Raw genomic sequence first — 57,671 nt, 5'->3', positions numbered from 1 at the left:
GTACTATAATTTGATAAAATAGGATTTAGTTTGTCTTTTTGGGTTTCTATCAATGTCATTATATATTGATAATCAGCGCCATTACTGGTATGGTTATCTACAAAAATCTCCGGATTCCATTCGTTAAAAATCTTTTGAAATTGGTAGGAGTTTTTAGAATCTGTTTTGATAAAATCTCTGTTTAAATCTAAGTTTTTTGCGTTTCCTCTAAAACCATAACTTTCAGGTCCATCTTGGTTTACTCTTGAATAATTCCCTCTGTTTAAAGCGCCATCAATATTATAAATAGGAATAATACAAATCACTACATTATCTGGAAGTTTATTTTCTACCAAAAGCTCTCTGGTCAAAATCATAGTTGCATCAATACCTTCTGGTTCGCCCGGATGGATTCCGTTATTGATTAATAGAACAACCTTTTTTTGCTGATGAATTTCCTGAGGATCAAAAACCTTTTCTTTTGATAGCACAACTAAATTTAAAGGTTTGCCAATATCGGTTTTACCATAAGTCAGCATTTTAATTTGATCAAAATGATCAGCTAAACTTTTATAAAAATCAATACATTCTTGATAAGTAGCTGTTTTTGTACCATTACTTTTCTCGAAAGGTGTTTGTTGTGCAAATGCCATCATATTGAAGATTAAAAAAAAACTAATTAATAATAAAAGCCTCATCAATTAATATTTTAAAATATCATTAGGACGCAAACTTATCAATTTTAGCTGCTAATTCTCTATCTAAATCAGTAACTATATTACCAGCGTCATGAGTAGAAAGCTTAATAAAAACCTTATTGTAAACATTGGTCCACTCGGGGTGATGATTCATTTTTTCTGCTGCAAAAGCAACCTTTTTCATGAATGCAAAAGCTTCAATAAAATTTTCGAACTGAAAATCTTTAACTAATTTATTATCTTTTTCTATCCAATTCATATTGTCTTTATTTCTTGTTGCAATGCTTTTGGTAAGCTATCAAAAACCAATTTGTACGAATCATCAATCATTTCCTCTAAAAGTTTCTCCGGCAAATTTCCATTGTAATAAATGGTATTCCAATGTTTTTTATTCATGTGGAATCCAGGAATAATTTCTGGATGGTTTTCTCTTAAAATGATAGCCTTCTCAGGATTACATTTGGCATTAAAACTAATAGGGTTATCTAAACTAGAGAGTAAAAAAACTTTATTACCCACTTTAAACACGAGTGTATCATTCCCAAAGGGAAAACTTTCTGTTGCCCCTAACTTATTTAAGGAATAAGTTCTGAGGGTTTCAATATTCATAAAATTATTTGTAGAATAAACCTTTTGGTCCAAAAAGAAATTTAACAGAAACACCTAAAGAGGTGTAAACATCATTATTTTTATTATCAAATATTGTTGGGTCATCAGCATAACCATCTAAATCATCAGTTAGTGTAAAGTTCATTTTATAATTAAACCCTATTACTAATCTAGTTTCTTGATAAGCATCGTATATATTTAAATTGTAACCAATAGTTGCAGGAATTGAAACTACACCACTAAATTCACTTTTTCCTAAATCATTAGGATGTTGTCTCCTAGGGAAAGGAGGGTCGGTTTTTGCTAATGCGGGATTATAATCGCCCACGTTATTAGTTCCACTTATAAAACCTAAACCTAAACTAGCATTTACATTTCTAATGGCATAAAGAAAAGGGCTATAAGAAAAATCTATAAACTGACCAACAGCAACATTCCCTCTAATTTCTATAGAAGAAAATTTAGATATATATGCCCTATTGTGTTTATCAGTACCACCAGTTAATTCTACACTATTATATTCCAGCCCTCCTAAAATAAAGGGAGTAAAATAATAATCTAAAGATCCACCTAAAACTTTGGACTTATTTATAAAGAAAGTTTTTTTTGGCTCAAAACCAGGAATTGGACCACCTGCTCCATAGGTAAGACCTGTAAAACTACTGGTATAACCCCCAGATAATCCAACAGCTATTCTACTAAAATTAGCTTGAGAATAAGCCTTTATCGCTCCAAATAATAAAAGTGTAAGGATTATTTTTTTCAAACTATTTATATATAAGATAAAACTAGAATTCTAATTAATTAATCTATTATTTTGCTTATCAAAATTTAGATTAAGCCATAAAAATATTTTAAATAATCCGTTAATCAAAATTCTTAGTAAATGAAATTTAACTATACTGTTTTACAACGTTTTATATCTTATGTAAAAATAGATACGCAGTCTGATGGAAATTCTAAAAATGTACCTTCTACAGAGAAACAGAAAGACCTTTCAAAAGTATTGGTTTCAGAATTATTAAAAATGGGAGTTTCTGATGCTCATTTAGATGATAAAGGTTATGTTTATGCAACTATACCTTCCAATTCTGAAAAAAAAGTCCCAATAATATGTTTTTGCTCTCATGTAGACACCTCACCAGATTGTAGTGGAGCCAACGTTAAACCCATCATCCATAAAAATTATCAAGGAGAAGATTTGGTTTTACCAGATGATGATTCCATTGTATTAAAATTGAGCGAGCACCCTGATTTAATAAATCAAATCGGAAACAATATCATCACTGCCAGCGGAACAACCCTTTTAGGCGCAGATAATAAAGCTGGCGTTGCTGAAATAATGGATGCAGCCTATCAATTAATAAATAATCCTGAAATTAAACATGGGGAGATAAAAATTTTATTTACTCCTGATGAAGAAATTGGAAGAGGTGTAGATCATGTGGATATTAAAAAGCTAAATGCCGATTTTGGTTATACCATTGATGGTGAAACTTTAGGATCCTATGAGGATGAAACTTTTAGTGCTGACGGGATGCAGATTTTAATAAAAGGAGTTAGCGCTCACCCTGGTTTTGCAAAAGGGAAAATGCAAAGTGCCATAAAAATTGCTTCAAAAATTATTGCTGCTTTGCCCAAAAACAGACTTTCCCCAGAAAGTACCCATCAAAAAGAAGGTTTTGTACATCCTGTAAATATTCAAGGTCAGGTAGAAAACGCTGAAATAGATTTAATCATTCGTGATTTTGAGGATGAAAAGTTGAAAGTTTATGAAGACGAAGTGAAGAATATCGCTTTAAAAATTTTAGAAAATTATCCAGGTGCGACTTTAGAATTTCAGATTACAGTGCAATATCGTAATATGAAAAAAGTGATTGATAAATATCCAAAGATTACAGAGTATGCGTTAAAGGCGATTGAAAGATCAGGAATAAAACCTTTAAAACGCAGCATTAGAGGCGGAACAGATGGTTCTAGATTATCATTTATGGGATTACCTTGTCCAAATATTTTTGCTGGCGAACATGCCTTTCACGGAAAGCAAGAATGGGTATCTGAACAAGATATGCAAGCCGCAGTTAGAACAATAATTAATTTAGCGATGATTTGGGAAGAAGAAGCTTAATTTTAAAAACAAATTATGTCAAAATCTAAATACAACAATCTTTTACATACCAATAATGCAAATCTTGATAAGCTACATCAAATTGTAGTTAAAGCTGTAGAAGAAGAGCAATTACTCTCTAAAAAATTGGAAAGTAATACACTTAACATTAAACTCACTATTGGAGAAAAACTATCAGATAAAGTTGCCACTTTTGGAGGTAGTTGGAAGTTTATCATCATTTTTGCGCTCTTTTTGTGCGGATGGATGTGCCTGAATGTTTTTATCTACTTAAATAAAGGATTTGATCCCTATCCATTTATTCTTTTAAATCTCATCCTATCAACTATTGCAGCAATACAAGCGCCCGTAATTATGATGAGCCAAAATAGAAAAGAAGAAAAAGACAGGAAAAGAGCCGAGGACGACTATATGGTCAATTTAAAATCGGAAATTGAGTTAAGAAACCTTCATGAAAAAATAGATCTTTTAATTACAGAACAGATGAAAATCTATTCGAGATTCAAAAATCACAAATGGATAAAATCCAAACCTTAGATGATCGATTAAAAAATCACCTTAAGAAACCATTAAATTAAAAGCGTGTCAATTCTATGTGCTTGAACTTTTTGAGCAGTTTCAGACCATGAAAAAACCGTGAAATGTCCATCTTGAGACGCCACCATAGCCAAAGAATCTCTTTGATCATAAATAAATTGTGCGGCAGATAAGTGCCTGGTACCACCAACCTCACCTATAAATTTTTCTGTGGCTTCGTCACCATTAATAGGTTCAATATATATTATTGTATCTATCGTTTTACTGTTTTCTTTTCTGGTAATTTTTGCTCCAAAAGTATATACGTTAAAATCTCTACTAATAACCATTGCGCCATCAACCGCGGTTAAACCAGCAATATTTTCAACTTCATTATACAATTTTACACGCCACTGTATTTCTGTAGTATCATTTACATAATCTTCCATTAGCCTAGCTAAAGAACCAAAAGAAGGGTAAACAGGATAACTTAAAGGATGAACAATAGATTTTCTCCAATCTGATGAATGTGGTGGAACTACCAACAAAATACCTCCTTGCTGATGCTTACGCATTGAAACTGCTAATTGAATCAGTACGTTAACACCATTATTCCAGGAACAAGGCGAGTTTAAATCTAGCAACGCCGTTACCACAGAAGGCGAGTCTTTTGCAAAACCAAACTGCTTATCTATAATTTTAATTTCATCACCCTTTAAAATGGCAACATTTGTGTATTTACCAAAACCATATAAACGTCGGTGTTTTATCACTAATAAACCGGGTTCTGATACATCTAATACAAAACAATAATCTGGAATGGTTAAGGTAGTTCCCCAAATATAAATACTACCATTTTCTTCCCAAACACCCAAATGAACTCCTGCCCTTTCTATACCGGGTGCCAGTTTTGTGATTGTATTTGTATTAAAAGGCAACCTAACACCAAAAAGTAAAGGCTCCTCCGCTTCTTCTGGCGATAGAAATGAAATAGAAATCTTAGGAGCTCTTCCTTCCTCTTTTCTTAAACTAGCCCAAAAAGCAACATTTATAATTACTTCTATCGTTTCTCTCTTCGGAATTGAAGCTATTTTTTGTTCGCCTTTTTCCAAAGCAATCGCAATCAAATCTTTAAAATGATCTTCTAAAACTATAGAAGCCGTTTTTGCTGCTTGATAAGTGGTTTGGTTCATGTTTTCCAAATTTAGTTTTTTTGTTTAAAGCAATCAGAAAGAAAATGAAAGAGAAAAGTAATTTTTTTAAGCTATAGTAGATTAGTGAGTTTTTTAAAAATCGAAGTTTATAATTTGATATAATGTATTTTCTGGGCGTTCGGGCGGGCTTTACACTTTATCTTTTTTTTGCCATCTGCATGGTGTAAAAGGCAAAAAAAGGATGTCGTTTCAATCCCTAACGCAAAACCTATAGTGGTTTATAAATAATTTGATAATTTTACCTTTATATATTCAAATCCCTTTTGGAAAAACAGCATTATTATTTCGCTTCCGACTTTCATTTAGGCGCTCCTAATTATCAAAGTAGCAGAGAAAGAGAGCATAAAATTGTTGCCTGGTTAGATTTTATCAAAGCCGATGCAAAAGCGGTTTTTTTGATGGGCGATGTTTTTGATTTCTGGTTTGAGTATAGCACAGTTATCCCAAAAGGATATATTCGTTTACAAGGAAAATTAGCAGAATTAAGTGACGCTGGTATTAAAATCTATTTTTTTAAAGGAAACCATGATATGTGGGTTTTCAATTATTTTGAAAAAGAATTAGGCGCCACCATTATTAGCGATGAATTTATTTTAGAAGCAAACGGGAAAAGATTTTTTCTCCATCATGGCGATGGTCTAGGCGAAGGCGACGATGCTTATAAATTATTAAAAAACTTTTTTAGGAGTAAATTTTGTCAATGGTTATTTGCAAGATTACATCCAAATTTAGGAATAGGAATTGCAAACCATTGGAGCAAAAAAAGCAGATTAGCCGGCAATAAACGCGAAGGCGAAAGGTTTGTTGAGAGAGAAGAAACCTGGGTAAAAGCATATTCTGAATCATTATTTAAAGAACATGGTCGTTTTGATTATGTGATAATGGGTCATCGACATTTTCCCGTGACTATTGATATTGATGACACTACAAAATACATTAACCTTGGCGAATGGGTAAATTTTACCAGCTACGCTAAATTTAATGGAGAAAAATTGGAATTGCTACATTTTGAATCAGAAAATGATGAGGAAACGAAATAATCTCTTATTTCAAACTATAATCGTTTTTATGATGATGTTATCTTTGAAAGTAACAGCTCAGGAATATCAGTTTATCGCTAAAATTGATACTGCTGCAAAAATGGTTAACCTGGATAATTTAGGAAATCTGTTTGTAGTAACTCCAAAAAACGAGTTATTAAAGTTTAATCCACAAGGTAAATTTTTATGGAATTATACCAATAAAACCTTTGGCGATATAAGCCAAATAGACGTTACAGATCCGTTACGAGTAATTTTATATTACGAAGGCTACCAGCAAATTGTTGTTTTAAACAATAATTTGAGTGAAATCAGCAAGTTTACTTTTAATCAAAACCCAAATCAACAAATCACGTTGGTGGCATCAGCAAATAATAATGGCTTTTGGGTTTATGATCAAATAAATAGAGAATTAAGAAAACTGACCAATAATTTTATTGATGACTTAAACAGCGGAAACATCTATCAAAGAAACGGTTTTGATATGCAAGCTAATTTTATGCTTACCGATGACCAATACATTTATATTAATGATAAAAAAGAAGGCATAAGGATTTTTGACCGCTTCGGAAATTTCTTTAAAACCGCCATAATTTTTCCTAAAAACAACTTTGAAGTAAATGATAATGATATCTATTTTATGAAGGATAGTACTTTTATGAAATATAATATCAATACTTATCATCTATCAAAAATTGATTTACCTATCCAAGAGACATTTATTGATGCATCCCTTAGATTTAGCAGATTAGTAATTTTAAAGGAAAATGATATAACTTTGTGGGCTGTTAAAAATGATTAATCTGTTAGTTGACTTTGGGATATTGCTAAATGATCGCAAAAAAGCCATATAAAGTTAATTGCTTTAGATTTTCATAAATTCGGAATTACAGGTTTTTTTGCGTTAACGATTGAAGCGGCATCCTTTTTTCTTTTCAGAAAAAAGATATAGCGAAAAGCGTGTTAAAACGCCCAAATAAATAATTTATTAAGTTTTATTGGTTTAAATTATGGATTTAAATCATTACAAAAGCCACAAGTAAACGAAACCATTCAGTTTACTTGGCTCATTTTTAAAATATATAATGTTAGAGAAATTAGAAGCAATTAAGCAAAGAAGAGACGATGTTGAGATTGAATTGAGTAGCCCAGAGGTTACCCAAGATAGAAAGCGTTTTGCGCAATTGAGTAAAGAATATAAGGATTTAGGTCTTGTTGTTGATCAATATTTTATTTATCGAGATGTGGTTAGCAATATAGATTCTAATAAAGATATTTTAGCCAACGAGAAAGACCAGGAGTTTAGGGAAATGGCAAAAGAAGAATTGGATTTGCTTTTACCCCAAAAGGAGGAATTAGAAGCTAAAATTCGATTAATGCTAATCCCAAAAGAAGAAGGCGATGAAAAAGATGCGATTATGGAGATTAGAGGTGGAACTGGCGGTGATGAAGCTGCGATTTTTGCTGGTGATCTTTATAGAATGTATGTTCGTTATTGTGAAAATAGAGGATGGCGCTGCGAGACTTTAGAAGTAACAGAGGGCACAAATGGTGGCTATAAAGAAGTGATTTTTAAAGTGTTAGGCGAGGATGTATATGGCGTTTTAAAATACGAATCTGGCGTACATCGAGTACAACGCGTACCAGAAACAGAAACTCAAGGAAGAGTACATACTTCAGCTGCATCTGTTGCGGTTTTACCTGAGGCGGAAGAAGTAGATGTTTATATTAATCCTGCGGATGTTGATTTACAAACATCAAGATCTGGTGGTGCTGGTGGACAAAACGTGAACAAGGTTGAAACGAAAGTACAATTGACACACAGACCATCTGGAATTGTGGTGGTTTGCCAAATTGAGCGTTCACAATTAGGGAACCGTGAGCGGGCGATGGAAATGTTAAGGAGTCGGTTATATGAACGTGAGTTGGCAAAACATAATGAAGCAATAGCCAGTAAACGTAAGACTATGGTTTCTACAGGTGATAGATCTGCTAAGATTAGAACATATAATTATCCTCAAGGAAGGGTAACGGAACATCGTATCGGTTTGACGACCTATAATTTAACTGCAGTAATGAATGGAGATTTAACAGAGATTTTAGAGGGATTACAATTTGCAGAAAACGCAGAAAAATTGAAAGAAGGCTCAATTGAATAATAATTTAAAATAAATTTTGGAGTTAGAACCTTTTGTCTATATTTGCACTCCCTAACGCAATGTAAGGGGAAAAGATTGAAAATTTAATAAAAGTTTTTAACCAACGGAGTGGTAGTTCAGCTGGTTAGAATGCCTGCCTGTCACGCAGGAGGTCGCGGGTTCGAGTCCCGTCCATTCCGCTAAATACATTTTAAAAATGTGAAAAAGCCTTCAAATCATATGATTTGGAGGCTTTTTTGGTTTATGAGCATACCAAATTATTCAAATTTCACAAAAAAAGGGAGTAATTCGCGACTAAAATATTTTTCTATTAAACTTAGTTATCGAACTATATGCGAAGGGTGCATAAAAACTTAGTATAAAAATAATTACGCAGATTCTTTTCATCGGTTTAAAATTTAAAGCTGATATTAAATTAATTATTTTGACGAGTTTGTTTGTCTTGGATATTTTTTAAAAGAGTAGCCATCTCATTCACTTTTTGTGGATTTTTTTTACTGAGATCATTATTCTCCCCTATATCATTTGCCAAGTTATACAGTTGTGGTTCTTGCTGTAATCCTACAGCTATGTCTTTATTCGCTAACCAATCTGGCGTTTTCTTAGTTTGTGGGGCTATATATTTCCAATCTCCATCTCTTACGGATAATGTAAAAGATTCTTCCAACATAGTTTTCCTACCTACTTTTGTATTTCCCATCCAAGTCGACAACATATCGAAACTATCTGGTGCATCTTTACCAGTGACTTTTTGATGAGTCAGATTTGCTAATGATGAATACAAGTCTACTTGGTTTACTAAAGCATTACTTAATCCCTTTTTTACCATTTTTGGCCACCATACAATTGTAGGAACTCGTGTTCCAGCTTCATAAGCGCTATATTTTCCTCCTTTAAACGGTCCGCTTGGTTTATGCTTGCCAAGTAGTTGTGCTGCCTTATCATAATAACCATCGTCTATTACAGGTCCATTATCGCTTGTAAAGATTACTAGTGTGTTTTCATCAAGACCGTTTTGCTTTAAAATTTCCATCACTTTACCTACGCTCCAATCCATTTGCACAATTGCATCACCACGAGAACCCATTTTTGTTTTACCTACAAATTGTTTATTAGGATCTCGGGGAACATGAATATCTGTAAATGAAAAATATAGGAAAAATGGGTCTTTTTTATTTTGACTGATGAAATTTTTAACTTTATCAATTAAAACATTTGCTATTTCTTCATCTTTCCAAAGTGCAGCTTTGCCACCGCTCATAAATCCTATACGGCTAATGCCATCAATTATGGTATTACTATGTTGCGTATCACCTTTAAATTTAAGCAAATTGGGTTCCTCTAAACCGTTAGGATAGTAATTTAAATCTTTGCTGTAATCTACTTTAATAGGGTCTTTAGGATCCAAGTTTACAACTCTACGGTTCTCAACAAAAACACATGGCACACGATCTAATGTGGCTGGAACCAAGAAAGAATAGTCGAAACCTATCTCTAATGGTCCAGGTTTAATCTCTTTGTTCCAATTGATTACTCCATCACCCAAACCTAAATGCCATTTACCAATAACGCCTGTTTTGTAACCTGCTTTTTGTAACATACTTGGCAAAGTGGCTGTTCCTGGTCTAATTAGCAGTGGTGCATCTCCAGGTAAAATAGCTGCATTATTTCTAAACGCATAACTCCCTGTAAGTAATGAAAAACGTGATGGTGTGCAAGTTGCAGCTGTACAATGTCCATCAGTAAATCTCAGGCCTTCATTTGCAAGTTGGTCTACATTAGGTGTTTTAACTTCAGTAGCGCCATAGCAACTAACATCACCATAACCCAAATCATCAACATAAATTAAAATTATATTTGGTTTTTCCGAAGTCTCTTTTTTAGCGCATGCACTAAGCACAACAACTAATAAACATAAAAAATGAGTTATATATTTTTTCATAAAAATAAATTATAGTTCAAATTTTTTGATTCTCAATATTGGTAAGCAGGCTATTTATTATTTATAACTCACAAATATTTTAAGTTAAATACTAATTCAACATAATACCAGCAGTTTAATAAATTAAGTGGTAACGTCTTAAAAATTTTTGGCCCAATTAAATGCGGCATTTCATAGAAGGTTTAAAGTTTTTTTATTTAACCTTCATTATCTTTTTTATTCATCGTTAAAAATTGAACCGATTAACGATTTACTTATTAATCTACACAAACTAAGCATAATCATTTCAAATAGAAATGAAACTACATATTTGATATGATTTTGTACAAAATTATTACTTTACTAATGGGTTTATAGGTAAAATTGAACAACCAATTATAACATCCTTTTTATGAAGAAAATTTCGTTTTATCTTATTTGCTTTTTAATCCTTTCAAATAAAATATTTTCCCAGCAAGTTCAAAAAAAGCCAAATATTGTTTTCATCTTTTCAGATGATCACGCCTATCAGGCAATTAGTGCTTATCAAAGTAAATTAGCCCAATTGGCCCCAACTCCAAACATAGATAGAATAGCCAATGGCGGAATGCTTTTTAACAAATGTTATGTTACAAATTCCATCTGTACACCTGCAAGGGCGACCGTACTTACTGGCACTCATAGTCATATAAACGGAGTTAGGATACTTAGCGATTCTCTAGATACGAAACAACCTACTTTTCCATCTGTCCTCCATCAAAACGGCTACCAAACAGCTATTGTAGGTAAATGGCATCTAAAATCAGATCCTCAAGGTTTTGATTATTGGGACATTCTTCCAGGTCAAGGAGAATATTATAATCCTGAATTCATTAATTCTAAGGGACAATATAAAGTGGAGGGTTATGCTACCAATATCATCACGGATAAGGCTATTGATTGGTTAGATAAAAGAGATGAAAGTAAACCTTTTCTATTGATGATCAATCATAAAGCTCCTCATCGCCCTTGGCAAAAAGGACCTGAAAGATTAAGTTTATATGAAGACACTACTTTTCCTGAGCCAGAAAATCTATTTGATACTTATGAAAATCGCGGTGATGCTGCTAAAACTCAGGAAATGGAAATTTCTAAGTATATGCGAGTTGGAGCAGATTTAAAAGTTTTTACTGAAAAAGGTGAAGGGGCTGGTTTTTATAAAAGACTTAATCCCGAACAACGTAAAGCCTGGGATGACGTTTATGCACCCATAAAAAGAGATTTTTTAAAATTGAAACTTGAAGGAGATGCACTTACCAAATGGAAATATCAACGCTATATGCGTGATTATCTTGCAGTTGTGCGCTCTGTTGATGATAATGTTGGGGTAGTGTTAGATTATTTAGAAAAAAACCATCTTACAGAAAACACAATTATTGTTTATAGTTCTGATCAAGGCTTCTACCTTGGCGAACATGGCTGGTTTGATAAGAGATTTATGTATGAAGAATCTTTTAGGACACCATTATTAATTAAATGGCCAAAAATGATAAAGGCAGGTTTAGTGAATAATGATTTGGTTTCAAACCTTGATTTTGCCCAAACTTTTATTGATGTTGCGGGAGGAAAAGCCCCAAATGTAATGCAGGGTTTAAGTTTAGCTCCATTATTTAAAGGACAAGCTCCGAAAGATTGGCGACAAAGTCTTTATTATCATTATTATGATTTCCCGGCTCAACATAGTGTACAACCTCATGAAGGAGTGGCAACCAAGAAATATAAACTCATTCATTTTTATAGAATTGATCAGTGGGAATTATATGATCTTGAAAAAGACCCTCATGAAATGAAGAGCGAATATTCAAATCCAAATTATGCTAGTGTTGTAAATAAAATGAAACAAGAACTAGAGAAATTGAAACATCAATACCATGCAGAGGATACTAATAATTTTAAAAAATCTGGAAATAAATAAATATATGAAACATAACTTTTTAGTGAATTTTTCTTTCGCTTTGCTATTATTAGCGTCTACAATTAGTAAGGCACAAAGAATAGACCCCAAAACTTTAAAACCCCTTTCTGAATTCAAACAGTTTCCTGCTGGCTCCCACTATCAGGATCCTAAAATTTCTCCTGATAAAAGAGCGAATGAAGTAATCAGCTATCTTACTTTTGATGAGAAATTAGAACTTACTGGTGGTTATTTAAAATTCTGTTACCCAGCTGTTCCACGCTTAGGGCTAAGGGCAGTCACCATGGCCGATGCTTCACAAGGAATTAGATTAACTTCCATTGAATCTAAATCACAAAGCGTTTCATTTCCTGGTATGCAGGCACTTTCTGCAACATGGAACATAGGAATTGCGAAAAACTTTGGGCAGAGCATTTCTGAGGAATGTAAAATACATGGTGTTGATATCTTGCTAGGGCCTGGAATTAATATCCAACGTCTTTCTGTAGGGGGAAGAAATTATGAGTATATGGGAGAAGATCCAATGCTAACTTCAAAAATTGCCGTTAATTATATCCAAGGATTACAAAGCCTGGATGTAATTGCTACCGCTAAACATTTTATTGCTAATGATCAAGAATTTGCCAGACACATTGCAAGTAGTGATCTTTCTGAGCGTACATTAAGGGAAATCTATTTATTACCTTGGGAAGCCGCAATTAAAGAAGCAAATGTGCAAGCCATTATGACGGGGAATAACCTCACCAATGGGATTCCGAATTCAATGCATAAACCTTTGCTAAATGATTTACTGAGAAAGGAGTTTGGTTTTACAGGAGTTGCTATGACTGATTGGCAAAATTCAAATTACCATATCAATTCACAAAATTTAGTTGCGCCTTCTGGTCTTTCTTTGCTGATGGCTGATAATGAAACTTTTGCCAAGTATATTAAAGATTTTATCGCAAAAAACCCTTCAAAAAAAGCATCAATAGAGGCTGAGTTAAATCATATGATTTATCCCAATATATATACTTTTTTTAAAAATGGAATTTACGATAGATATCCCCAAGATTTAAAATATAAAGATAAAACCATTGCACACCAAGGTTTAGCACTACAATGCGCAGAGGAAGCGATTTGTCTTTTGAAAAACAATGACAACATCTTGCCAATTGCAAAAACTAAAAAAATTCTTCTTACCGGAGAGGATGAAATTCATAGTGGCTCTGGAAGTGGATTTGTGGAAGGATTTAATCATGTTGATTTTCAAAAAGGATTAAAATCTATTTATGGCGATAATTTAACTTGTAAAGTGGAAGCTACTGATGAGGAAGTTAAAAATGCTGATATCGTTTTATATCGATTAAATAAGGAATCAGGAGAAGGTTTTGACATTCCTTTTGATGAGCCAAAAAAAGCCATAAAGGATATCAAACGCTTGAGCGAACTAAATCCAAATATTGTGGTTCTAATCAGCTCTGCAAATGGACTACCTATGCCATGGTTAAAAAATGTAAAAGGTATTTTATGGACATTTATGTTGGGTCAGGAAAGAGGAAATGCACTTGCATCAGTGGTAAGTGGAAAAGTTAATCCATCTGGAAGACTTCCCTTTACACTCGAAAATGATTTTAAAGATTCACCAGATCCTGATTTTAATTTCTTGGGCGGCAAACCATTTTGGCATGGTAACAATAATTTTTACAAAGCTTATTGGAAAGGGGAAGAACCTGATAGCAAGAAGGAAATAGCCAAATACGTAAAACCTCAAGAACTGGTTCATATTCCTTATGAAGAAGGTGTTTTTGTAGGTTATAGATGGTATCAGAAATATAAGAAACCTGTGTTATTTCCTTTCGGTTATGGGTTGTCTTATACTACATTTCAATATACAAACCTTAAGTTGTCTAGTGAAAATGTCAAAAAAGATGAGGCATTAAATGTGACAGTAGATATCCAAAATACTGGAAAAGTAAATGGATTTGAAGTGGTTCAACTGTATCTATCAGATTTAGAAAGTAGCGTAGAAAGACCATTAAAAGAATTGAAAAATTTTCAAAAAGTCTATCTTAAAAGTGGCGAAAAGAAAACACTAACGTTCACAGTCAATACTAAAGATTTGTCTTTTTGGGATGAACAAAAGCATCAATGGAAAGCAGAAGCAGGAAAATTTGATGTTTTGATGTCAGACTCTTCGGAAGGATATAGATTAAAAAAGACTTTTGAATTGAAGTAATAATCACTAATCTATCACAGGTTTATTTAAAAAGCTTTAACAAATGTTAAAGCTTTTTTTTATTCTCTTTTAATTTTTCCTGAGGTTCGTTTTTATAAGGAGCATAATAATTCTTAGGATCTTTTTTATAGCCATAAGCCCTATTTCCATTTGGATGTGGCAAAGGCAGTGGATCTTGAGTACGTAGTTCCCATTGCATCATGGCTTGTAATAAATCCATTTGCTCGGCAGCATATTTTCTATTATTAAAAAGATCGTGGATTTCTGCTGGGTCTTTAACCAAATTATACATTTTTCCATTCCCTTGCATATCGTAAATCAATTTCCAATCTCCTTTTCTTAAACCACGCAACATGCCACTTTGTGTCCATGTGTTTAACTCATCAAATTCTTCTTTTCCTTTTACCAAATTTCCGTCTTGAGTATATGGGTCGTATTCTTCTAAATTTGTAAAATGCAAACCGCCATAACCTTGCTGGATGATGATACTAGAAAATTCTTCTTTTGGATACGGCATTTTGGTTAAAATTGGCAAAAGGCTTCTTCCTTGTACACCATCTGGCAAATCAACATTCAATAAATCACAAATGGTAGGCATAATGTCAACATTACTTATATGATCATCTTTAGGTTTCATTTCTGGAACAATTCCTGGTCCATGCCATAACATAGGAATACGAATTAAACATTCTGATACTTCTACTCCTTTTTTTATTAAACCATATTCACCAGTAAAGTCTCCATGGTCTGCAACAAAAATGAAGATAGTATTATCATATTTTTTTTGTTGTTTGAGGTAGTTCACAAAATTCCTGATTTCATCGTCTATCAATCGCATCATCCCATAATAATTACTTCTTATTCTTGGGATGTTTTTTTCAAAATCGGGATAACCCATTCGCTCCATCTCTTTTTGCAAAACCCATTTATTTCCTTTTTCAACCAAAGCTTCCTCACCAACTTTTATAGGAGGCAAGCTTTCTGGCGGAAACATAGAATAATAGGGTTCTGATACCTGATAAGGATTATGTGGCTCAGGAAAAGAAAGGTATAAAAAGAAAGGCTTTTCCTCTTTCATCCCTCCTACCCATTTTTCTGCGTCTTTAACCATACGGGCGGGCTGTTGCATACTTGCCGGAAAAGGAGCTGGCCCTTTTTCCATATAAAAATTAGTGCTTTTTAAAAATGAGCTAAATTTCTTTTCTTCTTCATTCTCTGGTTTTGCAACATCTAGGTGAGAATATTCTTTCCAATAATCCATCTTGCTAGGTTGAAGATAGCTATGGTTTTTACCTATTAATGCAGTACTATATCCTGCAGATTTCATCACCTCATATAAATCGGTTTTAAAATAGGCATCCTTTAAATTCATGTTAGAACGGACATGAGTAGCGCTTGGAAAACGACCCGTCATCATAGAAGTTCTACTAGGAATACATGCTGGAGATGCTGTGTAAGCCCTGTTAAACCATGCTCCTGTGGTGGCTAAACTATCTAAAAAAGGAGTTGTATTTAATTCGAATCCTTCTCTTTTAGATGCATCTGCCCTAAACTGATCTACAATGATGAGAACAATATTTGGTTTGGAGGTTTTCTTATTTTCTTCATCTATTTGCCTAGCAAATAAGGAGTTACTACTAAACTGCATTAAAATTAAAACAAAAAAGTATAGCTGTTTTCTTCGCATTGTATCTCTTTTAACTATTTCAAATTTTTTAATCTTCAGATTGAAGCTCTTTTTTTCCTCCCAAAGAAATGGCAAATTTTGAAGGAATTGATACAGAGAGTTTTTTAATAATTTCCTTAGAACTTGTTTTTTGAGAAATGTTCTTATGCTCATAAGGATCTGTACTGTGATCATATAGCTCATCAGAGCCATCAGGGTAGCGTATATATCTATACCTTTCATCCCTTACAGAAGAATAGTTTTCTCCGTAGCAACTAAAACCTGGTGTATTCCATTTAAATTTTGGATTGTTAAAAATTGGAACCATACTATTCCCATCTAATTTATGATTGGTTGGTTTTAAGGAACAATATTCTATAAGCGTAGGATAAATGTCTACAAGACTTACTGTTTGAGGTAATACATATGCTTTTTTGTCGGGCATTCTGATTAAGAAAGGCACTTTATCAGCTTGCTCCCACAATGTTGCCTTCACCCAATGGTCTTTTGTTCCATTATGAAAGCCATTATCAGAAACAAAAATTACAATAGTATTTTTACCATACTCACTATTATCTAATTCTTGTAACACTCTTCCAACATTCCAATCTGCAAATGAAGTGTTGGCGCAATAGCCTTTCATCATTTTTAACCAAACTTCCTTTTTAGAAAGCCCTTCTTTACTATATTTTTTCATAGAATCCACCAACTCTCTTCCCATTAAAGGAATATCATCTAAATCGTTTTCTAAATATCCCGGCGGCAATTTTATATCCTCATCTTTGTATAAATCATAAAATCTCTTAGGAGCAGTATATGGAGAGTGAGGTCTAAATAATCCATAATACATAAAGAAAGGCTTATCATGTTTCTCTTTAAAAAAATCTATAGCAGCATTGGCATTTCTTACGTCGGGAAAATCAGTATCAGGACCAGTCCAGGGTTTGATAGAAAACCATTGAGTTTTGGCATACCAATATTCCTTTTCTGCAAATGGCCCAAATCCACCTTTCATCACTTTATTATCAAACATCTCTTTTTCACGATTCCCATTAATTTCTACATGGAAAATTTTTCCTCTTCCCCAAGTTGTATAACCGCTTATCTTGAAAGTTTCTGGCATTACCTCGGTTTTAGATAACAAACTAGAATTCCATGTATTTTGGTTGTTGAAATAAGCACCTGTATGATACGCAGCAATTCCCGTAAAAAAAGAAGTTCTGGATGGAATGCAAACAGGAACCGCACATACTGCATTAATAAAATTTAATGATTCTGATTTAAGTTTATCAATATATGGCGTTTTTAAAGGAGCATAATCTTTAAGAATACTCCAGGTGTTCATATCATCTACCACTATAAAAACCACATTTGGACGTATTTTATCTTGGGCTTTAATCATTAAGGACAAAAGCATTATCCCCAAAAAAACATAGGTAATTTTCATATTATTGATTTATAATTTTATGATTCGGTTGTATAATGGTGTTTCTAATTATTCAATAAAAATTTAAAAACATAAGGAAACAAATCTTTTATTCTAATATTTCAGCTTTATTGTCTTGCTCCAAAAACTCTGAAGGAGTTAATTTAAACTGATTGTAAAAGCATTTTGAGAAATAGGAATGAGAATTAAATCCTACCATGTAGCCAATTTCTGAAATGTTATAATCATTGGTAAGCAATAACATTGCTGCATGTTTTAACCTCACTAACCTAATAAATTCATTTGGTACATGTCCAGATAATGACTTCAATTTTTTATGTAGGCTAGAACGGCTCATTGCAACTTCTTTACTAAGCTCTTCTACGGAAAGTTGTGGATCCATAATTCTATTCTCTATAATTTCAGTTATTTTTTCGAGGAACTTTTTATCCTTAGTGTTATTGGTGAGCGAGTCGGCTTTTATAAACGGCTGATCGGTAAATTTCTCCTTTAAACGGGCGTGAGAATCCATCAGATTTTTTATCATCGCGGTAACATGCTTCCATTTAAATGGCTTAGTAATGTATGCATCTGCACCATTTTCTATCCCTTCAATTTCAGATTCTGAGTTTGCTCTTGCTGTTAAAAGTATCAGAGGAATATGACTATAGTCGATGCTATTTTTAACATTTTTACATAATTCAATACCATCCATTTCAGGCATCATCACATCAGAAAGGATTAAATCAATATTGTTTTCTTTGAGTAACTTCAATGCTTCTAAACCGTTGCCTGCCATAATCACCTTGTATCCATCTTGATGGAGGCTATGATTGTAAAAATCAATTAAAGATTCATCGTCCTCCACAATCATAACAGTTTGTTTGTCATTGCTTTCTTCTTCCTCAATAACTAAAATAGTTTCATCTGCTTCGACTTTAGATAGATCTAAAACTTGTTCTGTATATGGAATAATTACACTAAAAACTGTGTTTACATTTTGAACGCTAGTTACATCTAACCTGCCGCTGTGTCTTTCTGTTAAAGATTTAGCAAGCGCAAGACCAATACCTGTACCTCCCAAATTATTAAATTGGTGAGTACCATCTGATACTTTAAAAAATTTAGTGAAAATATGACCAATTACAGATTCTGGTATGCCAATTCCATCATCTTCAATATTTACTTTAAAATACTGCTGCTTATCATCTTCCTCATAAGGTTCTTGAATACTTATTTTCACTTTTGTTCGGGTGAATTTAAAGGCGTTAATCAATAAATTATTAAAAATCTTAGTTAAAGCTTCTGGATCCGCTTTAATAATAAGACTACTTACTTTGGTGCTTAAAGTAAATTTTACGCCTTTTTGGTACTGAATTGCTGAAAATCTGGAATATATAGATTGAATTAATGAGACCAAATCCACCTCTTCTTTATGAATTTCATAAATATCACTTTCCACTCTTCTAAAATCTAAAAGCTGATTGACCAAAGTCAATAGTCTATTAGAATTTTCATCCATTACATTCAGTTGTTTTTGAATCATGGGTTCCCATTTTTTTATTTCTAGCAATTTCTCTAAAGGTGCTGTGATGAGCGAAAGTGGTGTTCTAATCTCATGTGCCATCGCAGTAAAAAATTCTATCTTTTGGTTATAGAATTCTTTTTCCTTTTCCACTTTTAATCTTTCTAATTTAATTTCATTCCTTTTTAATGCTTTATTAGTTAAGTATTTTCTAATTGCGATAAAACCTGCTATTGTAAATATGATATAAATGAACAAAGCAAATAAGGAACTGTAAAATGGTGGCTTTACGGTTACAGATATTTTAGAAATAGGTACATCCCAATTATGTTCATCTGTAGAAGCTTTCACCTGAAAAGTATAATCTCCTGGAGGTAAATTTGTAAATGTAGCTTTACGTTGGTCTCCAACATAATTCCAATTTTTATCAAACCCATCTAATTTATAGGCATATAAAATTTTTCTTGGGGCAACATAGCTTAATGCGGCGTATTCGAAACTGATAACACTCTGATTGTTAGAAAGTTTTATAGACTCAGCGAATCCAATGGGGCTTTTCAATGGACTATCTTCATCATTCACTTTTACATCTTGATTAAAAAGCTGAAAATTGGTGAATGCTACGTTAGTTTTAATGTTAGATTTTGTTATGCTATCAGGATAAAATGCATTAAATCCTCTGATACCTCCAAAATATAATTTCCCATCAGAAGCTTTGTAAGCTGCAGAATAATTAAACTGACGGCTCTGCAAATAATCCCAATTGGTAAAATGCTTTACGATTTTAGAAGATGGTTGAAAACTGTATAAACCATCATTTGTAGAAATCCACAAATTATGTCTGTTATCTTGTAAAATTCCATAAATAACATTTGCATTGATATCAGAACGTGAATCAAAAGCCGAAAATTTATGCGTTCTTAAATCCAGCTTATTTAAACCTCCACCATCTGTACCTACCCACAAATTACCTTGATAATCATCAAGCATGCTAATGACTTTATTAGAACTAATGGAGCCTTCTTTTCCATCTGCAAAAAAATGCAGCCAATCTCCTGATTCTTTGTTGCGACCAATAATTCCAGAATCGTATGTGCCAAACCACATGTTTTGAGCGGCGTCCTCATAAATACTGTAAATACAGTTTACAGCCAATCCCATCTCCTTTATTCTGGTGAAATCTTTTGTTTCTTTATTAAAGAGATTTAATCCTTTGACAGTTCCAACCCAAATATTTCCTCCTAAATCCTGATATATGGAATAAATAGAATTATTACTGATAGATTTTGGATTTTTAGGATCGTTTTTATATTGAGTTACTTTACCAGTTTTTGGGTTATAGATATTTAAGCCTCCTGTAAAAGTTCCAATCCAAATGTTTCCCTCATTATCTTTAAAGAGTGTATGTATGTTGTGATAAGATAAATTCTGCTGTTTTGAATCAAAAGGATAATGCTTAAAAGTTTTATCAAAAGAATTAAAATAATTTAATCCACCATCTTCGGTACCTACCCAAAAATAACCTGGCTTATCTTCTAAAAAACTGCTTACTGCACTTCCAAATAATGATTTTGGTTCTTGGGTTGGATAATATAATTCAAATTCGGAACCCTTTTCTTGAAAATAATTAACCCCACCAAAAAAAGTACCTACCCAAACTCCCCCTTCTCTATCATGAAAGATGGAATAAACCGCATTATCACTGATGCTTAATGGATTACTGATTTGATTAGTAAAAGCTTTAAATTCTCCGGTAGCAATATTAAGAACGTTCAAACCTTTTTCTGTCCCAATATAAAGCTTATCTCTTTTTGGCTGATAAATGGATCTTACAATATCATCATTGATTGAGTTTTTACCTTTATTATATATCTTAAAGGTGTTGTTTTTCTGATTATAAAAATCCAATCCTCCGGTTAAAGTTCCTGTCCAAATATTACCATCCAAATCAGAATAAACGGTAAGTATAAAATTATTACTGAGACCCGAATTTTCTGTTCTAAAGTTTTTGAATTTAAAGTTTGATGTATTGAGTTTATCTAAACCATTACCAAATGTGGCTATCCATAAATTACCGGATTTATCCAATGCAAGCTTTCTGATTTGATTGGAAGATAAACCTGAATTTTGACTTGTAGCCTTAAAGTTTTTTAATTCTTTTGTTTTAGGATTGTATCTATATAATCCATTACTTTTCGTAGCAATCCAAACGATGCCTTTACTATCCCTTACAATATCAAAAACTAAGTTATTTTTAAGTGGCTTAAAATCTTGGAAAGATTCTTTTTTAAGATTTAATATGGAGACGCCTGATTCTGTACCTAACCAAAAAGTTTCATCGTCAAATTTTAAAATGCTATGTATAAAATTATCACTGAGGGAATTTTTATTCTGCTTATCAAACTGATAGGATTTGAATTGATAGCCATCAAATCGACTAATTCCGTTTTTAGTGCCAAACCACATGTAGCCCTGATCATCCTGAGTGATTGACCATACAGTATTGGACCGCAACCCATCGGCTACAGAATAATTTCTAAAAACAATTTGATCCTGCGCTTTAGCTACAAATGCCAAGCAGCAAATTAAAATCAATAAAAAATTAGGCTTTATCTTAAAATACATTCACATTAATTAAAGATTCAAATATTATCCATCTTCTTTTTTTGCTTTAGCGTTTTTATTAATTACCGGAACTTCTGCATTCACTTCTGTCCTCCAATCATCAAGCAATTTTTTAAGTTCTTTAGTTTTGGCAGGTAATTCTTTGGCTAAATTATTCTTTTCACTAATATCATTCTTTATGTTGTAAAGTTCTAAATGATGATCATTATAAAATTCAATTAATTTAAAATCTCCTTTTCTAACAGCACTACTCATTTTATTAGTCCATTGTCCGGTTTCTGAAGGATAATGCCAGAATAGAACGTCTCTATCTAATTTTTTATCATTTACCCATAATGGCAATAAATTAACTCCGTCCAACAATTCTTTCCCTTTAACATCGGCACCTGCTGCACTGGTAAATGTTGGATAAAAATCAACACTACTAATAGGTGTATCATTTACTGTTCCCGGTTTTATTTTCCCTGTCCATCTTACAATGAGTGGCTCTCTAATTCCACCTTCATACAACCATGACTTTCCTGCTCTTAAAACTCCGTTATTACCTGTTTTGGCTGGCCCACCATTGTCTGAAAAGAATACTAAAATAGTGTTTTCATCTAAATGATTTGCTTTTAAAGTTTCCATAATACTTCCAACTCCGCTATCAATACGCTCTAGCATGGCGGCTAGGTAAGGGTTATCTACATTCTTGCTATTATGGTTCGGGTTTTCCTTCCCATAAAGTTTTTCAGCAGAACCAGCCCCATACTTTTTATCAAATTTTTGTTTGTATTTATTTACGATACTCTCAGGTGCATCTAAACTTGTATGAACACTGTAGTAGGCAAGATAGAGGTAAAAAGGTTGATCTTTATTTCTCTCGATATATTTGCATGCTTCTTCACTTTGTCTATCAGTTAAATATTCATTCTCTTTACCTGTTGGGAATGTACTTATTTTATCATATGGAAAAAAGTAATCTCCATCTCCAATATATTTGGTTTCAGAACCGATAACCTCGTCAAATCCATGAGCTTTAGGCCCACCTTTATTGGTGATGTAATCAGTATCTAAATGCCATTTACCTATAATGCCCGTATGGTAGCCAACTTGCCCCAAAGCTTCATTTATAGTAAAATACTTTGCGGGGTCCAGCCATCTATCTGTTTTTGCCGGTAAAAAATCTGTTATCCCAACTCTTGCAGGGTATTGCCCCGTCATTAAAGCTACTCTAGAAGGAGAACAGATTGGTGCCGCTACATAAGCTTGGGTAAAACGCATACTTTGAGTGGCTAATTTATCAAGATTTGGAGTTTCACTAAATGTGTTCCCATAAGAACCTAGCTCTCCATAACCTAAATCATCGGCCATAATAAACACTATGTTGGGTTTTTTATCTTTATTTTGAGCAAACAAATTTGCAGATATCATTGCCAAGCAAATTCCTCCTAAAATTTTTAAATTCTTTGTTTTCATTTTAATTATTCAATTAATTATGGACATTGTAAACTAATTCTTAAGCTTCAAAACCTATACTTTGAGCTCTTATCTTTATGGCTTTTCCTGATTTCAATTCAATCTAACTATGATTTTAAAATTGCCAAGGATCACAAACCTCATTTTTATTTCTTTATGATATTTGGGAAAAGCTCTCCATCTTTAGATTTGAAAGACAACTTTAATATTTCTGAAATTAATGGTGCAATATCTTTAACACCCATTCCAGTAATTTCCTTATGATTTGAAATCCCTGTTCCGGTAATGATAAAACCAGTTTGTATTTCTTTAAAATCAGGGTAATATCCGTGATTTCCACCTCCTTTTTTCTCTTCAATTAAATTGCCCTTGATATTCGTTTTGCCTACTACTCCTTTATTAAATGCCAAGGCTAAAACTGCGGATGGGTCAGCTCCTACGGTATTTAGCTGATTGCGGTATATCACTTTGAACAATTTTTCGTTTGGTGGCAATTCATCTAACATCTTTAAGATTGATGGAAGCAACTTTTTATCTTTAACGTATAAAAAAGCAGAACCTCCGGGAGTAAAAAATTTGGCTTTCCATCCCTTATCGTCTATTAAGCCCATTTTGGCCAACAAAACATTGGGAGAAAAAACATACTCATTATCTACAAAGCCATGATCACCAGTGATGATAACGGTGGTGCTTTCTCTAAGATGATTATCTTTTAGCACTTGCAATAATTTACCGATTTGTTTATCAATTAAAGCTACAGCGATATGCGCTTGTTTAGAATCACGACCACCAGCATGTTCATAATGATCGGCTCCTACAAAGTGTACTGCCATTAAATTTGGTTGATGCTTCCCTAAAATATAAGAACTCATTTCTCCAATGGTTTTATCTAATTGCGGATAATTTAATTCATCTTCTGTCCCTGCAATCACATTATTGTTAGTCATCTCATCAATTAGGCCACTTGGTGTTACAAAAGGTTTTGTTATGGTATATTGATTAGATTTTTCATCTTCATCAGCCCTTCTTACCGGAAAATTCCAATTTATTGGAGCACCAACAGAGACAGGCCACATGACTGCTCCAGTAGTTAAACCCGCTTTTTTACAAGCATCCCATAAGGTTTCTGTCTTGATTAAATCAAATTCCCAATTCCAATGACCGTTGGAAGACCCTATTGGCACATTATAGAAAATCCCATGCTTATCTGGATACGCTCCTGTGATAATTGTAGTATGAGCAGGATAAGTAACTGATGGAAATACGCTGTTGATGCCATTTGCATAAATTCCGCTTTCCATTAAGCTCTTAAGGTTTGGAGTATCCCATCCCTTTTCTAAATAAAACTCGGGTCTAAGTCCGTCTACACTTACCAATAAAACATGTTTGTTTTGTTGAGCATAAGATTGGATAGCTAATAAACTTCCTGCAAATATTAATAATATATGTTTCATGTATTCTTTAAGACTTTTTTATTGGAATAAGTTTAATCTGATCTATCCAAATTTGTTCACCTGCCTGCATATCACCAAAATAAAGTGATAAACGGTAGTTACCGTCCTTTGGAATAACGATGGAAGTAAATCCATTCTTTTGACTAGTTTTATTGACTTTCACTTCTTGATCAATCATTTTCTCTGCTCCTTTTCCGGCATCTTCTAATCTTAAATAAAATTTAGAATTTCCTTTTGCAATAGCAGTTAAATCAATCTGGAATTTTTCTCCTTTATCGGCCTTAAATCCCCAGTTTAATGATAAATCAGCAGGTTTTTGACCAGGCTTTTGCATAGCAATCATTAAAGATTTTTGGCCGTTCAATTTTCCTGAATTATCAATTTTTACATCGGCAGTAACAGCATTAGATTTCTTAAGGTTCCAACCGCCAAGGTTATCGTTAAAATCTCCATTCAATTCCCTTTTGTAATCTGCCATTCTCACATTATATTCTCGGGTGTCCATCGGGAAAACTTTTACTTCTTCTCCCCAATTATGCCAACGATTGTACATTTCATTTACTCTTTCGGGATATTTTGCAGAAAGATCATTTAATTCTATTGGATCTTGCTCCATATCATACAATCTTAAATTCGCTATGTTAAAATCTTGATCCTGATCAGTTTTTGCAACTAATTTCCATTTCCCATCTCTCAAAGCAATATTAGCTTCATGCTCCCAAAAAACGGCTCCACGGCCTTTAGCTTCTCCATTAAAATTGTGTAATAAACTTTTCCCTTGTAAAGGAGTGATTTTATTCCCTTTAAAGGTTGCTGGATATTTGGCACCACCAACATCAATACAAGTTGCCATGATGTCAATGATATGTCCATAATCTCCAACCCAAGAATTATTTAAATTTTTCTTGATACCATTAGGCCAATGCACAATTAATGGCGTTGCAATCCCGCCTTCGTAAGTATAATGTTTATACTCTTTAAAAGGTGTACTGCTTACATTTGCCCAATTGATGCGGTAACTTTCAAAAGTGTCGGCACCACCATCTACTTCTTTACTATCTCCACTACTGATGAACTCGGCGCAAGCGCCATTATCACTTAAGAAAAATATGAGTGTATTGTCTAATTGATTGGTTGTTTTTAATTCTTTAATGATGCGGCCTATCCCTTGATCCATTACATCTATTTGAGCAGCATAAATTGCCATCCTCTTAGCCATATCATTTTTTTTGTTTTCAGGAATTTCTGACCATGCTGGGATTTCAGAATCACGATCGCTCATCACTGCATTTGCAGGAAACATTCCTAACTCTTTTTGCTTAGCAAAACGAGTTTTTCGAATTTCATCCCATCCCACTTTATAAGCATTTTTGTATTTATCTATGTCTTTTTGTAAAGCATGTAAAGGCCAATGCGGAGCGGTATAGGCTACATACATAAAGAATGGGTCATTCTTTTTAGTAGCTTCATGCTCTGAGATATATTTTACCGTGGTATCGCTAATTGCATCTGTTAAATAGAAATTAGCTGGGGCTGGATATGTTTTGTTATTGCTATAAAGTTCTGGCGTATAATAATTAGCCCCACCGGGAATAATTCCAAAATATCGGTCAAAACCTCTTTGTTTTGGCCAGTTATCCATCACTTTTCCGGCTATTTTTCTTTCATTGGTTAAGTGCCATTTTCCAGTCATGTAAGTACTGTATCCTACAGATTTCATTACTTCGGCAATGGTGACACTGGTATTATTTAAATTACCTTGATATTCTGGAGTTCCTAAATCGGCGGCCGCCATCCATCCCATTCCCGCTTGATGAGGATACAATCCAGTCATTAAAGATGCTCTGGTAGGGCAACATCTTGCGGCATTATAAAATTGCTTGAATTTTAGGCCTTCCGTTGCTAGAGAATTAATGTTAGGAGTTTGCACTTCTCCACCATAACAAGAAAGATCAGAATAGCCCATATCATCTGCTAATATCAAAATGATATTAGGCTTTTTTGTTTGTTGAGCAGATGCAGAAAAAACTATAAATGCAAAAAAAACAAGACTGCAAAATTCTTTAAATTGCGAAAAATACATGATTAAATTTTATTATTGGTTATGCTGTAATTTAATAAGTACAGTATATACAATGTTAAATAATCACCATTCAATCCATTAACAAATTTGTTGACAAACTTGTTAATTATGTGTTTTTAGAATTATTTTAGAATCTTTTTTGCAAGCTCTCCGGTGCCATCACTTATCTCCGGTTTAAGACTGAGTAATTTCATCATCATCCCATAAACCTCCACATTAGGAAAAGATTTAACTGTGATACCTTGCTTAAAAGCGGGACCCCAAGCGTAAAAAGAAGCATGAACATCTTTAACTTCATAGGGATTAAATCCGTGAGAACCAGCTGGAACTTTTGTAAATATATTGGGCCATTTTGCCAATAGCACAATATCTCCTATTCTATTAAATTTATCTTCCTTCATCTCAAAATGCAAATCCTTAGGTAAATCTTTTTGCAAATAAACATCGAAATTTGGATTATTCTCTTCTTTCAATTTATTAAATAAAGGCAAAATATCTTTAGCTTCTTTGGCATGTATGCTCACTATAGTTCTTTGATCAGCAATTACAAATTTAGAGGTATCAATAGACGCTGGAATTTTCATTGGTGGCTTTTTTTCAATTTTTGTCATCCCATGATCTGATACAAAAACTACGTTTACTGGTAACCCTGTTTCATCAATTACTGATTGCAATTGAGAAACAAAAGAATCCATTTGCCCTACAGCTTCCTTCACTTCTTCTGAATCAGGCCCATGACCATGACCAGCGTGATCTGTTTCATTATTGTATACCGCAATAAAATGTGGTCTTACCTTTTCGGGAAGTGAAAGCCATTTCTTAATAATCTCCACACGTTCGGTCATACCGATTCTTGGCTCTGTATAGTTATAATAATAGCTCGTTTTAACGCCATTAATCTCTTGTCTGGAAGCTATAAAGCTAAGACTCGCAGTTACCATTCCCTGTTTTTCTGCACTTATCCATATAGGGTCGTTAACCAACCAATCATTGCTTTCTTCTCCTTTAAATACTTTGCGGGTGGGATCATAAAAATCATTACCAACAATCCCGTTGTGAACAGGATATAATCCTGTGACTAAAGAAAAGTGATTGGGCCCGGTTGAAGATGGAAAAACAGGAATCATAGATTCTGCCTTTACTCCTTTTGTCGCTTGGTTTAAAAGACTTTTAGCATTATATTTTTCTGCATAATCATATCTGAAACCATCTGCCGAAACCAAAATCAAATATGGTTTTTTAGCTTGCTCGGTTGTATTTTCATGAGGGGGATTAACCCGTTGTCTAGTAACCTGAGCAATCGTTAAATTTGCAAGCCCTATTAAAATGAAAGCTCCTGTAATAGTTGATTTAAATTTCATAACATATTTATAATCTATTTATCAAATCAGATTAATTCTTCTAATTAATCATCGTCTTTATCCTTCTTACTTTTCTTTTCCAAAACTACAAATGCACTTCTTTTTGGAGCTGGCATTTCTGAGTTTTCTCCTTTTACCGATTTCCAAATCACCTGATTTAATTCCAAATCAGGAGCTTCATCAACTTCTGCTAGGTTGAAAGATTCAGAAAGTTTTGAGCTGCTGTTCACTGCAATATTTTTAGCATCTAAATTCAATTGTGTCCTCACATAGTTATAAGGAGTAAAATCTGGTTTTGAGGTAAAGCAATCATATAACGGAGTTGCAGCAGCATCATATTGGCTCATTGGTGGAAGACCTAATATTAATTCCATTGTTCTTAAAAAACCGCTAGTTGTATACATGTTACTCACAACAGTTTCTCTTTTAATGTAAGGGCTAATTACCAAAGCGGGTGATCGGTGTGCATCAACATGGTCAGGGCCATTTTGAGCATCATCCTCTAAAACAAAAACTATAGATTCTTTCCAAATTTTACTATGAGATAAATGATCTACAAACATTCCAACTGCTAAGTCATTATCTGCAACACAGGCAGTTGGTGTATACTTACCTAATTTTTGTCCGCTAGTATGATCTCTTGGAAATTGAATGGTATTGAACTGTGGAACCTGGTCTTTTGCCACTAATTCATCAAAATCCTTCATCCATCTGTAATAATGTGTGGTATCTCTCACTTCTTCACCTTTATCATAATCTTTTAAAAAATGACCTTCCAAAACTGGTGTCTTAGCAGTATTCCCGCTGATGAATTCGCCATAAGTACGATAGCTTATTCCAGCTCTTTTGCAATAATCCCAAATAAAACCATCTCTGGGATAAGTGATTTTTTCTTTTCCTCCATATTCTCCGCCGCCGCCTCTTCTACCATAAGAAGTTGGCCAGGTTTTTTCAACATAATCATTTGCATAAGCTCCCATACTCCAATTGTGTCCATCTGCACTCACCTCTGCATCCACATAAAAATTATCTAGCAACACAAACTGATTTGCTAATGCGTGGATATTAGGAGTAACTTTTTCTGGAAATATGCAAAGCTGTGGATCTCCGTTTCCCTTTTTAATATCACCTAATATTTGATCGTATGTTCTATTCTCTTTAATTATGTAGAAAACATATTTAATTGGACTCTTATCTCCTAAATTAAATGGTACAGGATTGTCTTTTTCTGGAGCTTTCTTTGCCTTGTTGAATGGTGTGTTTTGATAAACCATTTGAGTGTAACTTTTCATCATAACATCATTAGGTATATCTATAATGGACATGGTTCCTTTAAACAAACCTCCAATATATTGCAATCTATTTTTTGGTGTTGAGCCAACATGTAAATCGCTATCATCATCAGATGTTTGTGGTTGTGGGCCCTGTGGATTTGCCATACTTGTAAATCCTTTTCCGTTTGCCACCCAAATTTGATTATTGAAACATTTTACATTTGTTGGATACCAACCTGTTGGAATAAATCCCTGGCTCTTGCTTTCGCCGATTTCAGAAATATCAAAAACAGCTAAATAATTATTATCCGCGTTAGCTATGTATAAAGTTTTTTCATTTTCAGAAAATGCTAAACCGTTTGTGGTAGACCCGGTTAAATTAGTAGCATGAACAGCAGCTGATATTACTTCAACAGTTTTTTTTGATGCTGTATTAATTATTGAAACAGAGTTATCGCCACCATTAGCAACAAAAAGATGATCACCTTTTTTAGTTAATAAAAGTTCGTTAGGAGAATATTGTGTGTTGATATAATCTGTAATTTGTTGACTTTTGGTATCAAAAAATACGACCTGATTGCTTCCCCACAAAGAAATATATAAAGTTGAGCTATTTGGAGAGAGAACACAAGAATATGCTTCTGAGCTAAGCTTAACCTTTTTCACAGTCTTTTTTGTTTGTAAATCGATAACGTAAAGACTATTATTCTCCTTTGTAACTACATAAAGTATCTTATTCTTATCATCAATGGCTAAGCCTGTTGGGCTTATTTCTACGGGCCATGGTTTTCCTAAACGGATTGTATCGGGCTTTAATAATTTCATTTCTTCAATCGGATAGATTAAAATCATGTTATCATTCCCGCCGGATGCATACAATTTATCATCTTTATCATTAAAAGCTAAGCCATACCATGATTTCCCAATCTCTATATCATCAGTGATTTTTTGAGTTTTGGTATCAATTAATTGAATGTTTTGTGTGCTTTGCCCGTTATTAGTAACTGCAACCAATTTTTTATTGTGAGAAACCTGAATGTTTAATGGCAAATCTCCTAATTGTATAGAATTCCCAACCGGACTTAAAGACCAACCGTTTGGTAATAAAATTTGATTATTACCCATTTTACCTGGTAGTTTAGCTACTTTACAACTTGCAATTGCAATTAAAAAATAGCTAAATAATAGATATTTTATACTTAAGGTTTTCATCCTGCAGGTGGTTAATTATTAAAATTGTAAGTTAACATTGCTCGCACTGTATAACCGTTTTGCGTACTTAAATCTCTTATTGCATTAGATGGAAGTACACTACTTTTAGTCGCATAAAAAACCGGCCCTCCGCAAACAGAAAAGCCGACTTTTGCATTTGATGGCGCATAATTTAAGGATGGGCCAATCAATAATTTTGCTCCACCTTCCGCTTCATCCTCTTCCCAAAAGCCTTCCAAATCCTGGCCAACAGCTTCTACACCAGCAAAGAATGAACCTGCCAATTGATGATGAAATCCCACGGAAGTTGTGAAATCAATCTTGTCTCTGCTTCCAGAAAATGCTTTTTCAAATAATAAGTTTCCGCCTAATCTCCATTTTAAAGCATCCACTGAACCGGTAATTCGGCTAAAAACAGCTCCTACACCATCCCAATCGCGGTTAACTCCTACTCCAAAACCTAATCTCGGACCAAAAACTTTTTTGCCTCCAATAAAATCCTTGATAATTTCGGCCTGTTGTGAACTTCTAGTTCCTCCATTATTTGCAAAACCTATAGCCGCATTCGCATAAATTGTAAACTTATTGCCTAAATATCCCTTGGCTGCGAAACGCTGATCTAAACCATCGTATCCAAACTGGCCTGAGGTATGTTGCCCATAACTACCCGTATAATTAAGATTCCATTTAGGGGTATTTCCGGTTAAGGTGTTTACCGAAAAAAGAAATGGGTTTGTATTTCCATTTGATAATTGAGAATTGTTGCTTTGTGCTTTTAATAAAGTTGTACTAAAAACCACGGCAAATAATAGAGTTAAAATTTTTTTCATGCGCTTATAATTTAAATACAAACTTAAGGGTACTATATGTTTCTGATGTTAAATGATTGTTTCTAAAAGTTTAAATTATCAGTGTAATATTCCATAAAAACATATTTAAAACATGTTACAATTGTTTCTATTGATGTAAAAATTGTATGGTGTTTTAAAGCTATTTTGAATGAGTCTCCAATCTCTCAGTTTTTAATCCTTCTCCGCTTACCTCTAAGCTATTTTACCTCTTTCATTTGTTGATTGAATCAAGCGGGTAGAGAGCGAAATCAGACGGTTCTTTTTCTTGTGCTCCTATGGCCAATCCTATTTTTCTCAAAAAATTAATCGCTTTTATATTGCTTGCTTCTTTCCAGCCTTCTTTATTGAAAAATCCATGATTTTCTCCCTTTGCAACCCACAATTCGGATGTGATTTTATTTTGATTTAAAAGTTTTAAAAATTCTTCACCACCGGGTTTGAATTTATCTTCGCTACCGAAAAAAAGAATAGAAGGCGGTGTTAACTTGTTTACTAAATTTAAAACATTTGGATTGTATCTTTTCTCTGGAATATAAGCGGGATTGTATAAAACCAATGCTTTTGCTTTCGTGGATATTTTGAAGTTGTCAGAATTTTCATTGATATCGTTATTCAAGGCTACTTCTGTAGCTAAAAATCCACCGGCAGAACCGCCTCCCAATAAAACCATATTGGTATCTAATTGAAGTTTTTCTGCGTTTTCTTTAATCCACCTTACAGCAGATTTAGCGTCCCTAATACATTGCGCCACCTGACTTTGAGCACTCGGATCGCCTTTAGGCAATAAATGATAGTTTGCGGAAACCGTGACAAATCCTCTTTCAGAAAAAAACAGGCATTGCTCTTTCATTTGCTCTTTATTCCCCGTAACGAAACCTCCTCCGTGAAAAAAAATAATCACAGGCGCATTTCCAGTTTTTGTTGATGGTTGGTAAACATCAAGTTTTAACTGTTCGCCATTTATATTTTTATACTGATAAGTGCTTACTTCCTGTGCAAAAGCAGTGAAGGTTGCAATCATCAAAAATAAAATCAAAGCATATTTTTTCATCATCATTAATTGAAAAATACATTTGTAGAATTAGCTTCTTTAGCCTTTCCTTGATAACGCCATTCTAAATTTAATTGAGGCGTGTTATTTGGTGATTTTAAATGATACAGCTTTAATGAATGCGCAAATCTGCCTACTGTTGGAATATTGAATATAAAACCCTTACGTATTCTCCTATTTATTTAATCAAACTTATGGTCAAAACTATTTGGAATAATTCCGAGACTACCCAAAACATCACTGCTTGCCGCCTTAACGTTATACTCCATTTTTCCTTCCCTAACTTTATTTAGTGCTGGAATAAAAGGTTTTGCATCTTTTACATACAATAAATAATTAATGGCTATTAAGGCCAAATCTGCGTTTTCGCTTTGTATTACTTTGTTCAAATATTCTTCTGCCTCTTTAAGCTTAAAAACATCATAAGCAATTGACGCTGCCGTAATATTTGCTGGCGGATAGGAATCCTTTATCGCAGCAAGAATTTCTTTTTTAAATTGCTTTTGTATATCTGGATTTTGACATCTTAAACCTAACATTGCCCAATACCTTACATCCTCAATAGGGCTATTCAATAAAGCGGCCTGCTTTTTAGCGATATCTAAACCTCTAAACCCAGATAGTGAAGCGGCATCGTAAATTTCTTTAACAGGATACTTTCCGGGAAATTGACGGTACTCATATGGCGTAGAGTTTTCAGCTATTAATTTGGTTTTATACTCTGGCAACAACAAAACGTCTTGGTTAGCAACCATGTGTTCTCCAAGTGCAGATCTAAAGCTTTTAAGCATTGTTTGATATTGTGATTCAAGGGCTAGGTTTCTTGTTTGCCAAGGATCATTTTTTGTATCGAATAATACTTCTGCATTACGTGGATTAAATAAACTTTTCTGTAAACTATCTAAATTCCCTTCTGCCAAATCTTTCCGCATTTGCTGTTTAATCTCCCCAATTTCCATGTACCTGATAAACCTTAACTCGGGCTGGTAAGCCATAAAATTTCTTGAGTATGAGAATCTTCCGTCTGTAATGGTTCGCACTAAATCAGGACCATTATCCGACCTGTCATTTGATAAGAAAATCTGTTTTACCGGTTTAGACCGATTTTTCCCAATCAAAACCCTTCCAGTTAAATAATCGGGAACTTTACCACCAGCCAAAGTGATTAATGTTGGTGCTAAATCTTCAAAATCTATCAATTCATCCGTAACTATACCACTTTCTCCCCATGGAGATAAATGCTTATACATTGGCGGAAACCAAACAATAAATGGAACTCGGTAGCCAAAATCAATGCCGTTTGTTTTGCCACGAGGCATTCCTTCGCCATGATCGGCGTAAAAAAAGATGATGGTACTATCTTTTAAATGATCTTTCTCTAGTCTTGCTAGTAAATCTCCAATTTCGTTATCGGTATATTTTATAGAATTGTAAACGCGGGCAAATTGCTTGCGCATTTCTGGCGAATCATGATAAATTGGGGGCATTTTAAAATCATTATCGCCAATTCTTTCTTCTGGTTTCAACTTATCATAAATCTCTTTTTTGTAATCTTCGAAAGGCAAAGTCATTGTTCTGCTTTGGTGAGATTCGGTATAATTAAAAACCGCAAAAAATGGCTGACCGGGTTTTCTTTTCCACCAACCTGCTTGTCCAGAGCTTTCGTTCCAAGCTTCGTTAATAAACTTACGCTCGTTAATTAAATTATAATCGGTCTTTTTATTATTGGTGGTATAATAGCCTTGCTGTTGTAAATAATAAGGAAAACCTTTAATATAATCAGGAATTGGAACGCTGCTTCTATGATGTCCTGTTCCCAATTTATAGGTTTTTACTCCTGTAACAATAGCCGAACGACTTGGAGAACAGACGGTTCCTGTTGAAAAAGCATTGGTAAAACGAATCCCTTCTTTCGCCAGTTTATCTAAATTGGGAGTTCTTGCATTCTGGTTACCATAAGCTCCAATAAACTGTGGAGAGGTATCTTCAATAGTTATCCATAAAATATTAGGTTTTTCAGTTTGATTTTGCTGTGCAAAAACAAGTACTGAGCTGAACGTTAATATTGTTAAAAAACTGATTCCGGCTTTTTTCATTTGATTTTATTTATCGTTTCTATAATTGGATGTGTTTATGACCCAATCAATCTATTATGGTTTAATGAGATATCTCACTAGGTTATACCAAATTTTGAACAACCGAAATTGTTATATCGGTAATGTGATAATACGGAAGTTTCTCGATCTATAATTTACTCAGCGGTTGTAATTTGGTTTAGTATTACTAGGTGTTTAATAATACGTCTAATTCTTTTATTTAAAAATATAGTAAAAAATAAATTTGAAAAGACTTGTTGGCGAATTTTATTAGCTTTTTCCTGATTTGTTATAAGTTTTCGTTCTACTTCAAGAGTTGATATCTTTTAGTCAATGACCTACCGCATAAATCGTTTCAATTTCTTCAAGCGATTTCCCCATTGTCTCTTTCAAAACTTTTAAGCAAAATATAAGACTTAAGGTACTGAAACCCGCAAAAACCCAAAATACACCGGCAGAACCTATATTTTGTAGCAGCCAAGGAAAAAACTGACCAACTACCCAAACCGCACCCCATAAAATAAAGGTGCAAAAGGAAACAGCTTTTGTTCTAACATCATCTGGAAAAATCTCACTGATGAGTATCCAAGTAATTGGACCAGCAGATAACGCAAAACAAGCTATAAAAAATACCAGCATAGATATCAGCAAGAAGTTTTCTGTATAATTGAAGTAGAAACAAAATCCTACGGTTATTAAAGATAGTATCATTCCGCATAAGCCATAAACCAATAACTTTTTTCGACCTAATTTATCGGATTGAGTGATGGCTACAAATGTGAAAAGCACATTAACCAAACCAATAATAACTTGAGTATTTAGCGCATTTGTGTCTGAAAGTCCAGCTTGCGAGAAGATTTTAGGGCCATAATAAATAATCGCATTGATTCCGCTAAATTGCTGAAATATGCATAGCAACGCTCCAGTTAATAATGGAATGCGTAGGCTCTTATGAAATATTGAACGTGTTGCACTACCTCGCTTTGCAGACGCTTCCTGAATTTCATTGTACATGACAGTGGCCGTTTCAGAGGGATTTGTTGCTCTTAAAATCTTTAATGCTTTGTCTCCTTTGTTTTTAGAAATTAACCATCTAGGACTTTCCGAAGTAAAAGCCATTAATAGCATAAAAATTAATGAAGGAATGCTCATCACCACAAACATGCTGCGCCATACTTCTTGCTTAAAAAACCAAACGTAAAAATCGCTTCCGCTTATAATTTCATTAGATAGTGAAAGTAAATAAGAGTTAGAAAAGTACGCCAATAAAATGCCTATAGTGATAGCCAATTGATAAAAAGCCACCATACGCCCACGAATTTTGGAGGGAGAAAATTCTGTGATATACAATGGACAAATAACAGAAGCAATCCCAACGCCTAAGCCACCTGCTAGTCTAAATAAAATTAATTGCTCAATATTTGAAGCCCAAGCACAACCAACTGCAGAAAGTAAAAACAGAAAACCCGAAAGTAATAAAATAGGTTTTCTACCTAACTTATTACTAATTAAACCAACAACTATTACCCCTAAAATGCATCCGGCGAGACCGCTACTTACAAACCAGCCTTCCATATTAGTGTTTAGACTATATTGACCTGAGATAAACTCTATAGTACCCGAAATTACTGCAGTATCAAAGCCAAAAAGTAACCCTCCGACTGCTGCTGCAATACAATTAAAAACGACCTTGGTCCTGCTTCTATCTTTGGTAATCATCGTCATAGCGTTTAATATCTTCTTGTTGCCAGTTGCCGAAAGCTACTTCTAAAACCCTTACTTCTTTATCTCCAGTGCAAGATAGTCTGTGTTTTTCTTCCGCTTTAATCCAGATTTCATCCCCAGCGTTATAAACTTTTTCTTCTTCGCCAACCTGTACTTTTGCTCCGTCATCAATCACTATCCACAGTTCTGCTCGGCCAATGTGCGACTGCAAGCTTAATCTTTGTCCGGGTAAAACGGTCATTAAACTAACAGTACAAGGTCTGTTATTTGCAAATTGTTTAAACGAACCCCAAGGGCGTTCTACAAAACCAATCGCTGGTTTTTCTGATGGAATTTCTGCTGCTGTATCTTTCATAATTTTTAAGGTTGTGTGCGTACAAATGCTTTCATTGTGGCGCAAGTTTGTCCAGTACTTTCTCCGTATGGAGTGATGGTATATTCGCCTACTTGAGCAGGAATAATAAAGGTTTCTGCATAATGAACTATAAATGGTTCAAACGATTTTGAGGGACTTTCTATAATTGCTTCTCTACCCTCTACTAAATTGAGAACGTTAAGATTGCCATGGGTATGATGGTGCACCTTTTTGCTAAACCAATGTCTTCGAGTTTCTATAAATTCTTTTTGATGAAGGCCCGTACGCTCCTCTATCCAACCCTCTCCTTCCGCTAATTGCTCAAAGCAATTAATTAATTCTTTTTCTGTTTTTTCTGGAATTTGATTCCAATTGAGTACTTTTTCTCCGCGTTCTACATTGATGGGGCGAGGTTTGCCATCAAGTCCTAAGCGTCCCCAATCCCACAACTTAAAAGTGAAAATATAGGGGGTAGCACTAATTTCTAGCACCATTGCACCTTTACCAGAACAGTGAATAGTTCCAGGAGGAATCAATATATGGTCATGTTTTTTAACTGGCCATTTAGCGGCATAATTTTCTGCATCAAACTGACCTGATTCTTTAGCCTCTTGCAAATCCTTTATCATTTTATCAGCATCAACATCTTGCTTAAAACCTAAGTAAACAGTCGCTTCATCATCAGCATCTAAAATATAATAGCTTTCTTCCTGCGTGTAAGGAATTCCAAAATGTTCTTGGGCATACTCAGTAGTGGGATGAACTTGCAAGCTTAAATTACCTCCCTCTATGGTATCTAAAAAATCGAAACGGATTGGGAATTCATCTCCAAATCTACCGTAGACAGAGCTTCCCAATAATTGTTCTGGCTGGTAAAAAACTAGATTGATAGAAGGAGTTTCAAATTCAATGTCTCCAAATTTGAAAAGGAGGCTGTTCTCTTCGGGAACGCAATCAAAACACCATGCAAAGTTTTTCTCACTCCGGTCTAAATCACAAACTTCTTTCATCCACTGCCCACCCCACGGACCTGGGTCAAAAAATGGCACCACCCTAAAAGGTTGATTAACTAGATTTTTTAACGCATCTCTATAAACTTGCGCCTCTACTATTTTAGGTTCATTTGGTGTCACAGAATCTAAAACGAAATCCCATTTATCAATAATCGATTTTTTGTGCCTATCGCAAACACGCCAATCAACAAAATAAGCTCTTTTGTATTGTAATGAACCTTTCAATTCTTTGTTATTTGCTCCAAGATTTGAAACTTCGTTTCTGCGATAACGTAATTGCCCTTCCCATCTTGGCATATCCGCGTAAATCAATACATCAGCTTTGCTTAAAAGAGCCGCACCAACGCCATAAAGAAGGATATTTCTATCTTTTACATCATTAATTTTACACTTAATTTCAGCTAACTTTTTGGCATCGAAAAAATCTTGTAGGTGCAAACGAGTTAGATAACCAAAAACCTCATCATCGGTCACATCCGGATAAACCATTTTATCTATTTCTTCCGCTGATTTCATGGCATCAGAAGAAAGAAAAATATGACTAGGATCAACAATATTTTTAAAATTCGAGATGAGTTCGTCATCGTAAACGCCCGTATAACAATCTACAACGATGATATTTTTTTTACCGCTCTCTGTTTTAATAGCCAGTTTATTTTTTATCGCATCCCAACCAGAAACACATTCACCATCATTAGCATTTACAGAAATGCTTGGTCTTTTGTTGTAATTGGACTTAAATTTTAAATGATTCAAAACTTTAATTTTTAAATAATACTTCTATTCCAATTAATGCGGCTGTATCCGGATAAGCTGAGGTTACAATTTCTGGTAAACCTGATGGGCACCAAGCTCGATTTTTAATAATATCTTTCAAAAATGGCATAATGACACTTTCAGAATGCATGACTCCACCACCAACAACCACGACAGATGGATCGTAAGCATGGATGAGATTAACAATACCTAAAGCCCAAACATACATGCAATGTTCCCGTAAGTGTTTAGCTAGTTCATCAGTCTCATTCTCTATTGAGAAAATTGAAGCAATGTTAATTTTATTTAGTTTAGTGAGGTTGCTTTTACTGTACAAATGGTGTGCTTTCGCTAACTGATCAACTCTCCAAGTGGAAGCTATCGACTCTAAACATCCATATTTACCACAACTACAAACATCTTTTGTGTTATGATAATCCATTATAAAATGTCCACCTAAAACACCCGCCTGATAATGTTTACCCCTTAACAATTTGTTATCAATTATGGCTGAAGTGCCTATTCCTGTCCCTAACATAAACATAACCATGTCTGGAGATTTATTGCCAGCGCCATATTGCCATTCGCCAAGACAAGCAAGCCTTGCATCGTTTTCTATTTTTACTGCTAAACCTAGCTCCTGTTTTACCCAAGTTGCCAAATCAAATTCTGGTGCATCTTCGTATTTCCCACTGGTATCTATAATGCTGTTTTTATCAGTATCTACCAAACCTGGAAAAGCAATTCCAAGTCCTTTAATTTCACCATTTAGTTCTTTTTTTAAGTAAGCCACTCGTTCCTTTATAAAAGGAATATAAGTACTCAATGGTTTATTTGGAGCTATTTCTTTGATAAATAAATGCTCGACCTCGCCGTTTTTAACAACTCCAGTCTTTATTCTTGTACCACCCAGATCTATTGCTATTATCGCCATTAGACTACTACGAGTTCAGGGTTTCCGTTTTGATCCATCAATCTGGCTGAAAAGCCATGATCAGCAATTTCTTTATAGTCATGCCCCGCATCAGATGGCCAGCAAGCTCCAAAAGATAAAATGGAATTTCCAGTATTAACCACACGATGAGCAGTATGTGCTTGGATATAATGCAAACTTCCTTCTGTCATTTTTTCCATGCGGGTGTTTCTATCTCGATCCATTAAAATCAAATAACCTTCCCCCTTTATTCCCCAGTAATATTCGGCTCTGTCAGATAACTCGTGAAAATGTCCTCTAGTCATAAAATACTCATCTGCAACTTTGCCTGGATGAATTTTTGTAATACCTAAGTATAAACCGCCCAAAGTACCTTCTTGAACTGGCAGATAGGCCTGCACTTCATAAACCAATTTATCTTGATCAATTGCAGCTCTTGATTTTTCATCAGCAAAAACATCTTTTAATAAACCAATTGAAGTTACCTTATTGATAACTTCCTTTCCCTTTAAATCGTCGCTAAAAAATGTAATTGAAGAAAGTGCTGTATGTGTTGTCATAAGTATTAATGTTTAATTCTTAATTCTATAAATCTTATTTTGTAGCGTAGTTTATAAAATTAGCAGGTACAGGCATTTCAAAAAATTTGTATTGATATTGCTTTCCAACTTTAATATATCTTCGGCTAAGTTTTTTCTCCCTACTACCTTCTTCGGTAAACTCAGTTAATAGCAGATAACCATCAGTAACTTTTGGCAAAATAAAAGAATATGGAATGTCAACTCTGTCGGCTGCTGGAAGGGTTACAGCTATTTTATCAGAATATACCGACACTCCTTTTGAATTAAGAAGTTTTACCGTTAAACTTCCTTTTTTTATCTGGTTAGCATCGTTTACTCCCCTAAAATTGAAACTTAAAACCTCACCAAGGTTGTGAATGGGTTGATCTTTTGCGAATCTCTCGTCTGTAACGTTGATAAAAATGTTCGTTTCTGCAAAACAATGTTTAAACCAGTATAAAGTAGGACTTGGGTTCAAATCTTTGATGTGCCCGGTAAACCAATCTCCCGTGTAACCATAGTTGTTAGTTAAAAGACAAAACGCCAGTAAGCCAGCAACCGACTTGTTACTACGCATCCATTCTGTTTCGCATTGTAGCCAATAGGCTTGGAAACTTCTTCTCTCATCAACAGTTGTTTTATCTCCCATATAAAAATCATAAATAGGTGTGGTTAACTTACTTGGGGTTCCGTCCCTCCATAACCAAACCCAACCATATTCGTTTACGAGTTGTGCTGAGGTTGACTCTTCCAATTCTTTAACAATTTCAGGTTTAAATTTTAAGTTGCCTAGTGGATAAGGCGTTTTATTGATGCCGTCTTTCTTTCTTCCTTGATAAGTGTGAGGCTCATCCATATCATCACCAGACATTTGATCAGCAGTCATGTAACCTGCATCCCAAATCCGAGTAGGATCAAGTAATTTTAATTCTGGAATTAAGGCGGTTCCGATATATTGGTTCCTATTTTCATTAATCGCATCCCATATCACAATACTTGGATGCGAACCATCAGACCATACCCAGTCTGTGTATTCTTTCTTTATCTGATCGTCCCAACCATGCATTTGCCAGTAAAGCCATTCGTTTTGGAAGAGCATACCGTATTCATCTGCCAAATCGTACCAAAAATCAGGAACAATGCCAACACATATTCTCATGCTATTCCAATCCATCTGTTTTGGGATATCAATCAATACTTTTTTTACCCATTCTTTATCCCAGGCGAGATTACTAGCTTCCGGATCTTCAAAAAATCTTTGTAAGGTTATGTTTGAGCCACGTAGATAAGTTTTTTCATCATTCAAGTAAAAAGATTTGCCCCTGCGTTCAAAATCTCGCATACCAAAAGCCCTTTCTACCTGATCTGATTCTTTATTGCCATTTAATAAAGTGATTTCTGCGGAATATAAAAATGGATCATCTGGCCCCCATGCATGAGGGTTATCCATTGGAATATCAACACTCAATTCACCTATTTGATCGCGTAAAATATTAACCACCCCTTTGGTTTCCGCAATCAGCTTTCTGCTTTTTTTCTCATAAATCTTTACGAGATAATTTACTTTATCCATTTTAGGGTCTGCAGGAACTGAAAAGCGATTTAAGTTCCAGATTTTTGCTTTTACGGTTACTTTCTTTTCTTTTAAAAAAGGTAAAGCCAATACACGGTTAACTCTGATTTTATTGGTAAAAGAAATTAAAACATCATCCCATATCCCAGGAATATAATGTTCTTTCTCTTTATCTATGCTTCCTGCCGCCTGACTTGGTAGCCAAAAACGATCGGCAACTTTTATTAAAATTTCATTTTCTTTGCCAAATTTTAGTGCTCTTGTTATTGCAACATCTATAGGCGTATAGCATTCTATATAATTGCCAAGGTCTATTCCATTAACAAATACCTGAGTTACGTACTGGCTTTTTTTAATGGTTAAAACGGCATCAAGATCTTTTAAATCATCACTAATAGTAATTTTCTTTCTGTACCAGCTGTATCTTGGAGTATAATCTGTCAATATCAGTTGTCTTTCCCATCCACCATCTATGGATTTATCTGGTTGTTTAAAGAATTTATTATACTCTTCAATTTTGGGTATTGCCAAATGCACTAATCCAGGAACAGGAATTTTTCTCGTAAAATTTGCCGGACGAAAGGCCATCACTGTCTGGTCAAAATCCCAGATTCCGTTCAGGCTAATTGTTTTACGTGGAGCATCTGCAAAAGCAGATGTGGAAATTAGGGTTATCAGGATGATAATTAAGCGCAGTGTTTTCATTAATATTTGATTTAAACAACCTATTAGTTATTGGATTTTCTAGTTTATTTTAAAATTTTAATTCATTTGTATATTAGAAACAATGCGTTTGGCAACTTTAACATCATGCGGTAATTGCCAAGTTTGCTTTTCTTGATTCTTCTTATCCTCATGCAAATCAATCATGCTTTTTATAGCAGGCAATGCTGATTTAACATCTTTATTCATGCTTTCTAATACCGTTAAAGCCTCAAGACGTTCTAACTCATTATCAGATTGAAGACTGTTATTTAAAGCTGTTATGCCTTTAGTACTTTTATTCAAACTATATAAAGCTTCAGCAGCTGCTATCCTAACAACAGCTTCATTATCATTTAATAATTCAGTAAGTTTCTTCTTTGCTTTTAGCGCTTTTTTACCTAAAATGGTACAGCCTGTTGCTGCCCAATACCTCACAATTGGGTTTTCGTCATTTAATCGAGCAATCAATTCGGGTAAATGATCGTTGTTACGATTAATGGTATAATCAACTGTTTCTAAAATTCTTTTTAATGGATAATTAGAACTTTGCGCATACTCATAAACAGTGCTATTTTTAGAAATATCAACACGCATTGATTCTGGTATAAAGCCTGCATCATTATTTTTAATCATCAACTTGTTAAAATCATTTCGCATCTTTTCTAAAATGTTCTTGTAATTTTTGTCGTTGATGAGGTTTGTTATGTTATATGGATCTGCATTTACATCATATAATTCTTCGGTAGGTTTTGCAAACCAAAAAGAAGATTGTAATGCGTTTAGTTTCCCTTCTTTGAAAGCTTTTTCCCAAGAAACGATAGATTTCGTTTCCCAATAATACTCGTTATGTTGTCCGTAAATTTTATGAGGCATATAATTGCGGATGTACCTATACTGCTTGTCTCTTATAGTTCTTGACATTTCAATGGTCTCATCAATTCTTCCTCTTAAACTAAGTGCGTATTGTTTTTCAGCTTCTTGATATTTCCCAAGAAATGGAACACCTTGCATATTTTTAGAAGTTTTAACACCTGCCAAACTTAAAACTGTTGGAGCAAAATCTTCAAAAGAAACTACCCTATCAGTTATACTCCCTATTGGAGATGGAGCCAAAGATTTATACTTCTCTGGGAAGCGGATAATAAGTGGCACATGTACTCCAGAATCATATAAAAACCGTTTACTTCTTCCCAAAACACCACCATTATCACTATAATAAAAAACGATTGTATTATCTGATAAACCTGCCTCATCTAATTCTTTTAACAGTTTCGCAACCTGGTTATCCATCTTTTCAATTTTGTCGTAATAAAGCGCAAAATCTTTTTTCATTTCGGGATTGGAAGGCAAATAAGGAGGTATTACTACTTTTTCTGGATCATGCTGTAAATTTTCGTAAGAGCCGTGAATTCCAATGCTGCTTTCGTGTGTTACACCTAAATTAAATACTGCAAAAAATGGTTGTCCCGGCTTTCTGTTTTTGTAAGTTGCTTTGCCATTCGATTCGTTCCAAACATTTTTTCTTTTAGTGGTATTATAATCTTCTTTTGCATTATTTGTTGTATAATAACCTGCCTCTTTTAAATATGAAGGAAAAAACTTGATAGAATTTGGAATAGGATAATCGCTTCTCATTAATTCAATTCCAAGAGAGCTTGGGTGCATACCTGTGATTAATGCAGCTCTGGAAATTGCACACGCTGGGTTTGAAAAAGCATTTTGATAAAGAACACCTTCCTTAGCAAAATTATCAATATTAGGTGTAGTAGCATATTTATCGCCATAACAACCTAGCATGGTCGTGTTGTCTTCGCTAACTATCCAAAGAATATTTGGGCGTTCATCATTTTTTTGGGCGATGCTATGTATTGAGCAAATCATCAATACAGAAAATATAAAAAAGAGATTACGCATAATTAATGTTTTAATGTTTTTATAGAGGTAGCTTTATTTGTTCTATTTTGGTTCAAAAATCAGTTGCTGGTATCCTTATACCTTAATTGTAAATCTTTCAAGTCTTTCTTTAGGTTTTCTAGCAGATTAGCATATGTCTTGTCATCGTATATATTTTTCATTTCTTGAGGATCACTTTGTAAATCGTAAAGCTCCCAAGTATTTAACTTTCCATAAAAATGAATCAGTTTATAGCGATCGGTTCTGATGCCATAATGGGGAGTTATTCCATAAGCGTCTTCATAATAATGATAATATATTTTATCTCTCCAGGTAGTTGAGCTTGATTTATCAGATAAGATTTTTTTCATAGACATGCCCTGCATATCATTAGGCGGCGTTATTCCCGCATAACTTAAAAGTGTAGGAGCGATGTCTAAATTCATGACCATTTCATCTAGTTCTTGTCCTTTTTTAATTCCTTTTGGATACCTAATCATCATTGGAGTTCTAAAAGATTCCTCATACATAAATCTTTTATCGTAAAGCCCATGCTCGCCCAAAAACACACCCTGATCTGAGGTATAAATGATAATTGTATTCTCTTCTAAATTATTGTTTTTTAAATATTTCAGAACTCTGCCCACGTTATCATCAACTGATTTTACGGTACGCAAATAATCTTGCATATATCTTTGAAACTGCCATCTAATCAATTCATCTTTGTTCTTGATACTGGCATATTGCGCATAAACTTTTTGATAAGCTTTATCCCAAATTGCTTTTTCTTCTGGGCTTAAGCGTTTAATTTCTCTTTTATATGCATTAGGATTAAATTTGTCTGTTTTATTATTTCCACAAGTATCGCAAGGCACTTTATTGTCTTGATCAATATCTAAATCATTGATCATACTAGTTTTATTTTGCTGTAACGCCAACCTGTTTTTATAATCATCATAAAATGTGCTGGGCATTTCGAAAGTTCTATCGTTAAAAAGATTCAAATTATCTAGTGGTGGCATTTGGTTACGATGCGGAGCTTTTTGATGAATCATTAAAAAGAAAGGTTTTTCTTTATTAGCGTTGATCCAATTTAGCGCAAGGTCTGTGGTAATATCTGTTACGTAGCCTTTATAAAGTGTATCTTTTCCCAGCTTACTAAAACCGGGTTTATAATAATCTCCTTGTCCATGTAAGATGTTCCAATAATCAAAGCCTTGTGGATCAGTTTTCAAATGCCATTTCCCAACAATCCCTGTAGTATATCCATTTGATTTTAAAATTTTCGGAAGCGTTTGCTGGCTGCCATCAAAGGTGTCTTGATTATCTCTGAAACCATTTATATGAGAATATTTACCAGTCAAAATAACTGCCCTGCTTGGTCCGCAAAGAGAATTTGTAACATAAGCTTTCTTAAATAAAGCGCCTTCTTTTGCAATTTGATCTATATAAGGTGTTTGTATAAGACTTTTATCATAAGCACTTATTGCATGATATGCATGATCATCAGACATGATGAATATGATATTAGGTTTTTGTTGAGTATTAATAATTTTATTTTTTTGGGCACTGCAAGAAACTATAAAACAGGCTATTATAATAACTAATACATATTTTTTTAGATGGTTTTCATATCTTGAATAAATAGTTATTTTCATAAAATGATGAATTTTAGTTTTTTACTGGTCAGCAAATTATTCAATAAAGAATCATTGGCTAAATTTATAATATTACAATTGGCTTATTCAAAAATAAGTAGATTTTCATTGGTAAAATTCCTGATTATTCTCTAAATAATATGGTATCTTAGCAAGACATGAGTCAACCTATATTCCAACATATTTATTTACCGGATAAAGAAACTTATAATATACTTAAAGTGGAACGCCCCTATTTCATAGTTCCATGGCATATGCACCTCGAAATTGAAATCATGTCTATTGTTAAAGGACAGGGCACTCGATTTGTTGGAGACAGCGTAGAAAGCTATAAGGAGGGTGATTTAGTAATTGTGGGGTCTAACTTGCCGCATTGTTGGAAAAGCGGACCATCGCATTATGTAGAAGAGACAAAATACCATACTAAAGCGCATGTAATCCTCTTCAATGAGAGCAGTTTTGGAAACGGTTTTTTTAGTTTATCCGAACTCAAAGGTATCAGAGAATTATTTGACAGAGCTTGCCGGGGTGTTTACATCACTGGGAAAACAAGTAAACACATAGCAGATAAAATTGAAAAAGCATACCTCAAAAAACGAGTTGAGCGTTTTATAGCTTTTATCGACATTCTTAATGATATGGCAAATTCAACAGAATACCGTTTGCTGGTAAGCATTGGTTACAGCACAAGCTTAATTGAAAGTGATATGTTGCGATTAAACAAAGTATTTGATTATTTAATAATTAATTTTAGTAAGCAAATACGTCTTGATGAAGTTGCGTCACTTGCATGTATGTCATCTACTGCGTTTTGTAGATATTTTAAATCCCACACCAATAAATCAGTAATGCAGTTTCTGAATGAATTAAGAGTAGGCCATGCTAAAAAATTATTGATAGAAAGTAATGAAAACATTGGAAATATACATTTTGGATGTGGATTTGTAAATGCCTCTAATTTTTACGAACAGTTTAGAAAAATAACATCTTTTTCGCCTTTAGAGTTTAGAAAAAGGCATCAAGCAAAAAAGATGTTCTTATCATAGAAATAATTAATTTTATACTTTCCTAATTCGTCATCATTAAAAATGACTTAAATCTTAACTATCTTATCATCAATAAAGACAATAGAATTTATTTGGATGAGTGTTTTAATTGACCCACAAATCATCAAATAAAAACAAAGATTATTTTCTTCATTTATTAATCTCTATTAAAACTATATCAGTTACCATGTTTCAAATCTTAAATCAAGTTCTGGAGCTTGTCTCAAAATTAAAGTATCCATTACAGAATAATTTTTTGCCGCATTGGTGTACTTATAATTAAGGTAAAAAGATTTAGCGATAGGGTCGTAAGTTCCTGAACCAGAAACTGAATTAGCATTACACAATTATAATCTAAAATAAATCTCGATTTCTATTAAAGAATAATAGATTATAGCAAATTTAATTTACCAGATAGTTCAAGAAAAGATAAAGTTGGTAACTGTATATAACATTCAGATTTGATGTATATAAGGTAGGAATAGAATAGGTTTTATTACTTCTATATTAAAAAAGATTGTCTCCAAATAATTGATCCAAATTTGAAAAACTAATTAAAATTCTTCATTTATAAAACTCCAGTAATTGTGTTCAACATTTACTGGAGTTTTAACAGAGTTTTATTTGGAGATAACCTTTAATTTGATTACCAAAAATTCAATTTTTTTGAATTTCCAAATTTGGGAGATATATAATATGCTAAATTAATTTCATTTCCTCCACGGTAAGAATTACCTACTTTACCCGATGAAATTTCTCTATTGTATCCTAAAACAAATTGCTTTAATCTTAATCCAGCGTTAACAGTATAAGCAACATCATTTCTATAGCCCGCACCTACCCAAAATGTGTTAAGAAATACGCTTTTTAGCTGAACTTCGGCAGTGCCCTTAAGGTTGTTATCATAACGATAAATTCCATTAGCAATCAATCCGATATTACCAGAAAATGGCATTCTATAGCCTGCGTTAAAAGTATGTTGTAGAACATAATTATCTTTAAAATAAATATTTTCAGAATCCCCACCCTTTACTAAATCAGCTAAAGAATAGCCTACATAGAAGTCGTCAGAAGTTACGGCAACACCTAAATTTAAACCATATTTATTTAAGCCTTGCGCATTCATAATTGAACTGTATGCCGGATCATTAGGATCACCTAAAATTAACTTACTTTGATCAAATTTAGTGTTGTTGTAAGTTGCCGCAACACCAGCTCTAAACATTAATTTTTCAGAAATTTTTATTCCCGCTCCATAAGATAGGTTAACATAGTTAGTAGTTAATGCGCCATAAGTGTCATACAAAATTGCAGCTCCAAAAGCATGGTTTGTACCTTCAGTTTTCTCATCATTAAGATTATACTCTCCAGAAAGAAATAAAGTTCTTGGGGAATCCTCAAAACTAGTCCATTGGTCTCTATAAAAATTCTTAACCACTGTACCATTACTACCAGTTAAAGAAGGATTAAAATATTGTTGATACTGTGAAAAATTAGCTATATCCTGTCTGCTTTGGGCAAAGGATATAGTCATTATACTAAGCAACAGGATGTTTAAAATAAAATATCTTTTCATAATTGTATTATTTAATAACTGTAACTACCCCTTTTTTTGTCAAGATTAAAGAAGGAACATTAATGATATAGAAATAAGAACCTGCTATAATTTCACCGTTTTTATTCTTACCATCCCATCCCACTAAAGGGTCATTAGATTGAAACAAAAGCTGACCCGCTTTATCATAAACTTGTACATCTACTTCTTGATAATAGCTTAATTCAGGATTCACCCAAGTATCATTTTTTCCATCCCCATTTGGAGAAAAAGCATTTAAAAGTTTAATGTCATCTCTGACAGTAACACTGCTAGGAACAGTAATGAACTGTGGATTAATTGTGCCATTAATAGGAATCAAAGTTCCTGTTGCGGCGTAGGTTCCTAAAGTATATTGATTATAAACTGTAGTTGGCGCCCAATTAATTCCTACAATATCAGTCGTTTGGTCATCATAAGTCACCTGAACAGTTTGAGGAAGCTTTGCTCTATCAAAAGTAGTTTTTAAAGGCACTGTAACACTAGCTACAGAACCAGCACTTACTATTTTTTTCACCTTTACTACTGGCTCCTCGGTTAATAGTATATCATCAATATCTAAAGTTGCCGTGAAATTTGGATTGTTTGATAGTTTGAAGTTTTTTAGATTGATAGCCGGTGTTGTGGCAGGTTCTTCATCAATAGCTAAAGTTTTAGTACTCGCATCTATTACCCACACATCTGCCGCATCGTTTTCTACAGTAGAGATTGCTCCATTAGGATCAGTGTAGCCTACAGGCAAACCACTGTTGTTTATATACCAAACAATAGTTTTTTTCCCTGTAAATGGTTTACTTGATTTAGACCCTGTACCTATGGTAAACTCGCCGGCATTTACGGTAGGATTTATGTAAATATTAGAATGTGTACTGCCATCACCTGGTTTAGCTGGCGCACCAGATACTTCCCCAATAGTAAATTGGAAACCACTTGGAACATCCGCATTGTTATTTGTTATGGTAATTTCCATTGAAACTTTAAGAAAAGATGCTCCTGTTGTTGGAGCACCTGCAAAATTTGAACTTCTTGTAAAACCTCCTCTATTTATACCAGTAGTATTAGTTTTAACAAATTGTAATTTACCATTAGTTGTATTTACAGTTGTGTTCCCCACAACTGCAATAGCATTAAATTGATTTGCAGAAGGACTTGTTGCTGCATATGTTGTGTAATTTGTTGATGAATTAAAATTCTGATCAAAGTATACAGTTTGGGCTTTTAAAGCGAAACTACTTATCAGAATAGCTATAAATAATAAAATTTGTTTCATAATCTATTTAGTTTATCGGGTAAGCTTTTAAAGCTTACCCGATTGTTAATTGATAGTATTTCTAGTTATATTTTACCAGCCTGGATTTTGTTGTCCAAATTTTGTATTTAAGACCAACTCTGTATTAGGTACCGGAAATAATAAAAACTTAGGAACAGATACATTTAAAATTGGTGCGTAAATTGCGTTTTCTCTAGAAGTATTTGGAGTATAAAGTTGTGTACTCGCATTATATCCTGTAGGTAATATTCTAGGATATTTAGTAGCATCACTCAAAACAGTTTTAAATTGATACTCGTACATAGTTTGTGATGAGTTTAACGGACTTTGCATCCTCACCAAATCAAACCATCTTACTGCTTCACCAATAAATTCCAGACCTCTCTCATCAAAGATTTTTAATCTGAAAGTTTTCTTATCTACAGCCGTTGTTAAAGTTAAATTAGCAGGAATAGTCCTGGCCTCTGGTACAGAATTTACAGTTCTTGCTCTTGCTCTAACCATGTTAAAAGCATCTAATGCTGGTTGAGTAGGGCCATTTAATTCGTTAAGAGCCTCAGCCTTTATCAAATAAATCGCAGAAAATCTTATAATAAATAAATCATTACCATGGTTTCGGGCATCTTTTCCTCCAGGATCTTGATATTTAGCCAGTAATGGATCGTTTATAGTACCATCAGTAGACGAACCTGGTACAGTAGAGCCTGGAATGTTTGGATATACAGCAAAGAATCTTCCGTTGTTTGCATTAAATCCTCTTTGAACAAATGCTTTTTCATTTCTATAATCAATATTTGGAGTAAATTTAGAAACACCATTTGAATAATCACCTTTACGATAATAATCAGCAAACCAATGTGATACCCTAAAAGTATTATTTCCATTACCTCCACTTGCACTAACACCAAAAGTGTTTGAGGCACCAAAATTTGAAGCATATTCTGATCCGGCAGCAGGTTGGGCTCTAGCTGAGGCATCGGTTTGAAATCTTACACCGAAAATCACTTCACTATAAGCACCAGTTTCTTTATTGATGTCAAATAAATCTCCAAAATTAGCTAGCAAAACATATTTTTTACTATCTATTACAGAATCGGCATATAATACAGACTGCTGATATTGCGTAATTGGTGATTGCCCAGCTAGCGACAGTTGATTGCCGTAAGTTAAATAAGCTTCTGATAAAAAAGCTTGAGCAGCACCTTTTGAAGCTCGGCCTAATTCGTCAGCACCTATGCTTGATTGTAAAGGTAGATTTTCAGAGGCTAATTTAAAGTCGCTTAAAATCTGGGTGTAAAGTTCATCTACCGTGTTTTTAGGTAAATAGAAATCGGTATCAAAGTGAATGGCTGTATTTCTAATTGGCGCACCTCCATATAGTCTAACCAGATAATAATAACTAAAGGCCCTGATAAAGTAAGCTTCACCATAAGCCCTCTTTTCAAATGCAGGAGATAAAGTAAGTTTATCTAAAACTTCAATTAAATTATTTGCGTTTGCAATGCAGGCGTATAAATTATTCCACATTGGAGCTGTATTAGCACTTGAGAAAGTACGCTGAGCATAAGGCCCTGCTTCAGAGCCAGCAGTAGAAAAGATATCATCTGCCCCAAGAATTAGCATGTTAAAACTTTGAAATTTAAACATACTTGCATCATTAAATCTGGAATACATACCTCCAATAATTGCAGTTACATCTGTTTCTGAAGTTGCCGTTGCAGGAGTTGGTGTATCTTTAATTACTTCATCAAGACTACATGAGTTAAAGGAAATTAATCCTCCAAAAAGTAATGAGAGAAAAATATATTTTAAAATTTTCATTTTATCTATCGTTAAGTGATTAAAAAGTAAGTTGGAAACCTGCTGAAAACGATCTCGCTTGAGGCAAAGTCCCTAGGTCAATTCCATTATCAATAGAACTTTGCCCAAAAGAGTTTACATTAGGATCATAACCAGAATAGTTTGTAATGGTAAACAAATTAGTACCTGTTAAAAACACTCTTAAGCTTGAAATTTTTAGACTTTGAGGCGTTTTGAAATTATATCCAAACGTTAAGTTTTGTAACCTTACAAAAGAAGCATCTTCTACCATCCAATCCGGAAAACGTTGCTGTAACCTAACCGCATCTGTTGTTAAACGAGGATATAAATTACTTGTTCCTTCTCCATACCATCTTCCTTCATAAGAATCTCGCAATGAATTATAAGTTGTATTGGCGTGATTAGAACCAACCATCCATCTGTTCAAGTTTAATAATTCTCCTCCATAGCTACCAAAAATAGTCATGCTGGCAGTTAGTTTCTTATACGAGATACTTGGATTAAAGCCAAATGTAAAATCTGGTGTTGGGTTTCCAATAATGGTTCTATCATCTCCTGAAATCTGACCGTCATTGTTAAGATCCAAATATTTGATCATACCAGGTCTAATTAAAGACCTTCCATTATCATTTGCCAAAGCCGGATCATTATCTATTTCTGCCTGATTTTGATATATTCCTCCGGTTCTGTAACCATAGAAATTAGAAATTTGCTCTCCAACAAAAGCAGCTGTTACCGGCTGTCCTAGTAAAATAGCACCTCCTGCAAAGAAAGTACGACCAAATATGGTTCCGCCTTCTCCTAAACTAACTACCTTATTATTGAAGATGGAAAAATTTGCACCTAGAGTTAAATTAAAGTTTTTACGAGTAATATAATATGAACCTTCAACATCAAGTCCCTGATTCATTATTTCGCCAACATTCGTAAAATAATTTCCATAACCAACAGAACCAGGTAATGTTAGGTTCACTAATAAATCTGTGGTTACATGTTTATAATAATCTATTGAGAAATTAAGTTTGTCCTTCATAAAACCAAGATCTACGCCGGCATTGTACTTGGTTGTACTTTCCCATCTTAAAGTAGGATTATCAAAGTCTGAAATCACATAATTTGGATTAATATTAGAACCAAAGGGATAATAATTTAAGCTATAAGAAGCCTGAGAACCCCCAACTCTTATATTGTCATTACCTGCAACACCAATACTTGCTCTAACTTTAAGCAAAGACATGAAATCTAATTTTTCTTTAAAGAAATCTTCATTAGAGACATTCCAACCTAAACCTACAGATGGATATAGATTCCACTTATTACCTGGAGATAATCTGGTAGAACCGTCATAACGAGCCGTTAGCGTTAATAAATAACGTTTGTCATAAGAATAATTTGCCCTTCCTAAAACAGACATTAATGCTCTTTCATTCAAATTATAAAATGTTCTACCAGGAAAAGCTGCACCAGCAGGATTATTATAAGTTAAAGTATTACTTGGAAAGCCTAAATTGGTAACACTGGTAGAATTGTTAAACCAACGTTGGTAGCTATATCCGGCAACAGCATTTATAGCATGTTTTTTTGCGATATTTTTCTTGTAAGTAAGTAAGTTGTCTATTACATAATTTGCATTTCTGTTATCAGCCCTAGTTGCAGATCCTCCTGGGGCAGAGTTCCCAATAAAAGTTCCGGTAGGATAGTAAACATTTCTTAATGAGTAAATTTCATTTATACCTGCCTTTAATGTGTAGGTTAAATCTTTACTGATTTTGTAGTCTGCGTTAAAATTGGATAGAACAGTTCTTATAGAAGTACGATCAATAACTTTATTAATTAATAACAAAGGTCCATTTGCTAAATCCTCATCAAAATCACCTGTTTCAGGATCATAAGGATTTTGTAAAGGATTAAAAGACAATGCTCCTAAAACAACTGTTGAACCTAAAATACCTGTCCAGTTAGATTGTAGTCCAAATTTTCTATCAGCAACGGAAAGGTATGTTCTTAATCCTACTGTTAATTTCGGACTGATTTGTCTTTCATAATTAAGCCTGACACCACCTCTCTTATAACCTGCTTTTTGAATTACACTTTGCTGGTCAGAATAGTTACCAGATAATAGATAGCTGTATTTTTGATCTTTACCAGTAATACTGATTTGATGATCCTGAGATATTGCATTTCTATAAACCTCATCTTGCCAATTGATATTTAGAGCTTTAGATATAGAATCTAAAGTGTTATCATTATAAACTGGTGCTTTACCATCGTTAACGTTAGCCTCGTTTTTCATGATCATATATTCATAAGAACTCAACATATCCAATTGCTTAGGAATCTGGCTCATATCAAATCTTGTAGAAAAAGATACCTGATCTTTTGTGCCGCTGCCACTTTTCGTAGTAATCAATACCACTCCATTTGCACCTCTAGAACCATAAATAGCGGTAGAAGAAGCATCCTTTAAAATTTCAATTGAAGCAATATCATTTGGATTGATAGATGCTAAAGGGTCAGCAGGTGGAATCTCTGCACCTCCATCTAAACCTTGTCCTGCACTTGTAGCACTAAATGCAGATTCAATAGGCTGACCGTCAACAACTATTAATGGCTGGTTACTTCCTGTAATGGAAGTCATCCCTCTGATATTAAAAGTTATTGCGCCTCCAGGTTCACCTGTATTTGTAACAATGTTTACCCCAGCAATTTTCCCTTGTAAAGCTTCTGAAATAGATACTACCTTATTTTCGTTAACATCTTTAAGTTTTACAGTACTTACAGACCCAGTCAAATCGCTTTTTGCAACAGTACCATAACCCACTACAACAACTTCTTCAAGCGCTGATGCAGAAACTTTCAAAACAACGTTTAGAATTTCTTTCCCAGCAATTGGTACCTCCTTAGTTTCATAGCCTAAGTAACTGAACACCAATACAGCATTTGGCACCACGTTAAATGAATACTGACCATCAATATTAGTTTGGGTAACTCTTTCTTGGCCTTTAACTTTAACAGAAACTCCAGGTAGTTTTTCTCCCGTTTCATCAGTTACAGTACCAGACATTGGTTTTCTTGCCTCTTGGGCATAAGAATTCTGATTTACAAATATAAATAAACCAGTAAAGATTGTGCAGACAAGCAGAGCAAGCCTTTTTTTGTTTAAAGACCAGATTAACTGGTAGGGAATTAGAAATTCCCCAAAGATTTTTTTCATAAAAGGTCCTTTAAAAATTAGTTTGAAAAAGATTTTGTTTTAGTCCGATTATTCGGATTGGTTTATTTGGTTTGGTTTTAAATAGTAATTAACGCCTGATCTTAGAATAACTAACTAATTAGCTTTCATTAAAGAACTCAGTGTTTTTACTCTAAAAAACTTAACCAAGTTTACTTATTTGTTAAATATGATATTTAATATTTTTGTAGCTTTTTTTGTAAAAATTGTCGCATATCAATTAGTATGTTTTATCGTAACACTATTCATAACTTTCTAAAAAACAATTGGGTATCTGAAATTTATTTTACTAGTCTTTTATTGCTTGTTATCTTAATTGAAGTTAATCTCTCTTCATAAAGAGTACTCCTTCCTTCAAAATATTATTATTAATTTTTTTCAAAACCTTCAAAAATGTTCACATGACCTAATAAAATTTGAAATGATTATTATTATCAATTCATATTTAATATTCAGTACAATAATTGAAAAATGATTACTCGTTTACAATAGAAATAGATTTCTTAAAAAACTTTTAATGTTAATTTAACAACCATTATTTTTCTAGACAAAAATGCTAGGATTAGCTACCAGAGTGATAAGTTCCATAACTTAACATTCCATATATTATTTTCGAAAATTTAAAAAAAAATTAAATGAAGAAGCTGCTATTCCCCATTCTAATGCTCCTATTTATCCAGCTATTTGCACAAAAACAACCTGATTTATCATCATCACCACCGATGGGTTGGAATAGTTGGAACTATTTTGGGAAAAACAGCATCGATGAAAAATTGATTAGAGAAGTAATTGATGCTATGGCTACTCAAAAATTAAATGAGTTGGGATATAATTATATCGTAGTTGATGGAGGTTGGAGAGACAGCACTTTAGGACCAAATGGCGAATTATTAGTCAATAATAAATTTCCATCTGGAATGAAAGCCTTGGCAAACTATGCGCATTCTAAAGGTTTTAAATTTGGACTTCATACTGTACCAGGTTCTCATGATTGCGGATGTGACCCCGTTGGAGGTTGGGGAAATGAAAAAGTCCAAGTACAACAATTTGTGGATTGGGGATTGGATTTTGTAAAATTAGACAGATGCCGTTTCTCCTTAGATCCTCATCCTGAAGGGCATCCGAGAAAAGATCCAATTTGGTACTCCGGATGGGATAAACAAGGTGAAAATATTCAAAAAGCTTATGCATTATGGAGTAAATTATTACAAGAGGCCAATAGAGATATGATTTTAAGTGCCAGCGCATACCGTTATTATGATTGGTATCCAACGTTAACAAATATGGGACGTACTACCGGTGATATCGCAACCGCTCAAACTTCGGGAGCCAGCTTTGATAATGGAAAGAAAAATAGCGTTATGGCCATTTCAGTATTAAATAACGAGTCGAGATTATTAGCGGGAAATGGTTATTGGAATGATCCTGATATGTTAGTGGTAGGAGAAAAAAGTTTGACCAATGCTGAACAAAGATCTCACTTCGCTCTTTGGTGCATTATGAGCTCTCCATTATTCTTGGGAAATGACCCTAGAAATATGACTAAAGAGGAAATTGACATCATCACCAATAAAACAGCAATTCAAATTAATCAGGACGATACAGAACAAGGAAGAAGAATTATAATGGATGATGATACTGAAGTCTGGCTAAAAAGACTTAAAGATGGTAAGTACGGAGCTTTACTATTGAATCGGGATAAAAAGCAATCCCATATGATAAAATTAACCTCATTAATGTTAGATGGTCATCGATCATTCCAAGTTAGGGACGTTTATGATGGGAAAAAACTTGAAAAAATGAATGATGGTTATGAACAAAATATTGAACCAGGAAGCGGCTTGTTTTTAATTCTTGAACCTTAGTAATAAAAAGAATATCAAAGAGATGAAAATTATGGTTTTCATCTCTTTGATATTATTAATAAATATTGTTTACTTAGACGGATACTTTTGAAGATTGGTTGTTGGTCCATTAACTATCAGATTTCCACTATCATCAAAGTGCATTCTATCAATAAAAACTACCCTTTGGTGTCCTGATTCCTTTGTTCTACCATGATAAACGCACAACATTTCTTTTCCATCAGGAGACCATGTTATGCTATTATGACCTGTGCCGGTAACATCTCCCTTTTTTTGTAAAATTGGGTTATTGACAGATTTTGTAAAAGGCCCCAATGGATTTTTAGAAGTAGCATAACCAACCGCATAATTTTCACCATCAAAATTATTAGCAGAATAGGTCATATAATAAGTTGCGTTATTTTTTAGAAGTGTAGAACCTTCTGTCCATCTTCTATTTGCTTCATGAGAAGTGACTGACCTGCTTTCCCATTCTGTTTCTTTATTTTGTTTAACAGGTGGTTTTAGTAATAATACAGGTTCTCCTATTATACCGCTAAAATCTTTTTTTAACTCTACTCCATAAACCCAGCTTTCTTCTATTTCTTTATACCAACCTTTTTCTTTTGCCCAAGTTGCAACTTCACTTTCTACCGGGTGCTTGTAGCAACATCTAGAATAATATAAGTAAACTTTATTATTTTCGAAAAACACGTTTCCATCAATAATTGGGTAATCTGGATTAAAAATAGGTTTTCCAGAAACATCTATAAATGGACCAGTAGGACTTTTAGAAACCGCTACACCAATCTTAAAATTCTCCAATTCATTGGTTGGGTTTTCTTTCCATTGTGCACTATAAAACAAATAAAAATTATTATCCTTTTCATACACTTCCGGAGCCCAAAAAGCGCTTATTCCCCAAGCTTTTTCTTGTTTATTGGTGTAAATTACACCTTCATCTTTCCAGTTTACTAAATCTGTTGATGAATAACATTTGAAACCATTTTTTACACCGCCTGTACCATACATATAGTATTTTCCTTGAGCAGTTTTTAACACGTAAGGATCTCCCAATTTTACATCAATTGGGTTTTTAAATTCTTGAGCCATACATCCTAAGCTCAATGAAAGCATCAATACACCTATTAAATTATAAACTATCTTCATTTTT

General features: G+C 33.9%; 41 protein-coding genes and 1 tRNA gene (2 of these 42 running past the window's edge). 10 read left to right on the top strand and 32 right to left on the bottom strand.

Features of this window, described 5'->3' with window-relative positions; all coding sequences use genetic code 11:
- From A5893_RS05770 to A5893_RS05755, 4 genes are all read right to left on the bottom strand, one after another.
- Nucleotides 1-635 carry the 5' portion of a M14 family zinc carboxypeptidase gene (locus A5893_RS05770; RefSeq protein WP_232456814.1) on the bottom strand. 1,066 nt of this gene lie to the left of the window's left edge, so only the first 635 of its 1,701 coding nucleotides appear in the window; the start codon lies at nucleotides 633-635; its stop codon lies off the left edge, out of view.
- 64 nt (nucleotides 636-699) lie between these two features.
- A complete protein-coding gene (locus A5893_RS05765; protein ID WP_068821604.1) occupies nucleotides 700-936 on the bottom strand; it encodes a 4a-hydroxytetrahydrobiopterin dehydratase in 237 nt (78 codons plus the stop codon).
- Complete coding sequence (locus A5893_RS05760) at nucleotides 933-1,286, bottom strand: MmcQ/YjbR family DNA-binding protein (protein ID WP_068822096.1); 354 nt, start codon at nucleotides 1,284-1,286, stop codon at nucleotides 933-935. Before A5893_RS05760 ends, A5893_RS05765 begins: the two co-directional genes overlap by 4 nt.
- 4 nt (nucleotides 1,287-1,290) lie before the next feature.
- Nucleotides 1,291-2,052, bottom strand: a complete 762-nt coding sequence (locus A5893_RS05755) for a hypothetical protein (RefSeq protein ID WP_068821603.1) — start codon at nucleotides 2,050-2,052, stop codon at nucleotides 1,291-1,293.
- Between the two features lie 120 nt (nucleotides 2,053-2,172).
- Between A5893_RS05755 and pepT the strand changes: the two genes are divergently transcribed.
- A complete protein-coding gene (pepT, locus tag A5893_RS05750) occupies nucleotides 2,173-3,414 on the top strand; it encodes a peptidase T (RefSeq protein ID WP_068821602.1) in 1,242 nt (413 codons plus the stop codon).
- A gap of 15 nt (nucleotides 3,415-3,429) precedes the next feature.
- Entirely contained in the window at nucleotides 3,430-3,951 is a 522-nt protein-coding gene (locus A5893_RS05745) for a DUF1003 domain-containing protein (RefSeq protein WP_232456813.1), read from the top strand.
- Between the two features lie 32 nt (nucleotides 3,952-3,983).
- Here A5893_RS05745 and A5893_RS05740 read toward each other — a convergent pair whose 3' ends face one another.
- Nucleotides 3,984-5,123: a putative sensor domain DACNV-containing protein gene (locus A5893_RS05740; RefSeq protein WP_068821601.1), complete on the bottom strand. Its 1,140-nt coding sequence runs from the start codon at nucleotides 5,121-5,123 to the stop codon at nucleotides 3,984-3,986.
- A 284-nt stretch (nucleotides 5,124-5,407) separates the two neighbouring features.
- Between A5893_RS05740 and A5893_RS05735 the strand changes: the two genes are divergently transcribed.
- From A5893_RS05735 to A5893_RS05720, 4 genes are all read left to right on the top strand, one after another.
- Nucleotides 5,408-6,184, top strand: a complete 777-nt coding sequence (locus A5893_RS05735) for a UDP-2,3-diacylglucosamine diphosphatase (protein WP_068821600.1) — start codon at nucleotides 5,408-5,410, stop codon at nucleotides 6,182-6,184.
- Nucleotides 6,185-6,212: 28 nt separating this feature from the next.
- Nucleotides 6,213-6,986 (top strand): hypothetical protein, encoded by a 774-nt coding sequence (locus A5893_RS05730; protein ID WP_232456812.1) that lies wholly within the window; start codon nucleotides 6,213-6,215, stop codon nucleotides 6,984-6,986.
- 283 nt (nucleotides 6,987-7,269) lie between these two features.
- Entirely contained in the window at nucleotides 7,270-8,343 is a 1,074-nt protein-coding gene (prfA, locus tag A5893_RS05725) for a peptide chain release factor 1 (protein WP_068821598.1), read from the top strand.
- A 105-nt stretch (nucleotides 8,344-8,448) separates the two neighbouring features.
- A tRNA-Asp gene (locus tag A5893_RS05720) sits at nucleotides 8,449-8,522 on the top strand.
- Nucleotides 8,523-8,758: 236 nt separating this feature from the next.
- Here A5893_RS05720 and A5893_RS05715 read toward each other — a convergent pair.
- Complete coding sequence (locus tag A5893_RS05715; protein WP_068821597.1) at nucleotides 8,759-10,285, bottom strand: sulfatase family protein; 1,527 nt, start codon at nucleotides 10,283-10,285, stop codon at nucleotides 8,759-8,761.
- A gap of 391 nt (nucleotides 10,286-10,676) precedes the next feature.
- On the opposite strand from A5893_RS05715, the gene A5893_RS05710 reads away from it, so the two are divergent.
- A complete protein-coding gene (locus A5893_RS05710; protein WP_068821596.1) occupies nucleotides 10,677-12,218 on the top strand; it encodes a sulfatase family protein in 1,542 nt (513 codons plus the stop codon).
- A gap of 4 nt (nucleotides 12,219-12,222) precedes the next feature.
- Complete coding sequence (locus tag A5893_RS05705) at nucleotides 12,223-14,436, top strand: beta-glucosidase (RefSeq protein WP_198342282.1); 2,214 nt, start codon at nucleotides 12,223-12,225, stop codon at nucleotides 14,434-14,436.
- A gap of 46 nt (nucleotides 14,437-14,482) precedes the next feature.
- Here A5893_RS05705 and A5893_RS05700 read toward each other — a convergent pair whose 3' ends face one another.
- The 19 genes from A5893_RS05700 to A5893_RS05610 all read right to left on the bottom strand — a co-directional run bounded on the left by A5893_RS05700 (nucleotide 14,483) and on the right by A5893_RS05610 (nucleotide 45,690).
- Nucleotides 14,483-16,123 carry a sulfatase family protein gene (locus tag A5893_RS05700; RefSeq protein WP_068821594.1) on the bottom strand — a complete coding sequence of 547 codons (1,641 nt, stop codon included), beginning with the start codon at nucleotides 16,121-16,123 and terminating at the stop codon, nucleotides 14,483-14,485.
- Between the two features lie 28 nt (nucleotides 16,124-16,151).
- Entirely contained in the window at nucleotides 16,152-17,549 is a 1,398-nt protein-coding gene (locus A5893_RS05695; protein ID WP_082911351.1) for a sulfatase, read from the bottom strand.
- 88 nt (nucleotides 17,550-17,637) lie between these two features.
- Complete coding sequence (locus A5893_RS05690; RefSeq protein ID WP_068821592.1) at nucleotides 17,638-21,678, bottom strand: hybrid sensor histidine kinase/response regulator transcription factor; 4,041 nt, start codon at nucleotides 21,676-21,678, stop codon at nucleotides 17,638-17,640.
- A gap of 24 nt (nucleotides 21,679-21,702) precedes the next feature.
- Nucleotides 21,703-23,136, bottom strand: coding sequence for a sulfatase (locus A5893_RS05685; RefSeq protein ID WP_068821591.1), 1,434 nt, complete (start codon nucleotides 23,134-23,136; stop codon nucleotides 21,703-21,705).
- 146 nt (nucleotides 23,137-23,282) lie between these two features.
- Nucleotides 23,283-24,590, bottom strand: a complete 1,308-nt coding sequence (locus A5893_RS05680; protein WP_068821590.1) for an alkaline phosphatase family protein — start codon at nucleotides 24,588-24,590, stop codon at nucleotides 23,283-23,285.
- Between the two features lie 7 nt (nucleotides 24,591-24,597).
- Nucleotides 24,598-26,673 carry an arylsulfatase gene (locus A5893_RS05675; protein WP_068821589.1) on the bottom strand — a complete coding sequence of 692 codons (2,076 nt, stop codon included), beginning with the start codon at nucleotides 26,671-26,673 and terminating at the stop codon, nucleotides 24,598-24,600.
- Nucleotides 26,674-26,795: 122 nt separating this feature from the next.
- Entirely contained in the window at nucleotides 26,796-28,034 is a 1,239-nt protein-coding gene (locus tag A5893_RS05670; RefSeq protein WP_068821588.1) for an alkaline phosphatase family protein, read from the bottom strand.
- Nucleotides 28,035-28,078: 44 nt separating this feature from the next.
- On the bottom strand, nucleotides 28,079-30,520 hold the full coding sequence (locus A5893_RS05665) for a bifunctional YncE family protein/alkaline phosphatase family protein (RefSeq protein ID WP_068821587.1): 2,442 nt from the start codon (nucleotides 30,518-30,520) through the stop codon (nucleotides 28,079-28,081).
- A gap of 11 nt (nucleotides 30,521-30,531) precedes the next feature.
- Complete coding sequence (locus A5893_RS05660) at nucleotides 30,532-31,350, bottom strand: hypothetical protein (protein ID WP_068821586.1); 819 nt, start codon at nucleotides 31,348-31,350, stop codon at nucleotides 30,532-30,534.
- 232 nt (nucleotides 31,351-31,582) lie between these two features.
- Complete coding sequence (locus A5893_RS05655) at nucleotides 31,583-32,422, bottom strand: alpha/beta hydrolase (RefSeq protein WP_198342281.1); 840 nt, start codon at nucleotides 32,420-32,422, stop codon at nucleotides 31,583-31,585.
- Between the two features lie 182 nt (nucleotides 32,423-32,604).
- A complete protein-coding gene (locus A5893_RS05650; protein WP_068821584.1) occupies nucleotides 32,605-34,518 on the bottom strand; it encodes a sulfatase family protein in 1,914 nt (637 codons plus the stop codon).
- 330 nt (nucleotides 34,519-34,848) lie between these two features.
- A complete protein-coding gene (locus tag A5893_RS05645) occupies nucleotides 34,849-36,237 on the bottom strand; it encodes a sugar porter family MFS transporter (protein WP_068821583.1) in 1,389 nt (462 codons plus the stop codon).
- Nucleotides 36,221-36,598, bottom strand: coding sequence for a phosphomannose isomerase type II C-terminal cupin domain (locus A5893_RS05640; RefSeq protein WP_068821582.1), 378 nt, complete (start codon nucleotides 36,596-36,598; stop codon nucleotides 36,221-36,223). The genes A5893_RS05645 and A5893_RS05640 overlap by 17 nt, the downstream gene beginning before the upstream one ends.
- Before the next feature lie 5 nt (nucleotides 36,599-36,603).
- Nucleotides 36,604-38,367 (bottom strand): class I mannose-6-phosphate isomerase, encoded by a 1,764-nt coding sequence (locus A5893_RS05635; RefSeq protein ID WP_068821581.1) that lies wholly within the window; start codon nucleotides 38,365-38,367, stop codon nucleotides 36,604-36,606.
- A gap of 4 nt (nucleotides 38,368-38,371) precedes the next feature.
- A complete protein-coding gene (locus A5893_RS05630) occupies nucleotides 38,372-39,301 on the bottom strand; it encodes an ROK family protein (RefSeq protein WP_068821580.1) in 930 nt (309 codons plus the stop codon).
- Nucleotides 39,301-39,861 (bottom strand): glucose-6-phosphate isomerase family protein, encoded by a 561-nt coding sequence (locus A5893_RS05625; protein WP_068821579.1) that lies wholly within the window; start codon nucleotides 39,859-39,861, stop codon nucleotides 39,301-39,303. The genes A5893_RS05630 and A5893_RS05625 overlap by 1 nt, the downstream gene beginning before the upstream one ends.
- A 34-nt stretch (nucleotides 39,862-39,895) precedes the next feature.
- The gene (locus tag A5893_RS05620) at nucleotides 39,896-42,139 is read right to left on the bottom strand and encodes a glycoside hydrolase family 2 protein (RefSeq protein WP_068821578.1); all 2,244 of its coding nucleotides are present in this window, start codon (nucleotides 42,137-42,139) and stop codon (nucleotides 39,896-39,898) included.
- A gap of 57 nt (nucleotides 42,140-42,196) precedes the next feature.
- A complete protein-coding gene (locus tag A5893_RS05615; protein ID WP_068821577.1) occupies nucleotides 42,197-44,053 on the bottom strand; it encodes a sulfatase-like hydrolase/transferase in 1,857 nt (618 codons plus the stop codon).
- A gap of 59 nt (nucleotides 44,054-44,112) precedes the next feature.
- Nucleotides 44,113-45,690, bottom strand: a complete 1,578-nt coding sequence (locus tag A5893_RS05610) for a sulfatase family protein (RefSeq protein ID WP_068821576.1) — start codon at nucleotides 45,688-45,690, stop codon at nucleotides 44,113-44,115.
- A 158-nt stretch (nucleotides 45,691-45,848) separates the two neighbouring features.
- Here A5893_RS05610 and A5893_RS05605 point away from each other — a divergent pair, with 158 nt between their 5' ends.
- A complete protein-coding gene (locus A5893_RS05605) occupies nucleotides 45,849-46,736 on the top strand; it encodes an AraC family transcriptional regulator (RefSeq protein ID WP_068821575.1) in 888 nt (295 codons plus the stop codon).
- A gap of 182 nt (nucleotides 46,737-46,918) precedes the next feature.
- On the opposite strand, the gene A5893_RS17660 is transcribed toward A5893_RS05605, so the two are convergent.
- From A5893_RS17660 to A5893_RS05585, 5 genes are all read right to left on the bottom strand, one after another.
- Nucleotides 46,919-47,083, bottom strand: a complete 165-nt coding sequence (locus A5893_RS17660) for a hypothetical protein (protein ID WP_157687479.1) — start codon at nucleotides 47,081-47,083, stop codon at nucleotides 46,919-46,921.
- 299 nt (nucleotides 47,084-47,382) lie between these two features.
- A complete protein-coding gene (locus A5893_RS05600; RefSeq protein ID WP_082911350.1) occupies nucleotides 47,383-48,312 on the bottom strand; it encodes a PorP/SprF family type IX secretion system membrane protein in 930 nt (309 codons plus the stop codon).
- A gap of 7 nt (nucleotides 48,313-48,319) precedes the next feature.
- Nucleotides 48,320-49,600 (bottom strand): T9SS type B sorting domain-containing protein, encoded by a 1,281-nt coding sequence (locus tag A5893_RS05595; RefSeq protein WP_068821573.1) that lies wholly within the window; start codon nucleotides 49,598-49,600, stop codon nucleotides 48,320-48,322.
- Between the two features lie 72 nt (nucleotides 49,601-49,672).
- Nucleotides 49,673-51,421, bottom strand: coding sequence for a RagB/SusD family nutrient uptake outer membrane protein (locus A5893_RS05590; protein ID WP_068821572.1), 1,749 nt, complete (start codon nucleotides 51,419-51,421; stop codon nucleotides 49,673-49,675).
- A gap of 19 nt (nucleotides 51,422-51,440) precedes the next feature.
- Nucleotides 51,441-54,635, bottom strand: coding sequence for a SusC/RagA family TonB-linked outer membrane protein (locus tag A5893_RS05585; RefSeq protein WP_068821571.1), 3,195 nt, complete (start codon nucleotides 54,633-54,635; stop codon nucleotides 51,441-51,443).
- 653 nt (nucleotides 54,636-55,288) lie between these two features.
- Between A5893_RS05585 and A5893_RS05580 the strand changes: the two genes are divergently transcribed.
- On the top strand, nucleotides 55,289-56,518 hold the full coding sequence (locus A5893_RS05580; RefSeq protein ID WP_082911349.1) for a glycoside hydrolase family 27 protein: 1,230 nt from the start codon (nucleotides 55,289-55,291) through the stop codon (nucleotides 56,516-56,518).
- Between the two features lie 69 nt (nucleotides 56,519-56,587).
- On the opposite strand, the gene A5893_RS05575 is transcribed toward A5893_RS05580, so the two are convergent.
- Together A5893_RS05575 and A5893_RS05570 are read right to left on the bottom strand one after the other, a co-directional pair.
- Nucleotides 56,588-57,667, bottom strand: a complete 1,080-nt coding sequence (locus A5893_RS05575) for a glycoside hydrolase family 43 protein (RefSeq protein ID WP_082911374.1) — start codon at nucleotides 57,665-57,667, stop codon at nucleotides 56,588-56,590.
- Nucleotides 57,664-57,671, bottom strand: partial view of a sialate O-acetylesterase gene (locus A5893_RS05570; RefSeq protein ID WP_068821568.1) — the final stretch only. Its footprint extends 1,411 nt past the window's final position; the window shows 8 of its 1,419 coding nt (coding positions 1,412-1,419); the start codon falls outside the window, past its right edge — the gene reads right to left on this strand; the stop codon is at nucleotides 57,664-57,666. Before A5893_RS05570 ends, A5893_RS05575 begins: the two co-directional genes overlap by 4 nt.

The sequence above is a fragment of the Pedobacter psychrophilus genome, assembly GCF_001652725.1.
Taxonomy (GTDB): Bacteria; Bacteroidota; Bacteroidia; order Sphingobacteriales; family Sphingobacteriaceae; genus Pseudopedobacter; species Pseudopedobacter psychrophilus.
Note: the sequence above shows the minus strand (reverse complement) of the source record. Positions and strands in the feature narration are given on the sequence as shown.

What these genes read in the sequence shown, in the direction of transcription:
- A5893_RS05605 (WP_068821575.1), top strand. Translation starts at nt 45,849, where the DNA reads ATGAGTCAACCTATATTCCAACATATTTATTTACCGGATAAAGAAACT.
- A5893_RS05670 (WP_068821588.1), bottom strand. Translation starts at nt 28,034, where the DNA reads ATGAAATTTAAATCAACTATTACAGGAGCTTTCATTTTAATAGGGCTT.
- A5893_RS05705 (WP_198342282.1), top strand. Translation starts at nt 12,223, where the DNA reads ATGAAACATAACTTTTTAGTGAATTTTTCTTTCGCTTTGCTATTATTA.
- A5893_RS05655 (WP_198342281.1), bottom strand. Translation starts at nt 32,422, where the DNA reads ATGAAAAAATATGCTTTGATTTTATTTTTGATGATTGCAACCTTCACT.
- A5893_RS05625 (WP_068821579.1), bottom strand. Translation starts at nt 39,861, where the DNA reads ATGACAACACATACAGCACTTTCTTCAATTACATTTTTTAGCGACGAT.
- A5893_RS05615 (WP_068821577.1), bottom strand. Translation starts at nt 44,053, where the DNA reads ATGCGTAATCTCTTTTTTATATTTTCTGTATTGATGATTTGCTCAATA.
- A5893_RS05710 (WP_068821596.1), top strand. Translation starts at nt 10,677, where the DNA reads ATGAAGAAAATTTCGTTTTATCTTATTTGCTTTTTAATCCTTTCAAAT.
- A5893_RS05580 (WP_082911349.1), top strand. Translation starts at nt 55,289, where the DNA reads ATGAAGAAGCTGCTATTCCCCATTCTAATGCTCCTATTTATCCAGCTA.
- A5893_RS05665 (WP_068821587.1), bottom strand. Translation starts at nt 30,520, where the DNA reads ATGAAAACCTTAAGTATAAAATATCTATTATTTAGCTATTTTTTAATT.
- A5893_RS05680 (WP_068821590.1), bottom strand. Translation starts at nt 24,590, where the DNA reads ATGAAACATATATTATTAATATTTGCAGGAAGTTTATTAGCTATCCAA.
- A5893_RS05675 (WP_068821589.1), bottom strand. Translation starts at nt 26,673, where the DNA reads ATGTATTTTTCGCAATTTAAAGAATTTTGCAGTCTTGTTTTTTTTGCA.
- A5893_RS05715 (WP_068821597.1), bottom strand. Translation starts at nt 10,285, where the DNA reads ATGAAAAAATATATAACTCATTTTTTATGTTTATTAGTTGTTGTGCTT.
- prfA (WP_068821598.1), top strand. Translation starts at nt 7,270, where the DNA reads ATGTTAGAGAAATTAGAAGCAATTAAGCAAAGAAGAGACGATGTTGAG.
- A5893_RS05640 (WP_068821582.1), bottom strand. Translation starts at nt 36,598, where the DNA reads ATGAAAGATACAGCAGCAGAAATTCCATCAGAAAAACCAGCGATTGGT.
- A5893_RS05595 (WP_068821573.1), bottom strand. Translation starts at nt 49,600, where the DNA reads ATGAAACAAATTTTATTATTTATAGCTATTCTGATAAGTAGTTTCGCT.
- A5893_RS05765 (WP_068821604.1), bottom strand. Translation starts at nt 936, where the DNA reads ATGAATTGGATAGAAAAAGATAATAAATTAGTTAAAGATTTTCAGTTC.
- A5893_RS05620 (WP_068821578.1), bottom strand. Translation starts at nt 42,139, where the DNA reads ATGAAAACACTGCGCTTAATTATCATCCTGATAACCCTAATTTCCACA.
- A5893_RS05660 (WP_068821586.1), bottom strand. Translation starts at nt 31,350, where the DNA reads ATGAAAAAAATTTTAACTCTATTATTTGCCGTGGTTTTTAGTACAACT.
- A5893_RS05760 (WP_068822096.1), bottom strand. Translation starts at nt 1,286, where the DNA reads ATGAATATTGAAACCCTCAGAACTTATTCCTTAAATAAGTTAGGGGCA.
- A5893_RS05575 (WP_082911374.1), bottom strand. Translation starts at nt 57,667, where the DNA reads ATGAAGATAGTTTATAATTTAATAGGTGTATTGATGCTTTCATTGAGC.
- A5893_RS05610 (WP_068821576.1), bottom strand. Translation starts at nt 45,690, where the DNA reads ATGAAAATAACTATTTATTCAAGATATGAAAACCATCTAAAAAAATAT.
- A5893_RS05740 (WP_068821601.1), bottom strand. Translation starts at nt 5,123, where the DNA reads ATGAACCAAACCACTTATCAAGCAGCAAAAACGGCTTCTATAGTTTTA.
- A5893_RS05730 (WP_232456812.1), top strand. Translation starts at nt 6,213, where the DNA reads ATGATGATGTTATCTTTGAAAGTAACAGCTCAGGAATATCAGTTTATC.
- A5893_RS05700 (WP_068821594.1), bottom strand. Translation starts at nt 16,123, where the DNA reads ATGCGAAGAAAACAGCTATACTTTTTTGTTTTAATTTTAATGCAGTTT.
- A5893_RS05695 (WP_082911351.1), bottom strand. Translation starts at nt 17,549, where the DNA reads ATGAAAATTACCTATGTTTTTTTGGGGATAATGCTTTTGTCCTTAATG.
- A5893_RS05685 (WP_068821591.1), bottom strand. Translation starts at nt 23,136, where the DNA reads ATGAAAACAAAGAATTTAAAAATTTTAGGAGGAATTTGCTTGGCAATG.
- A5893_RS05600 (WP_082911350.1), bottom strand. Translation starts at nt 48,312, where the DNA reads ATGAAAAGATATTTTATTTTAAACATCCTGTTGCTTAGTATAATGACT.
- A5893_RS05650 (WP_068821584.1), bottom strand. Translation starts at nt 34,518, where the DNA reads ATGAAAAAAGCCGGAATCAGTTTTTTAACAATATTAACGTTCAGCTCA.
- A5893_RS05630 (WP_068821580.1), bottom strand. Translation starts at nt 39,301, where the DNA reads ATGGCGATAATAGCAATAGATCTGGGTGGTACAAGAATAAAGACTGGA.
- A5893_RS05645 (WP_068821583.1), bottom strand. Translation starts at nt 36,237, where the DNA reads ATGATTACCAAAGATAGAAGCAGGACCAAGGTCGTTTTTAATTGTATT.
- A5893_RS05690 (WP_068821592.1), bottom strand. Translation starts at nt 21,678, where the DNA reads ATGTATTTTAAGATAAAGCCTAATTTTTTATTGATTTTAATTTGCTGC.
- A5893_RS05590 (WP_068821572.1), bottom strand. Translation starts at nt 51,421, where the DNA reads ATGAAAATTTTAAAATATATTTTTCTCTCATTACTTTTTGGAGGATTA.
- A5893_RS05745 (WP_232456813.1), top strand. Translation starts at nt 3,430, where the DNA reads ATGTCAAAATCTAAATACAACAATCTTTTACATACCAATAATGCAAAT.
- pepT (WP_068821602.1), top strand. Translation starts at nt 2,173, where the DNA reads ATGAAATTTAACTATACTGTTTTACAACGTTTTATATCTTATGTAAAA.
- A5893_RS05585 (WP_068821571.1), bottom strand. Translation starts at nt 54,635, where the DNA reads ATGAAAAAAATCTTTGGGGAATTTCTAATTCCCTACCAGTTAATCTGG.